32 protein-coding genes, 2 tRNA genes and 1 pseudogene are annotated in these 43,558 nt (G+C 73.6%); 21 read left to right on the top strand and 14 right to left on the bottom strand.

Annotated features, from left to right (window positions below; translation table 11 throughout):
• Positions 1-460 precede the first annotated feature (460 nt).
• The 4 genes from ACFUK0_RS24345 to ACFUK0_RS24330 all read right to left on the bottom strand — a co-directional run bounded on the left by ACFUK0_RS24345 (position 461) and on the right by ACFUK0_RS24330 (position 5,109).
• Complete coding sequence (locus ACFUK0_RS24345; protein WP_380253604.1) at positions 461-1,144, bottom strand: nucleoside/nucleotide kinase family protein; 684 nt, start codon at positions 1,142-1,144, stop codon at positions 461-463.
• Positions 1,145-1,231: 87 nt separating this feature from the next.
• A complete protein-coding gene (locus ACFUK0_RS24340) occupies positions 1,232-2,227 on the bottom strand; it encodes an LD-carboxypeptidase (RefSeq protein WP_380253602.1) in 996 nt (331 codons plus the stop codon).
• A gap of 55 nt (positions 2,228-2,282) precedes the next feature.
• Complete coding sequence (gene trpS / locus ACFUK0_RS24335; RefSeq protein WP_380253600.1) at positions 2,283-3,311, bottom strand: tryptophan--tRNA ligase; 1,029 nt, start codon at positions 3,309-3,311, stop codon at positions 2,283-2,285.
• A 196-nt stretch (positions 3,312-3,507) separates the two neighbouring features.
• On the bottom strand, positions 3,508-5,109 hold the full coding sequence (locus ACFUK0_RS24330; RefSeq protein ID WP_380253598.1) for an APC family permease: 1,602 nt from the start codon (positions 5,107-5,109) through the stop codon (positions 3,508-3,510).
• Between the two features lie 302 nt (positions 5,110-5,411).
• Between ACFUK0_RS24330 and ACFUK0_RS24325 the strand changes: the two genes are divergently transcribed.
• The gene (locus ACFUK0_RS24325) at positions 5,412-6,512 is read left to right on the top strand and encodes an ABC transporter substrate-binding protein (RefSeq protein ID WP_380253596.1); all 1,101 of its coding nucleotides are present in this window, start codon (positions 5,412-5,414) and stop codon (positions 6,510-6,512) included.
• A gap of 107 nt (positions 6,513-6,619) precedes the next feature.
• Entirely contained in the window at positions 6,620-7,591 is a 972-nt protein-coding gene (locus tag ACFUK0_RS24320; protein ID WP_380253594.1) for a hypothetical protein, read from the top strand.
• Between the two features lie 17 nt (positions 7,592-7,608).
• Here ACFUK0_RS24320 and ACFUK0_RS24315 read toward each other — a convergent pair whose 3' ends face one another.
• Positions 7,609-8,151 carry an NUDIX hydrolase gene (locus ACFUK0_RS24315; protein ID WP_380253592.1) on the bottom strand — a complete coding sequence of 181 codons (543 nt, stop codon included), beginning with the start codon at positions 8,149-8,151 and terminating at the stop codon, positions 7,609-7,611.
• Positions 8,152-8,237: 86 nt separating this feature from the next.
• Between ACFUK0_RS24315 and ACFUK0_RS24310 the strand changes: the two genes are divergently transcribed.
• Positions 8,238-9,128 (top strand): ATP-grasp domain-containing protein, encoded by an 891-nt coding sequence (locus ACFUK0_RS24310; protein WP_380253590.1) that lies wholly within the window; start codon positions 8,238-8,240, stop codon positions 9,126-9,128.
• Positions 9,129-9,146: 18 nt separating this feature from the next.
• Here the strand turns inward: ACFUK0_RS24310 and ACFUK0_RS24305 are convergent, their stop codons facing one another.
• Entirely contained in the window at positions 9,147-13,118 is a 3,972-nt protein-coding gene (locus ACFUK0_RS24305; protein ID WP_380253588.1) for an ABC transporter transmembrane domain-containing protein, read from the bottom strand.
• A 410-nt stretch (positions 13,119-13,528) separates the two neighbouring features.
• Positions 13,529-14,224 carry a TetR/AcrR family transcriptional regulator gene (locus tag ACFUK0_RS24300; RefSeq protein ID WP_380253586.1) on the bottom strand — a complete coding sequence of 232 codons (696 nt, stop codon included), beginning with the start codon at positions 14,222-14,224 and terminating at the stop codon, positions 13,529-13,531.
• 122 nt (positions 14,225-14,346) lie between these two features.
• On the opposite strand from ACFUK0_RS24300, the gene ACFUK0_RS24295 reads away from it, so the two are divergent.
• The 4 genes from ACFUK0_RS24295 to ACFUK0_RS24280 all read left to right on the top strand — a co-directional run bounded on the left by ACFUK0_RS24295 (position 14,347) and on the right by ACFUK0_RS24280 (position 20,902).
• Positions 14,347-16,083, top strand: coding sequence for a carboxyl transferase domain-containing protein (locus ACFUK0_RS24295; protein WP_380253584.1), 1,737 nt, complete (start codon positions 14,347-14,349; stop codon positions 16,081-16,083).
• 145 nt (positions 16,084-16,228) lie between these two features.
• Positions 16,229-18,601 carry an acetyl/propionyl/methylcrotonyl-CoA carboxylase subunit alpha gene (locus tag ACFUK0_RS24290; RefSeq protein WP_380253582.1) on the top strand — a complete coding sequence of 791 codons (2,373 nt, stop codon included), beginning with the start codon at positions 16,229-16,231 and terminating at the stop codon, positions 18,599-18,601.
• Complete coding sequence (locus tag ACFUK0_RS24285) at positions 18,598-19,581, top strand: hydroxymethylglutaryl-CoA lyase (protein ID WP_380253580.1); 984 nt, start codon at positions 18,598-18,600, stop codon at positions 19,579-19,581. Before ACFUK0_RS24290 ends, ACFUK0_RS24285 begins: the two co-directional genes overlap by 4 nt.
• 133 nt (positions 19,582-19,714) lie before the next feature.
• Positions 19,715-20,902 (top strand): acyl-CoA dehydrogenase family protein, encoded by a 1,188-nt coding sequence (locus tag ACFUK0_RS24280; RefSeq protein ID WP_380253608.1) that lies wholly within the window; start codon positions 19,715-19,717, stop codon positions 20,900-20,902.
• 75 nt (positions 20,903-20,977) lie between these two features.
• Here ACFUK0_RS24280 and ACFUK0_RS24275 read toward each other — a convergent pair whose 3' ends face one another.
• Entirely contained in the window at positions 20,978-21,466 is a 489-nt protein-coding gene (locus ACFUK0_RS24275; protein ID WP_380253606.1) for a universal stress protein, read from the bottom strand.
• Between the two features lie 785 nt (positions 21,467-22,251).
• Between ACFUK0_RS24275 and ACFUK0_RS24270 the strand changes: the two genes are divergently transcribed.
• Positions 22,252-23,493 carry an HAD-IA family hydrolase gene (locus tag ACFUK0_RS24270; RefSeq protein WP_380253578.1) on the top strand — a complete coding sequence of 414 codons (1,242 nt, stop codon included), beginning with the start codon at positions 22,252-22,254 and terminating at the stop codon, positions 23,491-23,493.
• On the opposite strand, the gene ACFUK0_RS24265 is transcribed toward ACFUK0_RS24270, so the two are convergent.
• Entirely contained in the window at positions 23,466-24,335 is an 870-nt protein-coding gene (locus ACFUK0_RS24265) for a GNAT family N-acetyltransferase (RefSeq protein WP_380253576.1), read from the bottom strand. The genes ACFUK0_RS24270 and ACFUK0_RS24265 overlap by 28 nt on opposite strands.
• Positions 24,336-25,306: 971 nt before the next feature.
• Between ACFUK0_RS24265 and ACFUK0_RS24260 the strand changes: the two are divergent.
• The 4 genes and pseudogenes from ACFUK0_RS24260 to ACFUK0_RS24245 all read left to right on the top strand — a co-directional run.
• Positions 25,307-26,482: pseudogene (locus ACFUK0_RS24260) on the top strand (helix-turn-helix domain-containing protein); the annotation flags it as partial.
• A gap of 608 nt (positions 26,483-27,090) precedes the next feature.
• A complete protein-coding gene (gene orn / locus ACFUK0_RS24255; protein ID WP_380253574.1) occupies positions 27,091-27,693 on the top strand; it encodes an oligoribonuclease in 603 nt (200 codons plus the stop codon).
• Between the two features lie 113 nt (positions 27,694-27,806).
• Positions 27,807-27,882: transfer RNA gene (locus ACFUK0_RS24250), tRNA-His, on the top strand.
• Positions 27,883-28,115: 233 nt separating this feature from the next.
• Complete coding sequence (locus ACFUK0_RS24245) at positions 28,116-28,562, top strand: DUF4442 domain-containing protein (RefSeq protein WP_380253572.1); 447 nt, start codon at positions 28,116-28,118, stop codon at positions 28,560-28,562.
• A 207-nt stretch (positions 28,563-28,769) separates the two neighbouring features.
• Here the strand turns inward: ACFUK0_RS24245 and ACFUK0_RS24240 are convergent, their stop codons facing one another.
• Positions 28,770-29,837 carry a LacI family DNA-binding transcriptional regulator gene (locus ACFUK0_RS24240; protein WP_380253570.1) on the bottom strand — a complete coding sequence of 356 codons (1,068 nt, stop codon included), beginning with the start codon at positions 29,835-29,837 and terminating at the stop codon, positions 28,770-28,772.
• A 497-nt stretch (positions 29,838-30,334) separates the two neighbouring features.
• Here ACFUK0_RS24240 and ACFUK0_RS24235 point away from each other — a divergent pair, with 497 nt between their 5' ends.
• Both ACFUK0_RS24235 and ACFUK0_RS24230 read left to right on the top strand, forming a co-directional pair.
• Positions 30,335-31,795 carry a GH1 family beta-glucosidase gene (locus ACFUK0_RS24235; RefSeq protein ID WP_380253568.1) on the top strand — a complete coding sequence of 487 codons (1,461 nt, stop codon included), beginning with the start codon at positions 30,335-30,337 and terminating at the stop codon, positions 31,793-31,795.
• Positions 31,796-31,925: 130 nt separating this feature from the next.
• Positions 31,926-32,891: a hypothetical protein gene (locus ACFUK0_RS24230; protein ID WP_380253566.1), complete on the top strand. Its 966-nt coding sequence runs from the start codon at positions 31,926-31,928 to the stop codon at positions 32,889-32,891.
• Between the two features lie 96 nt (positions 32,892-32,987).
• Here the strand turns inward: ACFUK0_RS24230 and ACFUK0_RS24225 are convergent, their stop codons facing one another.
• Positions 32,988-33,914 (bottom strand): spermidine synthase, encoded by a 927-nt coding sequence (locus ACFUK0_RS24225; RefSeq protein WP_380253564.1) that lies wholly within the window; start codon positions 33,912-33,914, stop codon positions 32,988-32,990.
• 146 nt (positions 33,915-34,060) lie between these two features.
• Complete coding sequence (locus tag ACFUK0_RS24220) at positions 34,061-34,462, bottom strand: hypothetical protein (protein ID WP_380253562.1); 402 nt, start codon at positions 34,460-34,462, stop codon at positions 34,061-34,063.
• Between the two features lie 424 nt (positions 34,463-34,886).
• On the opposite strand from ACFUK0_RS24220, the gene ACFUK0_RS24215 reads away from it, so the two are divergent.
• Positions 34,887-36,305, top strand: coding sequence for a tetratricopeptide repeat protein (locus ACFUK0_RS24215; protein WP_380253560.1), 1,419 nt, complete (start codon positions 34,887-34,889; stop codon positions 36,303-36,305).
• A gap of 51 nt (positions 36,306-36,356) precedes the next feature.
• On the opposite strand, the gene ACFUK0_RS24210 is transcribed toward ACFUK0_RS24215, so the two are convergent.
• Positions 36,357-37,007, bottom strand: coding sequence for a histidine phosphatase family protein (locus ACFUK0_RS24210; protein WP_380253558.1), 651 nt, complete (start codon positions 37,005-37,007; stop codon positions 36,357-36,359).
• Between the two features lie 187 nt (positions 37,008-37,194).
• Here ACFUK0_RS24210 and ACFUK0_RS24205 point away from each other — a divergent pair, with 187 nt between their 5' ends.
• From ACFUK0_RS24205 to ACFUK0_RS24180, 6 genes are all read left to right on the top strand, one after another.
• Positions 37,195-38,400 (top strand): hypothetical protein, encoded by a 1,206-nt coding sequence (locus tag ACFUK0_RS24205; RefSeq protein WP_380253556.1) that lies wholly within the window; start codon positions 37,195-37,197, stop codon positions 38,398-38,400.
• On the top strand, positions 38,397-40,034 hold the full coding sequence (locus tag ACFUK0_RS24200) for a hypothetical protein (RefSeq protein WP_380253554.1): 1,638 nt from the start codon (positions 38,397-38,399) through the stop codon (positions 40,032-40,034). Before ACFUK0_RS24205 ends, ACFUK0_RS24200 begins: the two co-directional genes overlap by 4 nt.
• Positions 40,031-41,413, top strand: coding sequence for an AAA domain-containing protein (locus ACFUK0_RS24195; RefSeq protein ID WP_380253552.1), 1,383 nt, complete (start codon positions 40,031-40,033; stop codon positions 41,411-41,413). Before ACFUK0_RS24200 ends, ACFUK0_RS24195 begins: the two co-directional genes overlap by 4 nt.
• Before the next feature lie 195 nt (positions 41,414-41,608).
• Positions 41,609-42,019: a hypothetical protein gene (locus tag ACFUK0_RS24190; RefSeq protein ID WP_380253550.1), complete on the top strand. Its 411-nt coding sequence runs from the start codon at positions 41,609-41,611 to the stop codon at positions 42,017-42,019.
• Between the two features lie 133 nt (positions 42,020-42,152).
• Positions 42,153-42,764, top strand: a complete 612-nt coding sequence (locus tag ACFUK0_RS24185; RefSeq protein ID WP_380253548.1) for a bifunctional DNA primase/polymerase — start codon at positions 42,153-42,155, stop codon at positions 42,762-42,764.
• A gap of 94 nt (positions 42,765-42,858) precedes the next feature.
• Positions 42,859-42,932 (top strand) — tRNA-Lys (locus tag ACFUK0_RS24180).
• Between the two features lie 70 nt (positions 42,933-43,002).
• Here ACFUK0_RS24180 and ACFUK0_RS24175 read toward each other — a convergent pair.
• Complete coding sequence (locus ACFUK0_RS24175) at positions 43,003-43,392, bottom strand: DUF3291 domain-containing protein (RefSeq protein ID WP_380253546.1); 390 nt, start codon at positions 43,390-43,392, stop codon at positions 43,003-43,005.
• Between the last annotated feature and the right edge of the window lie 166 nt (positions 43,393-43,558).

Below are 43,558 nucleotides of genomic sequence, written 5' to 3'. Positions count from 1 at the left end.
GGATGTCAACATATCTGGCGTTGACTTTTGGCACGCTGTTGAGTTCTCAAGGAACGGACACTTCCTTCGAGCCGCTCTCACGGTCTCTCCGGGCGCTTCGTTCTTTCGTGTTACCAGCTTATCAGATATTTTCCGCTCCGTTTACCGGAGTTTCGCTTCCCTGACTCGCTTTCCTGCGGCCTTTCGGCACTCCCAGACTCTAGCAGAGTCTTTCGTGCTTCCCGGCCTCCAGGAGGCTTGTGCCGAACCGACCTGATGGCCCGTCCGACGCTCCGAACTTTAGCCGAGCCCCGCCCCGAAAGGCGAATCCGACCCAATCCACTAAACGCACACACACCAATTAATCGCACTGGAATACGCCGAAGCGAAACCCATGGCGATGCAGAGGAAGGTGTTTCGTGGAGTGGCCGCCCCGGGACCGTCCGCGCTGACTGCGTGTCCGGTGCTCCCTGCCGAGCGACTAGTCAACACTACGGGTACCGGGCGGGAGAGGCAAATCCCCCACGCGGACGGTTCTCGTGCAGAACGCGCGGGCCGCCTTCACGTACTCGCCGTTGGGGTGGTCGTTCGAGGTGACACGGTGTCGGGCCTCGGTCTCGGGGCGGCCGCCGGCCATGTGCCGCTGCAGGAGCCGGATCTCGCGCTCCGCGTCCGGCGTGTCGACGTACCAGAGTTCACGCAACAGGCCGCGGGCCTCCGGCCAGGGGGTGTCGGTGGATGCGAGGTAGTTGCCCTCGGTGACGATGAGGCGGGCCTGTGGTGCGACGACGTGGCGGGCGGCCACCGGCTCGTCCAGGTCCCGGTCGAAGTCGGGTACGTAGATCTCCCGGAACCGGTCCTCGGTCACACGCCTGAGCAGTGCGACGTACCCGTGCGCGTCGAAGGTGGCCGGGGCTCCCTTGCGGTGTCGCAGGCCGAGGCGGTCGAGCTGTCCGTTGGAGAGGTGGAATCCGTCCAGCGGGAGGTAGGCCGCGCTGGTGGGGCCCTCGGCGCGGCGGACCTCGGCGACCAGGTGCCGGGCCAGGGTCGACTTGCCCGCTCCGGGCGGGCCGGTGAGGCCGAGGATCGTACGACTGCCACTGCCGGGCCCGTGCAGGAGGCGGAGTGCTTGCGCGGTCAGGGCCGCCGGGTTGTCGTCGTGCATGTCCGCACCCTACTCAGGCCCCGTTGGGACTCAGGCACGGCCGGACTCACGAGCCGCCGGACTCGGGAGCCGCCGGCCGGGCTGGGCTCACGGGCGTTCCGCCAGTGCCGGCAGCTCCAGGGTGAGGGCCCCGGCATCGGCGTCGAGCAGGGCGGGGACACCGAGCGGCACGGTGAGGGTGGACGGGCTGTGGCCGAAGCCGAGTTCCCAGAGGACGGGCACGCCGAGGGGGCCGAGGCGGTCGAGCATGACCTCCCGCACGCGTTCGGGCCGCCCGCAGCCCTCCCAGGAGCCGAGCGCGACGCCGGCCACGCCCTCCAGGGCGCCGGACCGCAGGAGCTGGGTGAGGATGCGGTCGAGCTGGTAGGGCTGCTCGTTGACGTCCTCCAGGACGAGGACGGTGCCCTCGAAGGAGGGCCGTGCGCCGGGGGTGCCCCGGTCCGCCACCAGGACGGAGGCGCAGCCGCCCGCCGTGATGCCGCGGGCCTGCCCCGGGATCAGGGCGGTGGCGGTGGCCGAGGTGAGGACGGTGGCGGCCGCCGGGTCGAAGAGCGTCCGGCGCAGGTGTTCGGCGGTGGGGCCGTCCGTGACGAAGGAGGCAGCCGCGGCCATCGGGCCGTACAGGGTGGCGACGCCGATCCGCTGGGCGAAGGCCTCGTGCAGTGAGGTGGCGTCGCTGAAGCCGACGAGCACCTTGGGCGGCACCGCCCGCATGGCCGACCAGTCGAGCAGGTCGGCCATGCGGTGGACGCCGTACCCGCCGCGGGCGCAGATGACGGCGGCGACGCCGGGGTCGAGCCAGGCGGACTGGAGGTCGGCGGCCCGGTCGGCGTCGCGGCCGGCGAGGTGGCCGAGCCGCGGGTGGGTGTCGAGGACGTGGGCCGCCACCTCCACCTCCAGCCCCCAGGAGCGCAGGATCGCGCAGCCGGCGTTGAGGCGGACGGCGTCGATCGGGCTGCTGGGGGCGACGACGGCGACCCGGTCCCCCGGGGCGAGGCGGGGCGGCCGGGTCAGTCCGCCGGCAGAGCCGCCCAGAAGTGCGGGTGTCTGCTCGGGCGTGTGCTCGGGCGTGTGCTGAGCCATCGCCAGGTCCTCCCCAGAAAGAATGTCGGCTGTACAAGGTATGCCCCGGCCGGGCTCAGACCGATCCCACCGACCCCATCGCGACCCGGACCTCGGCGAGGGTGGCGTCGGCCACCGCGTTGGCCCGCTCCGCTCCGGTGCGCAGCACGTCCCGGAGGTAGGAGCGGTCGGCGGCGAGTTCGGCCCGGCGGGCGCGGATCGGACGCAAGTGCTCGTTGACCGCTTCGGTGACGGTGCGCTTCAGTGCTGCCGCGCCGCCGTCCCCGGTCTCCTCGGCGATCTGCTCGGGGGCCCGGCCCTGGCAGAGCGCGGCGAGCAGGAGCAGGCCGGCCACTCCGGGACGGCCGGCGGGGTCGTAGGTGATCCGGCGGTCGGCGTCCGTCCGGGCCGCCCGGATGAGCCGGGCCGTCTCGTCCTCGTCGGCGGCGAGCGGGACGGCGTTGCCGCGGCTCTTGCTCATCTTGGTGCCGTCGGTGCCGAGCAGCAGCGGTGCGTCGGAGAGGAGTGCCTCGGGTGCCGGGAAGATGCCTTCGCCGTAGCGCTCGTTGAAGCGGCGGGCGACGGTGCGGGCGATTTCGAGGTGCGGCAGCTGGTCCTGGCCGACGGGTACCAGGCCTGCCTTGCAGAACAGGATGTCGGCGGCCTGGTGGACGGGGTAGGTGAACATCAGGCCGCTCACGGCGGACTGCCGGGAGTGCGCGATCTCGTCCTTGACGGTGGGGTTGCGGCTGAGTTCGGCGACGCTGACCAGGCTGAGGAAGGGCAGCAGCAGTTGGTTGAGGGCGGGCACGGCGCTGTGGGCGAAGATCGTGGCGCGGTCCGGGTCGAGGCCGGTGGCGAGATAGTCGGCGACCAGGCCCTCGCTGTGTTCGGTGAGCCGGTCGGCGACGTCGCGGTCGGTGATGACCTGGTAGTCGGCGACGACGACGAAGAGTTCGGCGCCCTGGCGCTGGAGCCGGACCCGGTTCTGCAGGGTGCCGAAGTAGTGGCCGAGGTGCAGCGGGCCGGTCGGGCGGTCGCCGGTGAGGACACGGCGGCCGGCGACGTCGGCGGCCGGTTCGTGGTGCCGGGTGGTGGTGGTCATCGCGGGGTTCTCCTCCGGTGGGTGCCTGCCGTCCGGCGGAGGCCTGCAGCGGGGAGGGGAAATGCCGCAGGGCCGTCCGTTCGGACGGCCCTGGGTCATGTCTGGGGTGGCCGTCCTAGGACGGCCACCAGCTCAGGCATGCGAAGCGCTTCATGGGGTCGAGCATAGCGGGGTAGCCAGGGAGGACCGGGCGGGATCAGTCCTCGACGATGAGGGCCGGGGTGTCCCTGCGGAGCGTCTCGCCGCGGAAGAACTCGGGCCGCTGGATGCCGTACCCGAGCATCAGGACGACACCCAGGAGCAGGATGCCGACGCCGATGACGAAGACCGAGCCGATGCCGAACAGGGCGCCGCCGCCGTAGCCGGTGTCCCAGGCGTCGGTGAGGGTCTTGAGGAAGACGCCGGCCAGCAGCAGTCCGCCGAGCAGCGGGGCGAGGCCCTTGAGCACCAGGTCGCGTGCGCTGCGGCGCAGGTCGTGGCGGAAGTACCAGGTACAGGCGAAGGCCGTCAGCGCGTAGTAGAAGCAGATCATCAGGCCGAGGGCCTTGATGGTGTCCTGTACGACGTGGTCGCTGATCAGCGTCATGCCGACGTAGAAGGCGGCGGTGGCGATGCCGGCCGCGACGGTGGCGTAGCCGGGGGTGCGGTGCTCGGGGTGGACGCTGCCGAAGCGCGGCGGGACGGCCTTGTAGGCGCTCATCGCGAGCAGGGTGCGGGCCACCGGGATGAAGGTGGTCTGCAGGCTCGCGGCGGCGCTGGCGACCACGGCCAGGAAGAGCAGGATGCTCCACGGGGAGCCGAGCACGGGCCGGGCGAGCGCGGCGAAGACGTTGTCGGCGGTGTCCGGGTTGCCGAGCCCGGTGCCGGTGCTGCCGACGCCGGCGAACATCTGGGCGGCGATGGCGACCAGCAGGTACGAGGTGACCAGGGTGACCATCGAGATCATCGCGGCCCGGCCGGGGGTCTTGGCACTGCCGAGGGTCTCCTCGTTCATGGTGAGGCAGGTGTCCCAGCCCCAGTACATGAAGATCGACAGCGACAGGCCGGCCGTGAAGGCGCTGAACGAGCCCACTTCGAGGGGGTTGAGCCAGCTCGGGGAGAAGCCGACCGAGTGCGGCAGGTCGCCGGAGGCGGCCTTGCTGACGGCGATGCCGGCGAACAGCAGCAGGACGGCCAGTTGGAGCCCGACCAGGCCGTACTGGAACCACTTGGTGGCGGTCATGCCCCGGTAGCTCATCGCGGTGGCGGCGGCGATCAGGGCGACGACGGTGAGCAGGTGGACGGCGGTGTTGTCGCCGAGGCCGGCCACCGCCGGGCTGCCGGTCATCTCGCCGAGCATCAGGTAGAGGAAGTCCGTCGCGACGCCGGCCAGGTTGGACAGCACGATGATCGTCGCGACGGTCAGGCCCCAGCCCGCCATCCAGCCGATCCGCGGACCGAAGGCCTTGACCGTCCAGGTGAAGGAGGTGCCGCAGTCGGGGACGGCCTTGTTGAGCTCCTTGTACGCGAACGCGACGAGCAGCATCGGCAGGAAGCCGGCCAGGAACACGGCCGGCATCTGGACGCCGACGGCGGTGACGGTGGGCCCGAGGGTCGCGGTGAGGCAGTAGACCGGGGCGACCGTGGAGACGCCGAGGACGACGCTGCCCAGCAGTCCGACGGAGTTGCCGCGCAGGCCTTTGCCCTCCCCGGCCGCCGGGGCGTCGTCGCCGGTGCCACTGTCCGGGGCGCCTGTCGGGACGGTGGGCGCCGTTGCCCGTCCGCTGCTGCCGTGCTCCGAGAGCTGCTGATCAAACACCCCGGCACCCTAAGTACAGGGGTGGAGTGCTGTGTAGTCCTGGCCCGGGTGATCTGAACCACTGTCTTCGAATCGAGCGAATATCTTGCACTTATCCGATGAGATACCTATGTAGTGAGCGTGTTAGCCTTCGTTTTGAAGGATTTGACGACTGGCAATTCATCACCTATGTACCAGTTTGAGATGAGTTGACCAGGGCGTTTGGCGACCTGCGGTCAGCCGGGGCGTCACGGTCGGATAGGTTTGCCTCACCTAACCGGACCCTGGTGCTTGCGCACCGGCCGTCGCACGAGGAGCACCGCGTGGCCCCCACCCCTGCCGACCAGACCGCCTCCCGCACATCGCGGCGGCGGTTCCTCGCCGCCGGCCTGACCGGCGGCGCCGTCCTGGCCCTCGGCGGGCTGCTCAGCGCCTGCGGCAGCTCCGGGAACTCCACCGGCAGCGCGAAGGCGTCCTCCGGCGCGACCACGGGTGCCTCGCCCGACCAGAAGTCCGTGAAGCAGGGCGGCGACGACTACGCCACCGTGCTCGACCAGATGAAGAGCTTCGGCACCGACGCGGCCCCCGGCGTCTACCCGCGCACCATCAAGCACGCTCTCGGCGAGACCGTCATCCCCGCCAGGCCCGTACGGGTCGTCGTCCTGGACACCGGCGAACTCGACAACGTCGTCTCGCTCGGCATCCAGCCCGTCGGCATCGTCTACACCGACGGCTCGAAGACGCTGCCGTCCTACCTCAAGGACAAGGCCGGCAGCCCGGCCAACGTCGGCACCATCAGCAGCCTCAACCTGGAGGCCATCGCCGCGCTCAAGCCCGACCTGATCCTCGGCAGCCAGCTGCGCGCCCAGGACCAGTACGCCTCGCTCTCCAAGATCGCGCCGACCGTCTTCTCCGTCCGCCCCGGCTACCCGTGGAAGGAGAACTTCGTGCTCAACGCGAGCCCGTTCGGCCTCCAGGCGGAGGCCGAGGCGCAGCTCGCCGCGTACCGGAGCGCCGCCGCCGCCATCGGCGCCAGTGTCACCCAGAAGCCCACCATCAGCCCGCTGCGGTTCATGCCCGGCAAGACGCGCCTGTACGCCGAGCTGTCCTTCATCGGCACGATCCTCGCCGACATCCCGCTCCCGCAGCCCAAGATCGAGCAGGTCAAGGAACTCGCGGTCGAGATCAGCCCCGAGCAGATCGACAAGGCCGACGCGGACTGGGTCTTCTACGGCGTGTACGGCACCCCGAGCGCCACCAACCAGGACGCCGTGCTGGGCGGTCCGCTGTGGAAGACCCTCGGCGCGGTCAAGTCCGGCCAGGCCCGGCCGGTCTCGGACGAGACCTGGTTCCTCGGCCTGGGCGTGATGGCCGCCAACGTGGTGCTGAGCGACCTGAAGGGGTTCGTCGCGCCCGCCGGCTGAGGCAGCCGCTCCCGGGACTCCCCCAGGGCTCCGTACCCCTCCCTCTTGGAGCTTGATCCCGGGGTGCGGCAGGATCGACCCGACCGCACCCCGGAGGGCCCGTGCCGATGAGCTCGCTCGACCAGACCGAATCCGATCCGCTGCGCCCCGGCCGCTCCTCCGCCGTGGAGCGCGGCGCGGTGTGCTCGGTCACGGCCGGCGCCCCGGACCACGCCTTCGGGCCCGGCGTCGGTGCGTCGGTACCGCCGCCCCGGTCCGCGGACGGGCGGGTGCCCGACCGGCGGGTGCCCGACGCGGGGGATGCGGGCGCGAGCGCCGTCACGGCCGCCAACCTCCGTACCGGGCTCGGCGCCAGGCTGCGGGCCGCGTACGAGCGGGGCACGACGATCGACGAGCTCTCGGCCGCCTGCCGGCGCTCCCCCGCCGACGTGCGGGAGCTGCTCGCCCGCGCCGGGACGGACCTGTCGCCCGCGGCCGCCGAGGCCGCCGTCGAGATCGCCGCCGGCCGCCGGAACCGGCCCATCAGCCGCTGGGCACTGCCCGCCGCGCCCGTCCCCTCCGCCGCACCGCCGGACCAGGGACCGCCACGGGTCAAGCGGCCCTCTCCGGCACGTCGGCTGAGCCGGCTCCACCACCGTGGCGAGGAGCGGCCCGACGCCCGCCCGACGCCCCCCACGGCCGGCGGAACCGACGGCAGCGGACCGGTTGTCGCCGGACGTCCGCCCGCGGCGGCCCCGCTGGGCGTACTGATCGGCGGGACACCGAAACTGCCGGATCCGGCGAGTCACCCGGGCGGGCAGCGGTACGTCCTGGTGGACGCCCGGATCATCCGGCCGGGCCGGGGCACCAGCCTGGTCGTCCTGCCCGCCTGGCGGGAGGCGATCGCGGTGTCCGTCCCGACCGAGCGGCTGCTGACGGCGACCGGCCTCGGGTTCGACGACCTGCCGGGCGCCGAGCTGTCCGTGCTGATCAACCCCGAGGCGCTGCACGACCGCGAACTCGCCCTGCACGGCTGGCGCGCCGGCCCTGCAACCGGCCCTACCGGGGCGGCCGCGCGGGGCCGGGGCCGGACCGGCTGAGCCCGGTTCAGCCCGGGTCAGCCCGGGGTCGCGGGCCGCAGGCCGTTGGGGACGAAGCCCAACTCGACCGGTTCGACCGGTCCGCCGTCCACGGCCCAGCTCCGACCCACTGCGGCCAGCAGGGAGGGAAGTTGGGGCGGCCAGAGCGCGTCGGTCCGCTCGTTCGCGAGGTCGGCCGGGCTCCACCAGCGCCAGCCGATGATGCCGTCCTCGGCGTGCACGGCGCTGACGTCGCCGACCGGTCCGCGGCGCGGGCCCCGGGTCAGGAAGATGTGCTCGTGCTGGCGGACGGGGATGCCGTGCCAGGTGAAATCGTGCTCCCAGGTGCAGAGCAGCGGGCCGGGTGCGAGGTCCGTCCAGCCGGTCTCCTCCCGGAGTTCGCGCCGGGCCGCCTCCTGCGGGGTCTCGCCGTCCTCCATGCCGCCGCCGGGCATCGTCCAGTGCACGCCGACCTCGCGGTTGTCGGAGCGGAGCAGGAACACCGATCCGTCCTGGTCCAGCACCACGGTTCGCGCCGCCCGCCGGGGAGTCCGGCCACGGCGCCACCCAGGAATTCGCATCCGCCCACCCTCGCAGAGGCCCGCCACAGCCGTCGAGCGTGATCCGGGCGCGACCGCGGGGCGGCCCGGTCCGTACGCTGAGCCCCATGGCCGTCCCCGCGATCCTGTTCCCCGCCGACCCGCTCGCCCCGCGCCGGCCGGACCCGCACTTCGCCCTGGAGGCCCGGCTGGTGCGGGAGTCGGGCGGCGCGTACGCCCTGGTCGACCACGACGCGCTGCTCGCCGGCGACGCCGCCGGGGCCGTCGGCCGGGTGCCCGTCGGGCTCGGCCCGCTCTGGTACCGGGGCTGGATGATCCCCGGGCCGGCGTACGCCGGCCTCGCCGCCGCGCTCGACGGGCGCGGTGGAGCACTGCTCACCAGCCCGGCCGGATACCTCTCGGCACACGAACTGCCCGGCTGGTACGAGGTGTTCGAGGGGGCGACGCCGTCCAGTGTGTGGATCCCGGTCAGCTCCCCCGGCTGCGTGCCGGACGCCGGTGCGCTGGCGAGCGCCGCCGCCCGGCTCGGCGGCAGCGGGGCCGCGATCGTCAAGGACTACGTGAAGTCCCGCAAGCACGAATGGGACGAGGCCTGCTACGTGCCCGAGTTGGGCGACCTGCCGACGCTGGCACGGGTGGTCGCGCGGTTCGTCGAACTGCAGGACGACTTCCTGGCCGGCGGCGTGGTGCTGCGCCGCTTCGAGGACTTCGCCCGCACCGAGGACGGCCGGGCGGCGGAGGCCCGGGTCTGGTGGCTGGACGGCGAAGCCGTCCTGGTCGGCCCGCACCCCGACACCCCCGGGCACTCGCCCGAGCCGGACCTCGCCGGCGTCCGCCCGCTGGTGCGCGCCCTCGGCTGCCGCTTCGTCACCACCGACCTCGCCCTGCGCGCCGACGGCGCCGGCTGGCGGGTGGTCGAGGTCGGCGACGGCCAGGTCAGCGACCTCCCGGTCGGTGCGGACGCCGCCGCCCTCCTCGGCGCACTGCTGGCGGCCTGAGCCGGCGAGGGGCCGGCCCTACCGCCCGACGGGCTGCGGCGCCGGGTGACCGTCGGCCGTGAACGCCGCCCACAGCTTCGCGTACGTGCCGCCCCGGGCCAGCAGCTCCGTGTGGGTGCCGTCCTCGACGATCCGGCCGCGGTCCAGGACGACGATCCGGTCGGCCCGCTCGGCCGTGGTCAGCCGGTGGGCGATGACCAGGGTGGTGCGGCCCCCGGTCAGCCGGTCGGCGGCGTGGTTGACCGCCGCCTCGGTGGCCAGGTCGAGAGCCGCCGTGGCCTCGTCGAGGAGCAGCACGTCCGGGTCCACCAGCTCGGCCCGGGCGAGCGCGATCAGCTGGCGCTGGCCCGCCGAGAGGTTGCGCCCCCGGCCGGTGACCTCGTGGTCGTAACCGCCCCGCAGGCCCATGATCATGTCGTGCGCGCCGACCGCCCCGGCCGCCGCCCGCACCTCGGCGTCGGAGGCCGAGGGCCGCCCGTACGCGATCGCCTCCCGGACCGTCCCCGCGAAGAGGTACGCCTCCTGCGGGACGACGCCGAGCCGGTGCCGGTACTCGGCGAGGTCGTACCGGGTGATGTCCACGCCGTCGACCCGGACGGTGCCACTGGTCGCGTCGTAGAACCGGGCGACGAGCTTGACCAGCGTCGACTTGCCGGCCCCCGTCTCACCGACCAGCGCGACCGTCTGCCCCGCCGGGATGTGCAGGCCGACGCCGGACAGCACCTCCGGATTGCCGGCGCCGCCCCCGTTGTACGCGAAGCCGACGTCGTCGAAGTCGATCTCGCCGCGCAGCGTCGTCACCGGCACCGGGTCGGCGGCGACGGCCGTGTTGGTCGGGGTGCGCAGCAGTTCGCGGATCCGGCCGAGGCCGACAGCCGCCTGCTGGTAGCCGTCGAAGACCTGCGAGAGCTGGTTGACCGGTGCGAAGAACAGGTCGATGTAGAGCAGGTAGGCGACCAGCGCGCCGACGGTGAGCGTGCCCGACTCGACCCGCGAGGCGCCCGCGATCAGCACCAGCGCAGCGGCCACGCTGGAGAGGAACTGGACGAACGGGAAGTAGATCGAGATGTAGAGCTGCGCCCGCACCCGGGCGTCGCGGTAGGCGACCCCGCGGGCGACGAAGCGGGTGGTGTTGGTGTCCAGCCGGCGGAACGCCTGGACGATCCGCATCCCCGCGACGTTCTCCTGGAGGTCGGCGTTGACCGTGCTGATCAGGTCCCGGGAGATCTCGTACTGGGCCTTGGACTTCCGGCGGAAGACCAGCGTCGCCACGATCAGGAACGGCAGCACGGCGAAGACCACCAGCGCCAGGCCCGCGTCGATCACCAGCAGCGCGGCGAAGATCCCGAAGAAGGTGAGCAGGCTGACCACGGCCGTGACGACACCGGTCTGCAGGAAGCTCGTCAGCGAGTCGAGGTCGGTGGTCATCCGGGTCAGGATGCGGCCGGAGAGCTCGCGCTCGTAGTAGTCCAGGCCGAGCCGGTTGAGGTGCGCGAAGATCTTGATCCGCAGGGTGTAGAGGACCCGCTCGCCGGTGCGCCCGCTGACCCGGCTCTCGGCGGCCTGCACCAGCCAGTCCAGCGCGACGACGACCAGGGCGGCCAGCGCGGCGACGGTGACGCCGGCCATCGCGGCCTTCGTGACGCCGTCGTCGATGCCGTGCCGGATCAGGATCGGCAGCACCAGGGCGGCGCCCGCGTCCAGCGCGACCAGCAGCAGGGCCAGCGCGAGCGGACGGCGGAACGGTGCCAGCAGGCGGCGCAGTGTGAAGTCCGGGTCACCGGCCTCGGCCTCGGCGAGTGCGACGGCCGGGGTGTCGGTGGCGGGCGGCAGTGCGGCGACCTTGGCGAGGAGGTCGGGGCTCGCCGTCCGGGCGGCACGGGCCAGGGCCTTCGTCGCGCCGGCCGGTACGGGGGTGCTCTCCCCTTCGGTACCGCTCTCGCCCTCGATGCTGCTGTTGTTCTCGGTGCTGCCGTTGTTCACGGCACCGCTGTTGTTCACGGCGCTGCTGTTGCTCTCGGCGCCGCTGTCGGCAGGGGGCTGCTGTCCGGCCGTGGCCGGGACTGCGGCGGGGGTCTTCGCGAGGCCCTCAGCGGGGGCGGCCGGCCTGCCGGCCTCGTGGTCGGAGATCAGGGCGCGGTACTGGGGACATCGGCCGTCCAGTTCCTCGTGCGTACCGATGTCCACCAGCCGGCCCTGGTCGAGCACGGCGATCCGGTCGGCCAGTTGCAGCGTGGAGCGGCGGTGCGCGATCAGAAGCGTCGTCCGGCCGGACATCACCGAGCGGAGCGCGTCGTGGATCTCCGCCTCGATCTGCGGGTCGACGGCCGAGGTCGCGTCGTCCAGCAGCAGGATCCGCGGGTCGGTCAGGATCGCCCGGGCGAGCGCGATCCGCTGGCGCTGGCCGCCGGAGAGGGTGAGGCCCTGCTCGCCGACCCTGGTCTCGTAGCCGTCCGGCAGCTCGCGGACGAACGCGTCGGCCTGGGCCGCGCGCGCGGCCGCCTCGATCTGCTCGTCGGTCGCGTCCGGCCGACCGTACGCGATGTTGGTCCGGACGCTCTCGGAGAACAGGAAGCTCTCCTCCGGCACGATGCCGACCGCCGAGCGGACGGAATCGAGCGTGAGGTCGCGAAGATCGTGCCCGTACAGCCGGACCGTGCCCGCCGTCGGGTCGTAGAAGCGAGGGACGAGCTGCGCCACGGTGGACTTGCCCGAACCGGAGGAGCCGACCAGCGCGAGTGTCTCACCCGGGGCGAGCCGCAGGCTGAGGCCGTGCAGGACGGGCGTCGGGTGCTCCGGGTCGTAGCGGAACTCGACCTGGTCGAACTCCAGGGCGGGAGTGCCGGCGTCCGTCCTCCCGTGCGGCGCCACCGGGCCGACCGGGTCCAGGACGTCGAGTGCGGTCGCGTCCGGGCGCTCCTGGACGAGCGGCCGCTCGTCGACCAGCTGGAGCACCCGCTCGACACCGGCCCTGGCCTGCTGGCCGACGGTGATCACCATGCTGAGCATCCGGACCGGACCGGTCATCTGCGCCACGTAGGTGGAGAACGCCACGAACGTGCCCAGCGAGACCCGGCCGTCCACGGCCAGCCAGCCGCCGAAGGCCAGCACGGCGACCTGGGCGAGCGCCGGAATGGCCTGCATCGCCGGGTTGTAGCGGCTGGTGAGCCGGATCGAGCGCAGCCGCGCCCCGAACAGGTCCCGGGAGGCGGCCTCCAGCTTGCCCAGTTCCTGGGCCTCCTGCCCGAAGCCCTTCACCACCCGGACGCCGCCGACGGCCTCGTCGACCACACCGGCGACGGCCGCCGCCTCCTGCTGCGCGGCCCATGTCGCCGGGAACAGCCGCTTGCGGCTGAGCAGCGAGATCCACCACAGGGCGGGGCCCATCACCAGGGCGATCAGGGTCAGCGGCGGCGACAGCCACAGCATCACCAGGAACGACATCACGAACATGACCAGGTAGCCGGTCATCATCGGCAGCATCGACAGCAGACCGTTGATCAACTGGAGGTCCGAGGTGGCCCGGCCGACCACCTGGCCGGTGTCCAGGCGGTCCTGGCGGTGGCCGTCCAGCCGCCCGAGCGAACGGAAGAGGTCGCTGCGCAGATCGTGCTGGACGTCGAGGGCGAGCTGCCCCCCGTAGTACCGGCGGACCTGGGTGCAGACGAAGACGAGCACGGCGGCGAGCAGCAGGGCCACCGCCCAGGGGCCCAGCGAGCGGGTGTGAGCGGTGATGACGTCATCGATGATCAACTTGGTGATCAGCGGAACGAGCGCGGTGACGGCCATGCCGACGAGCGAGGCTCCGAACGCCAGCAGCACGTTGCGGCGGTACCGCCAGCAGTAGCCGGTGAGGCGGCGGAGCCAGCCCGGACCTGCGCCGCCGTCGCCCGCCGTGCCGTCGCCGGGGGCGCCGCTGTCCGAGCCGGCCCGACGGGCGGCGCCGCCACCGGGGGACAGCTCCGCCGTGGATCCGTGAGTGTCAGACATATTTAGGGATACTAACCATTTCGTCACGTGACCGTCCACGCGAATCCGGCCGGGACGGCCGAACCCGCAGGCCGGCGGGCAGCCGGGCCGACGGTGGCACCAACAGCCATCGGTCGCCGGTGATTCCTCGGGCGGTCCGGCCCGTCACCAGCCTGGACGATGCACCCGGGTCAGCGCACCCTCCCGACGGCCCCCGTCCGGCCGCCCATGGACCTAGGCCTCCTGTCCGACCCGGCTCCGGGAGATCCGGCGGGGGCCGGCGGGAAGGGACCTGCGGGAGGGAGCCCGAGGGCCCGGTCGAAGGGGGCCGACGGGAGCCGGTCGGAGCCGCCCGGGCATGCGCGACGGGCCATGAGGGACTGTGGGGGGCTACGGGGAGCTGTGGGGAGCTGTGACGGGCCGCGAGGCTCTCAGGCCACGCCGGAGCGGACCGTCGCCTGCGCGGCAGCGGCCGCGAAGGCTCCGAGGGCGAGGCCGTGCAGCAGGGCCGCCATGGCGTCGCGGGGCAGGCCGGTCCGCTCGCCGTGGGCGCCGGGGGCGCCTTGGGCGCCGTTCGGGCCGAGGCTGTGCGGGGTCGAGTTGAGCAGGCCGAAGACCGCGTGCACGGCCGCCCGCGCGACCGGCTCCTCCTCCGGGGCAGCCAGCGGCGGGAAGGACTCCCGGACGACCTCGACCCACAGTTCGACATAGCCGCGCTGCAACCGCCGGACCCGGCGGCGGTCCTCCTCCTTGAGGTGCAGCAGTTCGCGGTCGTGCAGCGTGATCAGGTCGCGGTCGTCCAGCGCGAAATCCACGTGGCCGCGGATCAGCGCGTCCAGGGTGTCCCGCGCGCCCGCCGCGCCCGCGTCGTCGGTGGCGGCGCCGGCCCGACGGCGGCCCTCCTCCAGCAGTCGCTCGCTGATGCCGATCAACAGGTCGGCGAGCATCGCGTCCTTGCCGGCGAAGTGCCGGTAGAGCCCGGGGCCGCTGATCCCGACCGCCTTGCCGATCTCGTCCACACCCACACCCAGGAAACCCCGCGCGGCGAACAGGCGCGCGGCCTCCTTGCGGATCTGGTCACGGCGTGGGAGCGCGGGGGCAGCGGGGACGTTCGACATGCTGCCCATCGTAGACAGTCGGGTTATCGCCCGTTAACCTGGCCGCAGGAGTTAACGCTCATTAACTTGGGGGTTGCGGGCTCATCCTGCCCTGCCGCCCACCTGGTTCCGAGGGCAAGGGAGCTCTTGGGATGGTCTTCTCAACCGCCGGTGTACCCACCGGCGCTTTCGGCGGTCCGAACGCGGGCCCGGGCGCGCGTCCATCCACGGCGTCGCCCGGCGCTCCGGGCCGTGCCGCCGCCGACGGTGCCCCGGCACCCCGGCTCGGCACCGCCGCCGACCCCGGCTCGGAGAGCTTCCGGGCCAACACCACCGCCCACGAGGCCCTGGTCGCCGAACTGCGCGACAAGCTCGCCGCCGCCGCGCTCGGCGGCGGGGCCAGGGCCCGCGACCGGCACACCTCGCGCGGCAAACTCCTCCCCCGCGACCGGGTGGACACCCTGCTCGACCCGGCCTCCCCCTTCCTGGAACTGGCCCCGCTGGCCGCCGACGGCATGTACGACGGCGCGGCACCCGCCGCCGGCGTCATCGCGGGCATCGGCCGGGTGGCCGGGCGCGAGGTCGTGGTGGTCGCCAACGACGCCACCGTCAAGGGCGGCACGTACTACCCGATGACGGTGAAGAAGCACCTCCGGGCCCAGGAGGTGGCGCTGGAGAACCGGCTGCCCTGCATCTACCTGGTCGACTCCGGCGGCGCCTTCCTGCCCATGCAGGACGAGGTCTTCCCCGACCGGGACCACTTCGGCCGGATCTTCTACAACCAGGCCCGGCTCTCCGCCGCGGGCATCCCGCAGATCGCGGCCGTCCTGGGCTCCTGCACCGCGGGCGGCGCGTACGTACCCGCGATGAGCGACCAGGCGGTGATCGTCCGCAACCAGGGCACCATCTTCCTCGGCGGCCCGCCGCTGGTGAAGGCGGCGACCGGTGAGGTGGTCACCGCGGAGGAGCTGGGCGGCGGCGACCTGCACTCCCGGACCTCGGGCGTGACGGACCACCTGGCCGAGGACGACGCCCACGCCCTGTCCATCGTGCGGACGATCGTCGCCGGACTCGGCCCGCGCCCGGCCAGGCCCTGGCCGCTCGGCCCGGCCGAACCCCCGGCCGTGGACCAGGCGAGCCTGTACGGCGCCGTGCCGGTCGACCCGCGCACGCCGTACGACGTGCGCGAGGTGATCGCACGGTTGGTCGACGGCAGCCGCTTCGCCGAGTTCAAGGCCGAGTACGGCGCCACCCTGGTGACCGGCTTCGCCCGGATCCACGGCCACCCTGTCGGCATCATCGCCAACAACGGCGTGCTGTTCTCCGAGTCGGCCCTCAAGGGCGCCCACTTCATCGAGTTGTGCGACCAGCGCGGCATCCCCCTTGTCTTCCTGCAGAACATCACCGGCTTCATGGTGGGGCGGCAGTACGAGGCCGGCGGCATCGCCAAGCACGGCGCCAAGATGGTCAACGCGGTGGCCTGCACCCGCGTCCCCAAGCTGACGGTGGTGATCGGTGGCTCGTACGGTGCCGGCAACTACTCGATGTGCGGCCGGGCGTACTCGCCGCGCTTCCTGTGGATGTGGCCCGGGGCGAAGATCTCCGTGATGGGCGGCGAGCAGGCGGCCTCCGTCCTCGCCACCGTCCGACGCGACCAGGTCGAGGCGCAGGGCGGCGAACCGTGGGCGGCCGAGGCCGAGGAGGAGTTCAAGCGGCCCGTCCGTGAGCAGTACGAGCGCCAGGGGAACGCGTACTACGCCACCGCCCGGCTCTGGGACGACGGGGTCATCGACCCGCTGGACACCCGGACGGTGCTCGGCCTCGCCCTCACCGCCTGCTCCAACGCACCGCTCCCCGCCCCCGCACCGTACGGCGTCTTCCGGATGTGAGGCCCCGGCGCCGCGGCATCGCGGCGCCACCGGCCTCCCGGCACCCGGTGCCCGGTGCCTCCGCTCGTCCCGCTCGCCTCGCTCGTTTCTCTCGCACCACTCGTATCTCTCGTACGGCTCCCCTCGACCCGGAGGAACGCCTCCCATGTTCGACACAGTTCTGGTCGCCAACCGTGGCGAGATCGCCGTCCGGGTGATCCGGACCCTGCGCCGGCTCGGCGTGCGCTCGGTCGCCGTGTTCAGCGACGCGGACGCGGACGCCCCGCACGTCCGCGAGGCCGACCTCGCGGTGCGACTGGGGCCGGCCGGCCGCAGCGACAGCTCCGCCGCCGAGACCTACCTGCGGACCGACCAGATCCTCGCCGCGGCTGTGCGCACCGGCGCCCAGGCCGTCCACCCGGGCTACGGGTTCCTGGCGGAGAACGCGTCCTTCGCGCGCGCCTGCGCCGACGCCGGCCTGACGTTCATCGGCCCTCCTCCCGCAGCGGTCGAGCTGATGGGCGACAAGATCAACGCCAAGGCGGCCGTCCGGAGCGCCGGTGTCCCCGTGGTCCCCGGCAGCCGGGACACCGCGCCCGGCGATGCCGAACTCACGGCGGCCGCGACCGCGATCGGCTACCCCGTCCTGCTCAAGCCCTCGGCCGGCGGGGGCGGCAAGGGCATGCGACTGGTCCGCGACCCGGCGGACCTTCCGGCCGAGATCGAAGCGGCGCGCCGAGTCGCCCGCATCGCCTTCGGCGACGACACCCTCCTGCTCGAACGCTGGATCGACCGGCCCCGCCACATCGAGGTGCAGGTACTGGCCGACACCCACGGCAGTACCGTCCACCTCGGCGAACGCGAGTGCAGCCTGCAGCGCCGCCACCAGAAACTGATCGAAGAGGCTCCCTCCGTTCTGCTCAATGCCGAGACCCGCGCAGCGATGGGTGCGGCCGCCGTCCGAGCTGCCGAGGCCTGCGGCTACACCGGGGCCGGCACCGTGGAGTTCATCGTTCCCGGTCTCGACCCCACGGCCGCCGAGCCGCCCTCCGGCGTCCTGGACTTCTTCTTCATGGAGATGAACACCCGCCTCCAGGTGGAGCACCCCGTCACGGAACTCGCCGTCGCCATCGGCCGCCACACCCCGGACCCGCGACGGCTGGACCTCGTCGAGTGGCAGCTCCGGATCGCCGCCGGCGAAGCCCTGTCCTTCACCCAGCCGGACGTCTCCTTCCTGGGCCACGCCATCGAGGCCCGGATCTGCGCCGAGGACCCAGAGCGGGACTTCCTCCCGACCGGCGGCCGCATCCTGCTCCTGGACGAACCGCAGGGCGAAGGCATCCGGGTCGACTCGGGTGTCGGCCCGGGCACCGTGATCACCAGTGCCTACGACCCCATGCTGGCGAAGGTGATCGCGTACGGACCGGACCGGCCGACCGCCCTGCGCAGGCTGCGCAGCGCCCTGGCGGACACCCGGATCCTCGGCGTCACCACCAACAGCGGCTTCCTGCGACGACTGCTCGCACACCCCGACGTCGTCGCAGGACGCCTCGACACCGGCCTGGTCGAGGAAACCGCCCAGCAGACCCCTGTACTGCTGGCCTCTCCCTACTCCCCGGCCGCACTCGGCTCTCAGACCGCTCTCGGTTCTCCGGCTGATCCCGGTTCTCCGGCCGATCCCAGCGCCTCGCCCGCTCCGACGCCGGCGCACCTCCTCTACTTCGCAGCCGCGCTCGCACGGCATCTGGACCTCGCGGTGCAGGCCTCGCCCGAGGGCTGGACCGATCCCTTCTCCCTCCCGTCCGGCTGGCGTCTCGGTGGATCGCCCGCCTGGACCACCCACCGATTCCGGGCCCCCGGCCAGGATCCCGTCTCGGTGAGCGTTCGTCCCGTCACTGCGAGCAACGTAGCCGAGGCCACTGACAATCCTTCGGACTCCTCCCCCGACCTGCACGTCCGCCTCGACGACGGCCCCGTCCACCGGGCCCGCGCCGTCCGGTCCGGCCCACGACTGCACCTCACCGTCGACGGCCTGCAGACGACGTTCGCACACGCCACTGACAATGCGTCAGGCGCGACCGCCTCGGGCCCGGTGACCTGGCTGGGCATCGACGGCGACACCTGGGCCCTGCATCCGCACGACCCGGCCGATGTGCGGGCCGCCGGGGCCGGCGCGCACCACGGCGCGCTGACCGCCCCCATGCCGGGCACCGTCACCGTCGTCAAGACCGCGGCCGGAGAGGCGGTCCGCCGTGGCCAGGCCCTGCTCGTCCTGGAGGCGATGAAGATGGAGCACGTGATCGCGGCTCCGCACGACGGCGTGGTGAGCGAACTCAGGGCCGTCGCCGGCGCCACCGTGGCGATGGAGGAACTCCTCGTCGTCGTGACACCGCAGGACGAGCCGGCTTCCGCTCCGCTCGACGGGCCCGCGGACGGCTCCACCCCCCGCTCCACCGACCGCTCCTCTGACCGTTCCTCTGACGACCCCGCAACCGGCCCGACCGGCTCCGCCGACGTAGCTGCGGGGGTGACGTCGTGACCGCCGCCGGACGCGAACCGGATGCGCTCGACCTCGGCCTCCCCGCCCCGGTGCGGGACCCGGCCCTGCCGGCCGAGGTCCGGATCCACGAGGTCGGGCCGCGCGACGGGCTGCAGAACGAGAGCGCGCTCGTCCCGGTCGAGGTGAAGGCCGAGTTCATCACCCGACTCGCCGCGGCGGGGCTGCGGACGGTGGAGGCCACCAGCTTCGTCCATCCCAAGTGGGTACCGCAGCTCGCGGACGCCGAGGACCTGGTGCCCCGGCTCGCCGCCCTGCCGGCCCGCCACCCCGGGCTGCGCCTGCCCGTCCTGGTGCCCAACGAGCGCGGGCTGGAGCGCGCGCTGGCCCACCGCGTCACCGACATCGCGGTGTTCGCCAGCGCCACCGAGACCTTCGCGCGCCGCAACCTCAACCGCTCCGCCGACGAGGCGATGGCGATGTTCCGGCCGGTCGTCCGGCAGGCCGGTGAGGCCGGGCTGCGGGTTCGCGGCTACCTGTCGATGTGCTTCGGCGACCCCTGGGAGGGGCCGGTACCGCCCGCCCAGGTGATCGGCTTCGGGGTGCGGCTGCTGGAGATGGGATGCACCGAGCTCAGCCTCGGCGACACCATCGGCGTGGCCACCCCGGCCCAGGTCACCGCCCTGCTGGACGGCTTCGTACAGGCCGGCGTGCCGGTCGGCCGGCTCGCCGTCCACTTCCACGACACGTACGGCCAGGCGCTCAGCAACACGCTCTCGGCCCTGCGCAGCGGGGTGACCACGGTGGACGCCTCCGCGGGCGGCCTCGGCGGCTGTCCGTACGCGAAGAGTGCCACCGGCAACCTCGCCACCGAGGATCTGGTCTGGATGCTGCACGGCCTCGGCATCGGCACCGGGGTCGACCTCCGCGAACTGGTCGCCACCAGCGCGTGGATGGCGGAGCGCCTCGGCCGTCCCAGCCCGTCCCGTACCGTCCAGGCCCTGACCGGCGGCGGGGCCTGACTCCCGGCCCCACCCCGGCCGCAGCGCACACGCTCCACGCCCCGACCGGCACGCCTGTCACACCATCGGACCGGCGCCGACTCATCCACTCAGCCCGCGGCAGACCCCGCCGGGCCCCAGGAGGATCACCATGATCGATCACCGGCTGGATTCCGAGTACGAGGAACTGCGCCGCACCGTCGCCGAATTCGCCCAGGACGTGGTGGCCCCGAAGATCGGGGAGTTCTACGAGCAGGGGGAGTTCCCGTACGAGATCATCAAGGAGATGGGCCGGCTGGGCCTGTTCGGCCTGCCCTTCCCGGAGGAGTACGGCGGCATGGGCGGTGACTACTTCGCGCTCTGCCTCGTGCTGGAGGAGCTCGCCAGGGTCGACTCGTCGGTGGCGATCACCCTGGAGGCGGCCGTGTCGCTCGGGGCCATGCCGCTCTACCGCTTCGGCACGGAGGCCCAGAAGCGCGAGTGGCTGCCCCGGCTGACGTCGGGTGAGCTGCTCGGCGCCTTCGGCCTGACCGAGCCCGAGGGCGGTTCGGACGCCGGCGCGACACGCACGACGGCCCGGTACGACGAGGCCACCGACGAGTGGGTCATCAACGGCACGAAGTGCTTCATCACCAACTCGGGCACCGAGATCACCGGCCTGGTCACGGTGACCGCGCTCACCGAACCGATCGCTCGTTCGAGTGAAGAGGGACAGGATCTCTCGCCACAGCGGGAGATCTCCTCCATCATCGTGCCCACCGGAACCCCGGGCTTCCAGGTATCGAAGAAGTACTCCAAGGTCGGGTGGAACGCATCCGACACCCGTGAACTGTCCTTCACCGACTGCCGCGTCCCCGCGGCCAACCTGCTGGGCGAGCGCGGCCGCGGCTACGCCCAGTTCCTGCGGATCCTCGACGAGGGCCGCATCGCCATCGCAGCCCTGGCCACCGGCCTGGCCCAGGGGTGCGTCGACCAGTCACTCGGCTACGCCGGTACGCGCCGCGCCTTCGGCCGCACCATCGGCGCCAACCAGGTCATCCAGTTCAAGCTCGCCGACATGGAGATGCGCGCGCACACCTCCCGCCTGGCCTGGCGGGACGCCGCCTCCCGGCTGCTGCGCGCCGAGCCGTTCAAGAAGGAGGCCGCCATCGCGAAGCTGTACTCCTCGGAGGCCGCCGTCGACAACGCACGGGAGGCCACCCAGATCCACGGCGGGTACGGCTTCATGAACGAGTTCCCGGTCGCCCGGTTCTGGCGCGACTCCAAGATCCTCGAAATCGGGGAGGGCACCTCGGAGGTTCAGCGCATGCTCATCGCCCGGGAGTTGGGCATGAAGTCCTGATCGTGCCGAGAGCGGCGACCGGGGCACGCGCCGCCCGGGCGGCGCGTCCCCGGGGCCGTGACTCCTGAAGCGGCCTCAGGGGATCACGATGACCGGCCGGTTGGCCCGGCGTGCCAGCCTGCCGGACACCGAACCGAAGATCTTTCCCAGCAGTCCGTGCGTACTCCCCACCACGATGGCGTCGGCGGCGTACTCCCGCCCGACCTCCTCGATCTCGTGACAGATGTCCCCGCCACGCTCGACCAGGATCCACGGAACACCGGAGAGGAAGTCCGCGCACGCCAGCTCCAGCCCTATGACCTCCGTACGGTGGTCCGGCAGATCGACGAAGACGGGAGGCTCGCAGCCGGCCCAGACCGTGGCCGGCAGGCGGTTCGCCACATGCACGATCACCAGGCCGCACTGCGAACGACGGGCCATTCCCACCGCGTAGGCGAGTGCCCGCTCGCTGGACAGTGAGCCGTCGAATCCCACCACCACACCGTGCTGGAACGCGGGGTCGCACGGACGCACGGCCTCAGCCTGCGTTGCCGGCCGCTCGGGCAGGCCGGCCGCGTCGGGCAGGCCCGCGCGCTCGGCGCCCGGACCGAAGCGTTCTGTCACGGCTCGCTCCGTACGGTTCCGGTCGTCCTCACCGCGCTGGTGGGGCTTGGGCCGGTTGCGGCGCACGATGCCACGCACCCGGACCGCGAAGGATTCTCCGCCGCTCGCGACACCGGGAGGGCGGTTGCCGATCCACGGCGCGACGCTATCCGCGCCGACCGGTCGGGAACGCTCAGTACCAGCCATGGCTCAAGGCTCTTCGCATGAGATGGGCCGACAGGGAAGGACAACGCTGCCCAGGCGGCAGGCCCGCCCACGGCACGAAATCGGACTGTGCCGAGCACCACCGTATGTGACCTGTTCCTTTCAGAGTACGACGGGGAGGAGACCCGGCCCAGCGGCAGAGCCCCCGATCGACAACGTTCCCGCGAACGGAGGCGGCGCGCGCCGGGCTCGACGCGCCCCCCGGCGCAAGCAGTCGTACCCCTGTACGAGACAGGGGTTCCCTGGAGCTTGACTGAGGAGTCCCGACGATGCAACAGGCCGGGCACACACCGTGACCGGACTGTCATCGAGCGGTAGATCGAGCACGGATTCCGTTCGCCCACCCACTTCTCCGACACGAGCCTCCGGGGCACCCGATCCTCGGCTGCCCCCGCACTCCCGGCGATCACACCGGCGATCCGCGCAGCAGCCCGGACCGCCTCCACCACCCCGGCCGATCGACCAGCCCCGTGACCCAATGCATCCATTTCAGCCAATTCGCACCGGTTCACGACGTCACTTGGCAATTGCCAGGTGCATACATGGCAAGCGCTGGCAGCATGCACGCCATGCCGCTGCTGCTGCTCGACCTCGACAACACCCTGCTGCCGCGGGACGCGGCCTTCCGGGCCTGGGCCCAGGACTTCCTGGCCGAGCGCGGACTGCCCCCCGCCGAACTCGACTGGCTCACCACGATCGACGGCGGCGGCTACGTGCCGCGGAGCACCGTACTGTCGGCGGCCAGGCGTCGCTACGGCCTCGACCACTCTGTCGAATTTCTGCTCGCCCACTACCGACGCGGCATCAACTCCTACATCAGCTGTCCCACGCGACACATCGACGCGCTGCGCGCGGCCCGGCTCGCGGGGTGGACACTCGGCATCGTCAGCAACGGCGGAACCCGCCCGCAGCTCGAAAAGATCCGCCGTACCGGGCTCGGGCCGCTGGTGGACGGCTGGGTCATCTCCGAGGAGGCCGACTGCATCAAACCGGACCCGTTGATCTTCGAGATCGCGGCCCGACGCTGCGGGGTGGCGCCCACCGGCGACTGGGCGACGCACACCTGGATGATCGGCGACCACGCCCCGGCAGACATCGCGGGTGCCGAACTCACCGGCCTGCGCAGCGTCTGGCTGCACCACGGCCGTCCCTGGTCGGAACCCGGCTACCGGCCGACGCTCAGCGCCCCGGGGCTCCCCGAGGCCGTCGGCCTGGTCCTGACCGCACTCAACGCACAGTGCCCGCACCCGGGCAAGGTCAGCCGCCCACGGTCCGAGGCCGGAGCGGCAGCATCAGGCAACCGCCCCACTCGCAGCGCCGGCTCCACCCCGGAAACGAACCCGGTCGCCACAATCGCCACAACCGCACCCGGCGCCACCACCCCGGCCACCCCGGCCACCCCGATCCCGGCCACCGCAACCTCAGCCGCCACCGGCCCGACCGCACCCACCGCGCCGGGCGCCACGACGGCCACCTCGCCGAAGGCCCGGGCGAGAACCCGCTTCGCCACCCCCGCCTCGTCCCTCTCTCCTCGTCCAGCCCCGGCGTCGGCTTCGGGACCGGCGTCCGCGTTGGGACCGGTGTCCGCGTCGGCGTCGCGACGGGCGTCGGCGTCGGCGTCGGCGTCGGCCAGCGCGAGCACAGCGACCACCGCCTCAGCCGCCAGCAGCACCTTGCACAACCGTGGCGGCGACGGCCGTGGCGACGCCTGCACCTCGGACCCCACCCCCCGACCCGGCGGCACCGTCCGACACGGCTACCTGGCGCCCGGCGCCGCCGGGTAGCCCCACCATCGGGTCACGCCCTGCTCGACGAAGCCGAGCTTCCGGTAGAGGGGCTCACCGAGCAACGTCGCCACCAGCGTCGCGGGCCGGTCCGGGTGCGCGGCCAGCGCCGCTCCCAGCAGCGCTCGGGCCACGCCCTTCGAGCGGTGCCGGGGAATCGTGGTGACCCAGTAGACGCCCACCGCGGCGCCGTCGTCGTAGGTCAGGCAGGCGCCCGCGTCCTCTCCTGCGGCACGGGCCAGCCAGCCCCTGACCCCGGGCTCGTGAAGCAGGTCCGCCGGCAGCATTCCGCCCCGGGTCCACGGTTGGCGGGCCGCCACCGGGAAGCCCTCGACCACCGTGCGCTCGACAGCGGCCAGCAGGTCCGCGTCGGACGCCCCACACACCGTCAGGCTCCGCCCGTACTGCGGGCGGCCGGACAGCGACGAAAGGCCCGCCCCCTCCGGGCCGGCCGACGCCCCCACCCGGCGAGCGGGCTCACCGCCCTCCCCCCGGGCCTCCGACTCGTCTGCCATCCGCAAGGGCTCACGGACCATCACCGCCTTTCCCAGTCCGTGGACGCATCCGAAGCGGGAGAGGTCGAGCCGTCCGTAGGGGTCTTCCAGGCACAACTGGGTCGTGGACCAAGCCTTCAGCAGGTTGTCGATATCCCGCTCAAGGACCTCGGGATCGGCGTAGGGGCGGGTGACGACCACCCGATGGGCGTCGGCACTGTCGCGCGCGCAGCGGACGGCGGTGAACTCCGGGCGCTGGAACTGCTCCCAGCCGTGGGCGCGGGCCTGGGCGAGCCAGAATCCCGCGGCGTTGTCGTTGGCCTGTTCGAGGCTGCTGAGCTTGTCCACGCCAGGACGATAGCCGGACGAACCGGTGGCTGTCAGTCGGCCCCCGGGGCTGCGCAGAGAGGGGCGAAGGGGGGCTGAAGGGGGCAAGGCAGGCGCATACTTCTACGGTGCGCGCCCCATGCATGCACCGCCGATTTTCGGTCAATTTCGCCCCAGGTCACCCCCCTTGGGCAAAGTCGCAGCCCAGAACGGCCGGCCGGGTCCGGCGGGGTGCGGCACCCACGGACAGGTCGTGCGACAACAAGCCACCGTTGCACTGGCCCCCTTCCCAGAAGGGTCGACGGGTGCCACGCTTCGTGATCGAATGCATTCACGCCAAATTGCCATGTCGACATAGCGTCGGATGGTGAACTTGTCACAAGAGCAACGGTCCACCCAGTAGATTCGATCTTGGCCAGCAGTACTGCACCACCACACCACACCACCGAGGGGGCTCGAGCGCCTTGAGCAGGGTGAGCAGGAGCGACGCGGGTCCTGACGGCGGCCGGGCCGCGACCGGCCTCACGGACCAGGCGTCGAGAGAGACCGACGCCTCGGCCGCCGCTGCCGCCTCCGCCTCCTCGGATACCGGCGCGCGCGCCGTCGGTCGCCCGCTCGGCCGCCCGCAGCCCTCCCACCCCCAGCCCGGTCAGACCAACCAGGCCGCCCAGGCAGGTCAAGCCGGCCAGGTCGGTCAGGCCGGTTCCGCCGTCCGGTCCCTGACGCCTGGCCAGTCGGGCCTCGCAAGCCAGGGCGGCCAGCCAGGACCCCCGGGGCAGTCGACCCGGGCGACGTCGCCGCTCCCTGGCCGCACCGCCGGCACGACTGCCGCCTCCTCGGCCGCCGCCGCGCAGGCCGCAGCGTCAGCAGCCGGACTTGCCGTCATGTCCGGGTCCGGGCCGGGGCCCAGCTCTGTGACCGCCTCCTCCGGCGGCCCGTCAGTTGCTCCGGGCTCCAGCCAGCTCACCTCGTCAGCGGCGGCACCAGCCGCCATGGCGACGGCAACGGCAACGGCCGTGACGCCGGCGGTGCCCGCGGTCTCCGTACTGCCCCGCAAGCTGTCGGGCCGACGACGGCGCGAGACCGTCGCCGTGCTGATCTTCGGCGGGGCCCCGATCTTCGAGAGCTCGATCCCCCTCTCCGTCTTCGGTGTCGACCGGCAGGACGCCGGCGTGCCGCGCTACCGCCTGCTGGTCTGCGCCGGGGAGGACGGTCCGCTCGCGACCACCGGCGGTCTGACTCTCACCGCCCCGTACGGCCTGGAGGCACTCGCCCGGGCCGGCACGATCGTCGTACCGGCCTGGCGTTCGATCTCCCAGCCGCCCCCGGTGGAAGCCATCGCCGCGCTGCGCAAGGCCCACCACGAGGGCGCCCGGATCATCGGCCTGTGCACCGGTGCCTTCGTGCTCGCCGCCGCCGGCCTGCTGGACGGCCGCCCTGCCACCACGCACTGGATGTACGCACCGACGCTGGCCAAGCGCTACCCCCGGGTGCACGTCGACCCGCGGGAGCTCTTCGTCGACGACGGCGACGTCCTGACCTCGGCCGGCACCGCGGCCGGCATCGACCTCTGCCTGCACGTGGTGCGCAGCGACCACGGTGCGGAGGCCGCCAACGCGCTGGCCCGCCGCCTGGTGGTGCCGAGCCGGCGCAGCGGCGGCGGGCAGGCCCAGTACATCGATCAGTCTTTACCTGAGGAAATCGGCAACGACCCGCTGGCCGAGGTGGTCACCTGGGCGCTGGAGAACCTCAACCAGCAGTTCGACGTCGAGGTGCTGGCGGCCCGCGCGTACATGAGCCGGCGCACCTTCGACCGCCGGTTCCGGACGCTCACCGGCAGCGCGCCGCTGCAGTGGCTGATCACCCAGCGGGTGCTGCAGGCGCAGCGGCTGCTGGAGACGTCGGAGCTGTCGGTGGACGATGTCGCGCGCCGGTGCGGTTTCCGCTCGCCGGTGGCGCTGCGCGGGCATTTCCGCCGCCAGCTGGGAGTCTCGCCGGCCGCCTACCGGACGAGCTACCGGGCCCGTCGGCCCGGGCCGCAGGGCTCCGGTCCGGCATCGGCGCAGTCGTCCGACCGCTTCCCCGGTACGCCCGGCGGGCTCCCGCCGGGGCTGTCCGGGCAGGCCGGCGTGCCCGCACACGCGGGGCATCCGGGGCTCCCGGGGCAGGTCGGCCATGCCCATGCGACGGCCGGCGCGGGGTCGGCCGGGCCGGGTCATGCCGCCGGGCACCCGACGCACGGCGCACCCGCGGCTGCCCAGAACGCCCTGCCCCATCAGGCACAGCACGCTCGTCAGCCGTTCCAGACCCATCCGACCCATCAGTCCCACCAGCCCTACCCCGGGCAGACGCAGCCGGTTTCCGGCCGGGGCCCCGCAGCCCGGCCACTCGTTCCCAGCCAGGCCGGGCCGGCCTCCCCGCGCCCGGCCCGAACGGTCGAGCACGCCGCGACCGAGGACGGCCAGCCCCAGCCGGGGGCTCGCGGCCAGGGTCCGGGGCAGGCGTCGGGCCAGGGCCAGGGCTACCGGGCCGGCCGGGCTCAGGCCGACCAGGGCCTCACCGGTCCGCGGCCACCCGGCCACAGCGGCGGCGACCGCAACACCACCGGCCACGGTCCGGGTGGCCACACCGCCACCGGCCACGGTCCGGACGGGCACACCGCGGCGGATCACGTTCCTTCACCGGCCTCGCCCGCGGACGACGAGACCGGCACCGGGACGCCTCGCACGGACGTCCCGATCACCGCCGTGCGGGATCGCACCGTAGGGTGAGTGATGTGAACGACCGTTTGGTATGGATCGACTGTGAAATGACCGGGCTGGACCTCGGCAGTGATGCCCTGGTCGAGGTGGCGGCGCTGGTGACGGACTCCGAGCTGAACGTTCTCGGCGAGGGCGTCGACGTCATCATCCGCCCGCCCGCCGAGGCCGTGGCGAACATGCCCGAGGTGGTGCGCACCATGCACACCTCCTCCGGCCTGCTCGACGAGCTGGAGCACGGGGTGACCCTGGCCGAGGCCGAGGCGCTCGTGCTCGCCTATGTCCGCGAGCACGCGCCGGAGGCCGGCCGGACCCCGCTCTGCGGGAACTCGGTGGCCACCGACCGCGGCTTCCTGGCCCGCGACATGCCGGCTCTGGAGGGCCACCTCCACTACCGGATCGTGGACGTCTCCTCGATCAAGGAGCTGTCCCGGCGCTGGTTCCCCCGGGCGTACTACAACAGCCCGCAGAAGGGCGGCAGCCACCGCGCCCTCGCCGACATCCGCGAGAGCATCGCCGAACTGCGCTACTACCGCGAAGCCGTGTTCGTCGAGCCGCCCGGGCCCGACACCGACACGGCCCGGGCGATCGCGGCGAAGTACCAGCTGCCCACCGACTGAGCAGTCCCACCGGGCAGCGTGGGGCCCCTCCCCACGTCCGAAACCCTGGCGCGAGCACCCTCTCGGATCCTGTAGAGTTCTTCCTGTCGGAGCGGGAACGCCCCGGACAGATGGTGGGTGTAGCTCAGTTGGTAGAGCACCTGGTTGTGGTCCAGGTGGCCGCGGGTTCAAGTCCCGTCACTCACCCCAGAGCCTGAGGGCCTGATCTCTTGAAGAGATCAGGCCCTCAGGCGTTTCTGTCGTTCCGGCACCTGTGCCCGCGGGCGGAGCGCAGTGGTGACCACAGCCACGGCCACGGCCACAGCCACAGCCACAGCCACAGCCACAGCCACAGCCACAGCAGCCAAGGTGGCAGTCGCGGCCGCGCGAGATTTCCCGGACCCGAGCCCCGCAGAAAAGCTACCGACTAGTAACATGACTGCATGACCACACCTGAGATCGGCCGACTCCTCGACGCCACCGTGCCGATGGCACGCACCCTCAAGCTGGCGTACCTGGAGACCACTCCCGAGCGCGCCGTCCTGCAGCTCCCCGACCAGCCCGAGTACCACAACCACGTCGGCGGGCCGCATGCCGGCGCGATGTTCACCCTGGCCGAGTCGGCGAGCGGCTGCATCGTCCTGGGCGCGTTCGCCGACCAGCTCTCGCGCGCGGTGCCGCTCGCGGTGAGCGCGGAGATCGCCTACAAGAAGCTGGCGATGGGCACCGTCACCGCCACGGCCGTCCTCGGCCGCCCGGCCGCCGACATCGTCGCCGAGCTGGACAAGGGCGAGCGTCCCGAGTTCCCGGTCACGGTGGAGATCACCCGCGCGGACGGCGCCGTCACCGGCGTCATGACCGTCATCTGGACCCTGCGCCCGAACTCCTGACGGCCGGGCCTCCAGAAGCCCGCCCAGCCCCTCGGGCGCACGAACCCCCGCGGCCTGACCCGCCGGTCGCCCACAGCCCCGCCCACAGCCCCGCCCACAGCCGCCCGGACGGGCGCGGGCGAACGCATCGGGCCGGGCTGTCGAGCCCTGAAGGGAGCTCAGCAGCCCGACCCGTGGCGGGTCAGGTCGGGGCGGTTCGGCCGGCGGTCAGGCCGAGTCGCGCACCACCAGCTCGGTGGCCAGCACCACCTGCCGCCGGGCCCTCCCCCGCTCGGTGATCTCGTCCAGCAGCAGCCGGGCCAGGGTCCGCCCCATCTCCTCGATGGGCTGGCGCACGCTGGTCATGGGCGGGTCGGTGTGGCGGGCCACGATCGAGTCGTCGAAGCCGATCACCGCGACCTGGTCCGGCACCCGCCGGCCGGCCGCACGCAGTTCCTGCATGGCACCGGCGGCCATCACGTCGGAGGCGCAGAACACGGCGTCCAGCTCGGGGCGGCGCACCAGCAGCTCACGCATCGCCAGCCGGCCGCCCTCCTCGGTGAAGTCGGCGAGCATCACCAGGTCCTCGTCGTACGCGCGGCCGGCCTCCTCCAGCGCCGTCCGGTAGCCGCCGAGCCGGGCCCGGGCGACCTCCATGTCGAGCGGGCCGGTGATGGTGGCCACCTGTTCGCAGCCGCGCCGCAGCAGGTGCCGCACCGCCATCCGCGCCCCGCCCGCGTTGTCCGCGTGGACGTAGCTGAGCGGCTCCTGGTCACTGCGCCGGCCGGCCAGGACCGACGGGATCTCAAGGCTCTCCAGCAGGCCGGGCAGCGGGTCGTCCTGATGCACGGCGACGAGCAGTACGCCGTCGACCCGGCCGGCCGTCAGATAGGCCGAAAGTCGATCCCGCTCGCGACGGTTGCGGACCAGGATCAGCAGCAGCTGCATGTCGGTCTCGGACAGCTCGGCCGCGACGCCGCTGATGATGTCCGAGAAGTAGGGCTCGGAGAAGAGCCGGGTCTCGGCCTCGGGGACGATCAGCGCGATCGAGTCCGTCCGCGAGGTGACCAGGGTGCGGGCGGCCCGGTTGGGGACGTAGCCGAGCTCGGCGATGGCGGTCTGTACTGCTTCGCGGGCCCGGTCGCTGACCCGGGGAGAACCGTTGATCACCCGGGAGACGGTGCCCCGGCCGACCCCGGCGAGCGCTGCCACCTCCTCCAGGGTCGGGCGTGCCGAGCCCCGCGCATTCGCCCCGGAATCGCTCGGCCCGGTGGGGCGCTGTGCGGTCTGGCTCATCGCTCACCTCGTGGAGAGATCATCCTCGGCCGGGCCTTGTCGCCCGGTTGCTGTTCACTGCTGTTCGCCGTGTCCGGTCTTCATTGTGTCCGGTTTCCGTGCGCAGGGAGCCACCCGGGCGGCAGTGGCCCCCGCGGCCTGCGCTTTCGGGTGGCCGTGGGCCCGGTCGCCACCCCGGGCCCGTGGTGGCCGGAGGGCCTCCCGGGACGCCGCTTCGCACGGATCCGACCTCGCGTCTTGACACTCGCCCCTACGACAAAGGAACCTTTCGGCATGCACGATGGGAGCGCTCCCACACTCTAGTGGGCAATCCCACCCAGGAACAGCACCAAGCGCATCAGCTGCGGATTCCTGCGACTGATGTGGTCTGAAGCCTGCCCTCCGGGCGCCGTCCGGCGGGCGACCTCGGCGCCTTCGCCCGCGCGCCTGCACCTGCTCTTAAGGCCATCCCGCACTTTCATCCTGAAACTCCGAACCTCATATGGGAGCGCTCCCGCATGACTGTCGTACCCGCACAGAGCACCTCCGGACTCATCCCGGCCCCCCGGGCGGCCGTGCCGGGCAGCACCTTCCCGGCCGGTTTCGCCTGGGGCGCCGCCACCGCCGCCTACCAGATCGAGGGGGCCGTCACGGAGGACGGCCGCACGCCGTCCATCTGGGACGTCTTCAGCCACACCCCCGGCAAGGTCGTCAACGGTGACAACGGCGACACCGCGGTCGACCACTACCACCGCTTCCGCGAGGACGTCCGGCTGATGGCCGATCTCGGCCTCACCTCCTACCGGTTCTCGCTCGCCTGGCCGCGCATCCAGCCCACCGGCCGCGGCCCCGCCGTCGAGCGCGGCCTGGACTTCTACCGCGCCCTCACCGACGAGCTGCTCGCGCACGGCATCACGCCCGTCGCCACCCTCTACCACTGGGACCTCCCGCAGCACCTGGAGGACCTCGGGGGCTGGACGGTCCGCGACACGTCGTACCGCTTCGCCGAGTACGCCGCCCTCGCCGCCGAGGCGCTCGGTGACCGCATCGGCACCTGGACGACCCTCAACGAGCCGTGGTGCAGCGCGTTCCTCGGCTACGGCTCCGGCGTCCACGCGCCCGGGCACACCAGCCCGGCCGAGGCGCTCAAGGCCGCCCACCACCTCAACCTCGGGCACGGCCTGGCCGTCGGCGCCCTGCGCGCGGCCCTCCCGGCGAGCGCCCAGATCGCCCTGTCGCTGAACCTCCACCAGGTCCGCCCGCTCACCGGGGACGCCTCGGACGCGGACGCCGTCCGGCAGATCGACGCCGTCGGCAACCGCATCTTCACCGGCCCCGTCCTGCGCGGCGCCTACCCGGCCGACCTGCTCGAGGACACCGTCCACCTGGTCGACTGGGACGCACTGGTCCAGCCCGGCGACCTCGACGAGATCTCCCGCCCGATCGACCTGCTCGGCATCAACTACTACACGCCGACCGTGGTCTCCTCCCGCGAGAACGCCGAGGCCGGCGCCCGCAGCGACGTCCACGGTGCCAGCGAGCACTCCCCCTGGCCGGGCGCGGACGACATCGTCTTCCACCAGGCCCCGGGCGCGGTCACCGCGATGGACTGGCCCATCGACGCCACCGGTCTGACCGACCTGCTGCTCGACGTCCACCAGGCGCACCCCGGCCTGCCGATGCTGGTCACCGAGAACGGCGCCGCCTTCGACGACGAGGTCGGCCCGGACGGCACCGTCGACGACTCGGACCGGATCGCCTACCTCCACGACCACCTCGGCGCGGTCGCCCGCGCCATCGAGGCCGGCGCCGACGTCCGCGGCTACTACCTGTGGTCGCTGATGGACAACTTCGAATGGGCCCACGGATACGCCAAGCGCTTCGGTGCCGTGCACGTCGACTACCAGACCCTCGTCCGGACGCCGAAGGCCAGCGCCAAGTGGTACTCCGAGGTGATCCGGCGCGGCGGACTGGCCTGACACCGGGCCCCCGGGCCCAGGCCTGGACCTGGGTCGGCCGGCACCGGACGACCGGCCGCCGGCGATCGCGATGTGACTGTCCGTGACGAGCAGCGTGACCTGACATCCCGTCCGCTCGTTGTGCCCTCACGTGCGAGCCAAACACCCGATCCACCTCCAGGCCCCGGCCGCCACCGCCGCTCGCGGCAGCGGTCGCCCGGACCGCAGCAGGCTGCCCCGCCCCCGCTCCGTAGCGGCGGGCGGGGCCCTGCTCGTCCAGCTCTGGGGTATCGGTCTGGGCGCGAGCTGCGCCCAGGCCGCCACGCCCGACCCCGGCGCCCCGCCCGGCTCCGCAGCCACCGCGGTCAGCGGGCCGGCCGCGGGAGTGAGTCCCGCTCCGGAGCCCCACCGCCCCCACCCTCGGACGCCGGGCGGCGCCCCCGCCCCCGCCTCGGCTTCGGACGCGCCGATCGGCCCTGCCGACGACCCGCCGGACGGCCTGCCTGCCCCGTTGCTCGGCGGCCTCACCGACTCCGTACCGGCGCTGGGGGCCACCGCCGCCGCCCCGGTCGACCGCCTGCTCCAGGAGCGGATCAGGGCGGGCGGCCTGCCGCTCCCCGGCCAGGGCAAGACCGTGCCGGACGCGTTCGCCATCGCCGCGGTGCTGCTGCCCTCCACCCCCTCGGAGCCGCACGACGCGGAGCCCCGCGCCTCCAGGGACGCCGACCCGGCAGCGGAGCAGGACGCACAGCGGAGCGCACCGGACGGCCGGAGCGACGAAGCGGGCGTCGCTCCGAATGCCGGTCCTGATAGCTCCGGCGCCGAATGGGCCTCCGTACCGGTGGCGGCCGCCCCGGCAGCGACGGCCGCAGCGGCGGTGGCCCGTGGTGGCGCGACGGGCCCCCGGACGGGAGTGCCGGAGCGGGACACCCGGGCACCGCTCGTCCCGGCGCAGCGCCAGCGCGGGGCGGAGCACGGCCCGAACGCCGTGGCCGGCACCCCGGTCGGGACGCAGACCACGGGTACCAGCGCGGCCGTCCTCGTCCCGATCACGGCGGGCCTGCTGCTCACCGGCGCCGCCATGTACAAGCACCGCGGCCTGCCCAAGGGCCACTGACCGGCCGGGTGGACGGCCCGCCGGGTGGACGGACGGCCGGGTGGACGACCGGGTGGACGACCGGACGCGGAAGAGCGCGGGCGGGCGAGCGGGCGGCTAGCGGAAGACGCCGGGCGGGGGCTCCGGCGAGGGGCCGCCGGTGGCGTCGGTGGCGGGTACGGCACCCGCCGTGAAGTCGGTGAGGGCGCGGCCGTGTTCGACCCTGCCGAGGGCGGCGTCGCCGGCCACCTTGCGAGTCAGCTCGGCGATCGGCAGCGGGGTGTGGGCGCCCGCCAGGATCAGGTTCCCGAAGCGTTTGCCGCGCAGCACGGCCGGGTCGGCGACCAGGCAGAGTTCGGGCAGGACGGCGGCGAGCGTCGCGACCTGGGCGCGGGCGAACGGCAGCGCCGAGCCGTCGGCGATGTTCGCGGCGTACCAGCCGCCGGGGGCGAGTGCCCGGGCGGCGAGCGCGACGAACTCGACGGTCGCGCAGTGTGCGGGCACCCGGGCGCCGGAGAAGACGTCGGCGATCACCAGGTCGACGGTGCCCTCGGGGGTGCGCTCCAGGACGGCCCGGGCGTCGGCGCCGCGCACCTTGACCTGCCAGCCGCGCTCCAGCGGCAGTTCGGCGCGGACGAGTTCGGTGAGGGCGGTGTCGGTCTCGGCGACCTGCTGGCGCGAGCGGGGCCGGGTCGCGGCGACGTAGCGGGCCAGGGTGAGGGCCCCGCCGCCGAGGTGCAGGACGGTGACGGGCCGGCCGGCCGGGGCCACCAGGTCGATCAGGTGTCCGAGGCGCCGCTGGTACTCGAAGCCGAGATGGGTGGGGTCGGCGAGATCGACCATGGACTGCGGGGCGCCGTCGACGAGCAGCGACCAGGCCTGCGGGCGGTCCCGGTCGGGCAGGAGTTCCGCCAGGCCGGAGTCGACGGGACGGCTGAGCGGGCCCTGCGCGTGCGTACGGCCGCCCGCGCCGGTCGCCGGGGCGGCGTCCGCGGTGTCCTGGCTTCTGCCGGAGCTCTTGCCGGCCCTGCTGCTGCGTCCCATCGGGCCATTATCGCCGCCGGGGCGCGGGGCCCCGCAGGTCAGGCGGGGCGGACGGACTGCCGCGGACGAACGGGCGGCCAGGTGGACGGGCGAGTGACCGGACGAACGAGCGGCCAGGCCGACGGGCGAGTGACCGGACGACCGGCTCAGAACGGGCCGAGGCCGCCCGCGGTCAGCGTGCAGGCGGCCTCGCAGAGCGCGGAGCGCAGCACCCACGGGTCGGTGGGCCGGGCGAGTGCCCCGGCTCCGGCGGGCGGCATCACCCAGCGCGGGTCGGCTGCGGGGAGGACGACCGCGCCGGGGGTACAGGAGCTGCCGGGCAGGTGCCAGCCGGTCACCGTCCCGGCGGGGACGAGGAAGGAGACGGTGGTGCCCGTGACGCTCTGCAGGACGGCACCGCAGGCCCGGCGCAGCCGCAGGATGTCCACCGTCTCCAGCCCGTGCCGCACGGACACGGTGACGGTGTCGTAGCCGGCCGGGGCCGGCGCCACGCCGGGGAGCACACCTCCGGCGGCCGGGCGGTGGTACTGGGGCACTCCGGTGGCCATCTGGGACCCTCCTGTCACCTCGTCAGGTCGGAAGCGTCGCAGCCCGGCGGTGCGGGGGCACCGTCCGTTCGGCGGCAGGCCGGACGACGGCCTGGCTTCCGCGTATCAGGACAACGTGAGGACGGTGCTCCAGGCCACGGGGCGGCTTACAGCAAGCCATGGCATTTCATGGCAGATCTCGGCAATGGCGCCCGATATCAACCGAATTGGCAGTACATCATCCGAGAACTCGCCGTGTTCGGCCGGTGACTCCCGGTACTGTCTTCGCAGTGCCCACGAGGCCCGCCCGACCGCACCGGACCGGTACCGACCCAGGCGCACGCCCCACCGTGCCCACCCGCCCCACCGTGACCGTCAGCGACACCGGTACCAACGACAGCACCGACACCACCCAGCAGGACCTCGCACCACCACGGAGTGCAGCATGGCAGCCACCGGACCGGCCGCACCGGGCCGCCCCTCGCCCAACAGCGCGATGCGTGAGCTGCGCGGCGACCTCTCCCCGGGGGAGTTCGCCACCGCCGTCCGCCGGGCGGCCCGCGAGATCGGCGAGCACGTGTCCTGCGACGCGCGCTACGTCGGCCGGGTCGAGGCCGGCGAGATCCGCTGCCCCAACTACGCCTACGAGCGGGTCTTCCGGCACATGTGGCCCGGCCGCTCGCTGCAGGACCTCGGCTTCGCCCCCCGCGAAGCCGTCCGGCGCCGTGAGGCCGCCCGCCGCCCGCCCGCTCCCGGTCCGCCGGGGCCGGCGGGAGTACCCCGGTGGCCCGCCGGTCCGCACCATCCCGACGAGGAGAACGACGACGTGCGTCGCCGTACGTTCCTGAGCGGCGGCCCGACCGCCCTGGCGACCGTGATCGGCCTTGACCGGCCGGCGCAGGCCGCACCCCCTTCCTGGCAGCTGCCCCGGCAGCGCGGGCCGGTCGCACCACCGCCGCGCAGGGTCGGCGCCGCCGAGGTGCGGAGCGTGGAGCAGGCCGTCCGCGACATCCGGCTGCTGGACGACGTGCACGGCGCGGACACCCTCTTCGAGCTGGCCGGGCAGTCCCTGCGCACCGCGTACGTGCTGCTCAACGACGGCGAGTACAGCTCCGCGACCGAGCGCCGGCTGCAGGCGGGCGCCGGCGAGCTGGCGATCTCGGTGGGGTGGCTGGCCCACGACTCGAACCGGCTGGCCGAGGCCCGCTCCTTCTACTCGGAGGCGCTCGCCACCGCGCGGATGGCCGACGACAGCGCCCTGGAGGCACACGTCTTCTGCAACAGCGCCTTCCTCGCCCGGGACGCCGGCCGCCCGCGCGAGGCGCTGCGCGCCGCGCAGGCGGGCCAGAGCGCCGCCCGCCACCTGGACTCGGACCGGCTGCTGTCGCTGCTCGCCATGCGCGAGGCCGGCGGCTGGGCGCTGATGCGCGACCGGGCAGGCTGCGAGCGGGCCCTCGGCCGGGCGTACACGCTCTTCGACCGGGGCGAGTCGGAGGCCGACCCCGAGTGGATGTCCTTCTACGGGGAGGCCGAGATCGCCGGCCTGGAAGCCCAGTGCTGGTCCGCACTCGGCGACTGGGACCGCGCGGGCGAGCGGGCCGGCCGGGCCATAGCGCTGCAGGAGCCGCACTTCGTGCGCAACCGGGCGCTCTACACGGCGGAGCTGGCCCACGACCGCCTGGGCCGGGGCGACCTGGCCGGGGCGGGGAGCCACGGCTTCGCGGCGGTGCACCTGCTCGGCGGGGTCCGCTCGGCCCGGATCCGGGCGATGCTGGCGGACACGGCCGGCCGGCTGCGCGGACACACCGCGGTGCCCGAGGTCGGCGAGTTCCTCACCGCGTACGACCTGCTCCCCGCGGCCTGACCGGGGCCGTGCGCGGGGCCCCGGCGCACGGCGGGGGCCCGGCGGCGGGGCTCAGGCCTTGAGCGCGTCCAGGTGGCTCAGGTCGTTCCAGACCTCGACGGCGGGCAGGCCGTACTCCCAGGACAGCACCGACAACGCGGCCGTGCCGAGCTTGAAGCGCTGCGCGTACTCGGGGGGCAGGCCGAGCCACCGGGCGGTCAGGATGCGCAGCAGGTGGCCGTGCGCGAACAGCACCACGTCGCGGTCGGCGCAGTGCATGGTGGTGGTGTCCGGGTGCGGAGTGCCGTGCTCGGAGTTGAGGTCCGCGATGAATCCGTCGACCCGGGCCGCGACCTCGGCGAGCTTCTCGCCGCCCGGGACGCCGTCGCGCCAGATCAGCCAGCCGGGGTGGTCCGTGGCGCGGATGTCGGGGCCGGTCCGGCCCTCGTACATGCCGTAGTCCCACTCCAGCAGCTCCGGGCGCTCGACCGCGCGGCCGCCGAAGCCGGCCAGCTCGCAGGTCTCCTTGGCGCGGCTGAGCGGGCTGGTGTAGACGAGCGCGTCGGGCAGTCCGTCCCAGGGCGCCTTCGCAAGCCGCACGCCGAGCGCGCGGGCCATCGCCCGGCCCTCCTCGGTGAGCGGGATGTCGGTACGGCCGGTGTGCCGGCCGGTGGCCGACCAGTCGGTCTCACCGTGCCGGACGAGCACGATTCGGGCGGGCATGGGGAACTCCTCGCAGCAAGCGGTGACAGCGGCCGGTCTCACCATCGAGCACCGGACTCCATGATCCCCCATCCGCCCCGGCCCTCCGCGGTCCGTCCACCCTGCGGCCGTCGCACTCCCCGGTGTGGCTCCTCCGTGACCGTCCGTGCCCCGATTGTCCGACCCGGATGCAACACTGGGCCGCACCATGAACGTCTCGCACATCGGGCACCCCGAGCCGCTCGCGCAGCGCCTCGCCGAGCTGCGCGGCCCGGCGCCGCAGCGCAGCCTGAACGCCCGTGCCCTCGCCGCGCTAGCCGCCAACCCCGGGTGCCGCCGCCGCGCCGTGCTCGATGCTGCCGGGGTCGACAAGGCCGCCCTGGCCCAGCAGTTGGGCCGCCCCGCCCCGTTCGGCCAGTCGCCGTTCGCGATCGCGCGCGGCACCATCTTCGAGGCCCGCCTGAAGGCCGACGACTACGCGGCCCTGCTGGAGCCGCTGCGCCGCCACCTCGGGCTGCCCGCCGAAGGCGGCGCCCCGCTGACCGTGCCCGACCTGCTGCGCCGCTCGGGCCCGGCCGTCCGGGCCGAGCGCACCGCGGCGGCGCTCGCGGAGGCCGCCGCCGACCCGGGCGCCTGGACGCTGCTGGACCACCCGATGCTGCGGCTCACGGTGGCCGGCGGCCCGGCCTACCTGGAGCCGGACGCGGTGGTGGTGCACGGCGGCCGGTGCACGGTGATCGAGATCAAGTCCTTCCCGGTGCTGGACGGCAGCGCCGACCCGGCGAAGGTCGGCGCCGCCGCCCGGCAGGCGGCGGTCTACGTGCTGGCACTCCAGGAGGCCGCGGCGGCCCTGGCCGGCGGCGCCGTCACGCCGGGGCCGTACGCGGTGCAGGCCCTCCCCGGCAGTCCGGAGCTGAGCGTGCTGCTGGTCTGCCCGAAGGACTTCAGCAACCGCCCGATCGCGGTGGCCGTGGACATCCGCCGCGAGCTGGCGACGACCCGCCGTCAGCTGGCCAGGATGACGGGCATCGGCCAGCTGCTGGCGGCCCTCCCGGCCGGCACCACCTTCGACCTGGCGCCCGATCAGGCGGGCCTGCCCACCCGGCCGAAGGCCGAGCTGGCCGGGGCCGTCGAGAGCGTCCCCGCCGCCTACAGCCCGGACTGCCTGTCCACCTGCGAGCTGGGTTTCCACTGCCGCTCGCAGGCCCGTTGCGACGACCGGGTGGAACAGCTCGGCCGCGGTGTGCGGGGCGAGCTGGGCAGCATCCGGACGGTCACCGGGGCGCTGGCCGCCGCCGAGGGCGGGCCCGGCCGGGCCGCGGACGCCGAGTCGGACGAGGCCGCCGCCCGCCTGTCGTACGCGGCCCGGCTGCGCGCCGAGGCCCTGGCCGCGGCGGGCGGGTGCCGCGGATGAGCCTGCTCGGGACGCTCGCCCGGCTGGAGTCCGTCCGCAGCGGCCGGGCCGAACCGCTGGCGACGGTGCGCCACCGGCACCTCTCGGACCGTCCGATGGTGCTGGTGCCGCTGACGGCGGCCGGCGAGTCGGGGGCGCCGCTGGCGGTGCTGCTCGGCACCGAGCGGGAGGAGCCGCGGCTGCACATCGTGCCGCAGCCGCTGAACCGCACGCTGCGCTTCGACTTCCTCGCCGACCTCGCCGCCGACCTGCTGCCCTACCTGGAGTCCTTCGGCGCCGACGTGGAGCAGATCGAGGGCTCCGAGAAGGATCCGGAGACCGGTGAGAAGACCCAGGTCTTCCGCGAGCTCTGCGCCGACGCACCCCAGCTGATCGTGCCCAACACCGCCGGGGTGCACCATCTGGCGCTGATCGGCCGGTCCACCCGGTTCCGCCGCACGTTGGAGGACGCCGAGCCCGGGCCGTACCCGGCGCCGGCCCGGGTGCCGCTGCTCGGCCGCTGGCTGACGCATCTCACCGACCGCGCCCAGGTGCCCGGCTCCAGCCTGCTGCTGCCGATGACGGGCCTGCTGGCGCGGCACTGGGCCACCGGCCAGAGCCACCTGGAGGACCAGCACCTGGCCGCCCGGCTGGCCTGGCACGCCCCGCCGCCCGGCCTGACGGGCGCCGCCGCCGCCGAGATCGCCGAGTCGGGCCGGGACGCCGACGGCCAGTTGCTGCACCCGCCGGCCGGCCCGGTGACCGACCCGCGCTTCGACGAGTTCGTGCTCGCCCCGGCGATCACCCGCTACGACGCCGCCGTGACCGCCCTGCAGCACGCCGGGCCGGACGGCGAGGAGCGGGCCCGGCTGTTCGTCGGACAGGCCGTCGAGCAGTTGCACAACGCGCTGGCCGGCATCCTGCTGCCCACCTGGCGGGACGTCTGGCAGGGGCTGGACCTGCTGCGTTCCCTGCCGCCCGCCGCCCACCTGGAGGAGCGCTGGACGGGCGACCGCTGGTCGTACACCGGCCACCGGGACAGGCTCGCGGCCGGCGAGCCGCCGCAGCCCCGGCAGGACGACGCGGTGACGGCGGCCCGCAAGCTCGCCCAGCGCGAGCGGGAGCAGGTCCGGGTCGACGTCCAGGAGGCGCTGGACGATCCGCTGGCGATGGCCGAGCGGCGGCTGGCCGGTGAGGCGTTCACCGGCGAGGTGGTCGAGGTGACACCGGACTACGACACCTCGGGCCGCTCCCCCAAGCCCCGGCCGCTGGTGACGGTCCTGACGCCCGACCGGCCGCACGCCGACCTCGGCCGCGAGGCGCACCGGACGCACACCGCCACGGCGCAGAAGGCCGTGATCGCGGCGGTGGACGCCGAGGCCGGGACGATCACGCTGCGGGTGATGTCGGGGATGGGCCGCAAGAAGGAGCCCGAGCCGGGCAGCCTGCCCGAGCCCGGCGAGCGGGTCACGTTCACGCTGTTCGAACTGACGGCCCGCCAGAGCGCCCCGCTGCCCGAGCCGGACGACACCCCGTGGACGCACGGCGGCCCGCCGGGCACCGAGGCCGCGGCCCTCCCGGCCAGCACCGCTGTTCTCCCCGCCACCAGCACTGCCATCAGCACCGCCACCGCCACCAACGAGGAGTGGGAGTGACCGACCCGCACCCCGACCACCCGCACCCCGACCACCCGCAGGCGCCCGGCGCAGCCGCCGACGCCGTGCTGGCCCGGATCCTGGACGCCACCGTCCGCCCCGCCGTGGGCGCCGCGCGCGGGGTGGTGGTCGACTCCCCGCCCGGCGCCGGCAAGTCCACCCTGGTGGTGCGGGCGGCCCGGGAGCTGGTCGGCGCGGGCGAGCGGCTGATGATCGTCGCCCAGACCAACAACCAGGTGGACGACCTGGTGGAGCGGCTCGCCGAGAAGGCGCCGGAGATGACGATCGGCCGGCTGCACGCCGCCGACTCGCGCCCGGCGCCGGAGACCCTGCGCCATCCCAACGTCACCCCCTCGGACAAGGTGGCCGACCTCGCCGAGCAGGACGTGGTGATCTCGACCTCCGCCAAGTGGCAGTGGGTGAAGACCGAGGCCCCGTGGCGGCACGCGATCGTCGACGAGGCGTACCAGATGCGCTCGGACGCGCTGCTCGCGGTGGCCCGGCTGTTCGAGCGGGCGCTGTTCGTCGGCGACCCGGGGCAGCTCGACCCGTTCACGGTGGTCGGCACCGACCAGTGGGCGGGGCTGAGCTACGACCCGTCGAGCAGCGCGGTGGTGACGCTGCTCGCGCACAATCCGCAGATCGAGCCGTACCGCCTGCCGGTCTCCTGGCGGCTGCCGGCCAGTGCGGCGCCCCTGGTCTCGGCGGCGTTCTACCCGTACACGCCGTTCCGCTCCGGCACCGGCCCGGGCGACCGGACGCTCACCGCCGCCGTCCGGCCGGACGGCTCCGCCGTCGACGCCGCGATCGACGAGGCGGCCGGGAACGGCTGGGCCCTGCTGGAGCTGCCCGCCCGGCACACCGTCCGGACGGACCCGCAGGCGGTGGCGGTCGTCGCGGCCACGGTGCGCCGGCTGCTGGACCGCGGCCTGACCGCGCACTCCGAGCAGGGCTCCACCCCGCTGTCGGCCGCCCGAATCGCGGTCGGCACGGCACACCGGGACCAGGCGGCTGCCGTCCGCGCCGCACTGGTGAAGCTGGGCGTGCCGGTCGACCCCACCGCCGGCCCGGCCGTCACGGTCGACACCGCCAACCGGCTGCAGGGCCGCGAGTACGACGTCACCGTGGTGCTGCACCCGCTCTCCGGCCGGCCGGACGCCACCGCCTTCCACCTGGAGACCGGCCGCCTGTGCGTGCTCGCCTCCCGGCACCGGCACGCCTGCATCGTGGTGGCCCGCGCGGGCATCGCCGAGCTGCTGGACGAGCATCCGGCGACGGAACCCGTCCAGTTGGGCGTGGGAGTGCGGTTCCCGGACGGCTGGGAGGCCCACCACGCCGTCCTCGCGCACCTCGGGGAGCACCGGGTTCCCCTGCGCTGAGCCGCGGAGCGATGCACCCCGTACGGGGGCACCCGGTGCACCACCCCGGCGCGCGGGGTGGGAATAGCGCCCGGGGTCACACCGTTCCGTTACCGGCTGCCGTCGGGGGACAATGGACGGCGGCCGGGCCCGGTATCCCTGCCCCGGCGGCCGCCGCCGGTGCACCGCTCCCACCACCCCGGAGGTGTCCGTCCCATGCCCGACTCCCACGCGAGGCCGTCCGACCAGAGCGGCTCCCCCGCGCCGGCCGGCCCGGGCCGGAGCACTCCCCAGCAGCCCGTCCGGCGGCTCCGCCCGGCGCAGCTGCTGTTCGAGCCGCCGGCCGGCGAGCCCGAGCCGGAGCGCTTCTTCGACCTGGAGTCGATCGAGGACCCGACCGAGCTGCTCCGCCGCTCCACCGAGCTGGCGCTGGCCTTCCGGGCCGCGGCCGAGCGGGCGACGGACTTCCAGGCGGTCGCCGCGGCCCAGCTGGCGGACACCCGCCGCTTCGACGCGCTGTCGCCGGCCGAGATCGCGGCCCGCGCGGACTGGACGCCGGACTACGCGGCGAAGATGGTCGAGTACGGGCGCGGCCTGCTGCGCCCGCAGAGCCGGGGCGAGCACTGAGCGGCGCCCGCTGACGGCGGCCCTGCACGCCGCCGGCATATTCGCGGGGCAGAGTACGCCGCTCTCCCGGCTGCTGTCCGGCAAACCGCGCTTTCCCTGCCCGTCGGCCGGGCGACACCCCAGGCTGTCCTTCGTGGACATCTGGACGTATCAATCGGTGGAGTACGTCACCGTGGCCGGGGAGACCTGGCTGGCCTCCGCCAGTGAGTACCCGCGCAGCATGCGCGCCCTCTGGCAGTCGCGCCCCTGGGCGCCCTCGGTACTGCCCTGCGGCCGGGCCTTCGACGTGATCAGCATGCCTTCGCTGTTCGGCCGCAAGGTGCTGGACGAGTTGTGGAGCTCCGGCCCCGGCTGCGGCCCGGTGGCCACCTTCCGCGGGCGCACCCTGGTGTTCGCCCAGCCGGGCGCGGCCCCGCGGCTGCGGACGCTGCTCGCCTGGGAGGAGTGGGCCCGGGACGTGCCGCCGCTGCTCTGCCACGGGCTGGGCGACGCGGTGACGGTGCCGCCCGTGCAGCGGATGGTCAACTCACCGGAATCCCCCGGTCAGGGCGCCGGCCGCTGGATCGTGGCGCCCGACACCCGGGAGCCGTGGCTGCCGGGGGCCGCCGTGCTGCTCTGGGCCTGTGTGCGGGCCGCCCGGGAGTCCGGCGCCGGCCTGCCCGGTCCGCTGCCCGTCCCGTCGGGGACGCGCCCCGGGGCGGGGCGGCAGCACTCGGTCAGCCTGCTGCCCGTCCCGTCCGCCTGAGCCTCCCGGCCCGGCGCGCGCAGGGGTCCGCATCAGGCAGGTAATGGATTTTGGCCACGCCCGGGGCCGCTGCTACAGTTTTCTCTGTCAGCAGGCGCCGCTAGCTCAGTTGGTTAGAGCAGCTGACTCTTAATCAGCGGGTCCGGGGTTCGAGTCCCTGGCGGCGCACAGACAACCGGAAGGCCCCTCGCGACGGCGAGGGGCCTTCCGGCGTTCCACCGGCTGAGCCGCGCACCCGTCAGGACTGCTCCGCGAGACGGCGCCTGGCCTCGGCCCAGTCGATCGGCAGGCCCTCGGCGGCGCTCTCCCAGAAGACGAACGAGGAGTCCTTCATGACGCCGCGGAGCGAGGTCATGATCGAGCGGTGCGGTTCGGCGCGGACGTAGGCGTTCAGTTCCTCGCGGCTCTCCCAGGCGGAGAGCGTCCAGAAGGTCCGCCGCAGCGGCCGGGCGACGAGCGAGGCGCCGACGGCGCCCGGAGCGGTGCGCACCTGCCGCCAGGCGGCGAGGGACTTCACGAAGAAGCGCGGTACGTCCCGCAGGCTGCGGACCTCCAGGCGGGAGGCCATTACCAGGACCTGCGTTCCGGGCCGGGGCGGGTTGGGGGTGACCCAGGGGAGGGTGGGCACGGCGGTCACTGCCTTTCGGCGGGTCGGCGGCGGAACCTGACCTCTCCATAATAGACACTGACGCTATCCAGTATCCATATCTCCGCAGAAAAACCGCGCCCCGGAAACGGCGGTCCGGAAACGGCGGTCCGGAAACGGCGAAGGCCCCCCGCCGGAGCGGGGGGCC

The organism is Kitasatospora sp. NPDC057223, assembly GCF_042669755.1.
Lineage (GTDB): Bacteria > Actinomycetota > Actinomycetes > Streptomycetales > Streptomycetaceae > Kitasatospora.
The sequence above is the reverse complement of the archived record's forward strand: the minus strand, read 5'-3'. Positions and strand labels throughout refer to the sequence as shown.

What these genes read in the sequence shown, in the direction of transcription:
- ACFUK0_RS24345 (WP_380253604.1), bottom strand. Translation starts at nt 1,144, where the DNA reads ATGCACGACGACAACCCGGCGGCCCTGACCGCGCAAGCACTCCGCCTC.
- ACFUK0_RS24340 (WP_380253602.1), bottom strand. Translation starts at nt 2,227, where the DNA reads ATGGCTCAGCACACGCCCGAGCACACGCCCGAGCAGACACCCGCACTT.
- trpS (WP_380253600.1), bottom strand. Translation starts at nt 3,311, where the DNA reads ATGACCACCACCACCCGGCACCACGAACCGGCCGCCGACGTCGCCGGC.
- ACFUK0_RS24320 (WP_380253594.1), top strand. Translation starts at nt 6,620, where the DNA reads ATGAGCTCGCTCGACCAGACCGAATCCGATCCGCTGCGCCCCGGCCGC.
- ACFUK0_RS24315 (WP_380253592.1), bottom strand. Translation starts at nt 8,151, where the DNA reads ATGCGAATTCCTGGGTGGCGCCGTGGCCGGACTCCCCGGCGGGCGGCG.
- ACFUK0_RS24310 (WP_380253590.1), top strand. Translation starts at nt 8,238, where the DNA reads ATGGCCGTCCCCGCGATCCTGTTCCCCGCCGACCCGCTCGCCCCGCGC.
- ACFUK0_RS24305 (WP_380253588.1), bottom strand. Translation starts at nt 13,118, where the DNA reads ATGTCTGACACTCACGGATCCACGGCGGAGCTGTCCCCCGGTGGCGGC.
- ACFUK0_RS24300 (WP_380253586.1), bottom strand. Translation starts at nt 14,224, where the DNA reads ATGGGCAGCATGTCGAACGTCCCCGCTGCCCCCGCGCTCCCACGCCGT.
- ACFUK0_RS24295 (WP_380253584.1), top strand. Translation starts at nt 14,347, where the DNA reads ATGGTCTTCTCAACCGCCGGTGTACCCACCGGCGCTTTCGGCGGTCCG.
- ACFUK0_RS24290 (WP_380253582.1), top strand. Translation starts at nt 16,229, where the DNA reads ATGTTCGACACAGTTCTGGTCGCCAACCGTGGCGAGATCGCCGTCCGG.
- ACFUK0_RS24270 (WP_380253578.1), top strand. Translation starts at nt 22,252, where the DNA reads ATGGCAAGCGCTGGCAGCATGCACGCCATGCCGCTGCTGCTGCTCGAC.
- ACFUK0_RS24245 (WP_380253572.1), top strand. Translation starts at nt 28,116, where the DNA reads ATGACCACACCTGAGATCGGCCGACTCCTCGACGCCACCGTGCCGATG.
- ACFUK0_RS24240 (WP_380253570.1), bottom strand. Translation starts at nt 29,837, where the DNA reads ATGAGCCAGACCGCACAGCGCCCCACCGGGCCGAGCGATTCCGGGGCG.
- ACFUK0_RS24235 (WP_380253568.1), top strand. Translation starts at nt 30,335, where the DNA reads ATGACTGTCGTACCCGCACAGAGCACCTCCGGACTCATCCCGGCCCCC.
- ACFUK0_RS24225 (WP_380253564.1), bottom strand. Translation starts at nt 33,914, where the DNA reads ATGGGACGCAGCAGCAGGGCCGGCAAGAGCTCCGGCAGAAGCCAGGAC.
- ACFUK0_RS24220 (WP_380253562.1), bottom strand. Translation starts at nt 34,462, where the DNA reads ATGGCCACCGGAGTGCCCCAGTACCACCGCCCGGCCGCCGGAGGTGTG.
- ACFUK0_RS24215 (WP_380253560.1), top strand. Translation starts at nt 34,887, where the DNA reads ATGGCAGCCACCGGACCGGCCGCACCGGGCCGCCCCTCGCCCAACAGC.
- ACFUK0_RS24210 (WP_380253558.1), bottom strand. Translation starts at nt 37,007, where the DNA reads ATGCCCGCCCGAATCGTGCTCGTCCGGCACGGTGAGACCGACTGGTCG.
- ACFUK0_RS24205 (WP_380253556.1), top strand. Translation starts at nt 37,195, where the DNA reads ATGAACGTCTCGCACATCGGGCACCCCGAGCCGCTCGCGCAGCGCCTC.
- ACFUK0_RS24200 (WP_380253554.1), top strand. Translation starts at nt 38,397, where the DNA reads ATGAGCCTGCTCGGGACGCTCGCCCGGCTGGAGTCCGTCCGCAGCGGC.
- ACFUK0_RS24190 (WP_380253550.1), top strand. Translation starts at nt 41,609, where the DNA reads ATGCCCGACTCCCACGCGAGGCCGTCCGACCAGAGCGGCTCCCCCGCG.